The following is a 55,193-nucleotide window of genomic DNA, read 5'->3' as shown; positions in this document are numbered from 1 at the left end:
ACGGGCAGGGCCGAATCGATGGCGGAGGCGAAAGGGTACACCCACTTCGGATAGTTGCTGTCGCGGATGAACAGGCATGACGCACAGTGCTTGCAGAAATGCCGGCCTGCGGAGCTTGGTTCGTCGCCCTGCGCTTCGGTTTCGTGCGCGTGATAGACGCCGATGTGTTCCTCGCCCTCGACCTCCAGGGTCTCGGCCTCGCCCATGATGTTGATGGCATAGCCGCCGCCACCCGCCGTCTTTCGGCAGATCGAACAGTAGCATTGCTGATACGGCTCTGGCGTATGCGACACGACGGCAAAGCGCACGGCGCCACAGTGGCACGAACCTTCAAGACGGGGCATGGGTCCTCTCTCCAAGGGCGAGGCGCTTCCGGTTGCTGATCGTCAATGCTCTTTCCGCCCGCATGGCGCGACTCTTTCTATGAGCCGTCCTCCGTGCGGCATCGGATAACGACTTTTCCCGGCCGCTCGCCGCGAACCAGGAGTTCCTGGGCCTCACCGGCCCGCTCCAGCGGAAAGGTGCCGGCAACCAGCGGGTCGATGTCGCCGTCGGCCAATCGGTTGAGCACCTCGCCGAAGTCCGCGCGATACCACTGCGCGCGAAGGTCGCGGAGCGTCTGGACGTTGTAGGCCAGCACCGACTTCGACGTCATGAACAGCTTCATGATCGCGACGTAGCTTCGCCCGTAGATCGCGGCAAGCCGCAACAGGCGGCGCCGCCCGCCCTCGAAGCCGCCAGTCGTGCCATAGGCGACCAGCCGCCCGCCGGGCCGGATCGCACGCAGGCTGCGCTGCCAGTGCGCGCCGCCGATGGCGTCAAAGGCCGCGTGCACGCCTTCGCCGCCAGTCTCGCGAAGGGCCACCGCGACAAAATCCTCCTTGCGGTAGTCGATGGGCATTGCTCCCAATGCCTCCACATCGCCGCGCTTTCGCGCCGACACCGTTCCCAGCATGCGCAAGCCCCGATGGCGGCCGAGGTCCAGCAACGCGCTGCCGACGCCGCCGCCTGCGGCGTGGACCAGCGCTGTCTCGCCATCCGCCACGCCGGATAGGCGTTCCATCATCTGGAAGGCCGTCAGGTAGTTCAGCGAAGCGGCGACGACCTTCGTCGCGTCCACGTTTCCGGGCGCTGTGACAAGGTGATCCAGCGGCACCGTGACGTAGTCGGCATAGCTTCCAAACACCGTGATTGCCGCGACCCTGTCGCCGACACGCAAATCCGTCTCGCTATCCGGCCCGATCGCATCGATGTGGCCGCAAAGGTCGTAGCCGGGCGAGAAAGGGAAGGGCGGCGCCGCCGGATAAAGGCCATTGCGTTGAACAATATCGGCAAAGGCGACGCCGGTTGCCTCGACGCGCACACGCGCCATGCCGGCTTCCGGCTCGGGCACGGCCTCCTCGACCAGGCGAAGGACATCCGGGCCCCCCGCGCGGGTGTAGACGATGCGGCGGTTCACGCTCGACTCCCGGCACTATGGTCTGGCGCGAGGGCCAGCTTACCCGTCCCGGCGACGTCGTAACAGGACATATAGGGCACCCGCCCCGCCGTGGCGCGGCTGCGCCTGCACAAAGCTGACGATGCGCGGACGCAGGTCCGGCTGGTTCAGCCAATGCGGCACCTCGCGGCGCAGCACGCCGGCCTCGCCGCCGGCGCTGCCCTTGCCGGTGATGACGATAATGCAGCGCAGGCCCCGGTCGGCGGCACGGTGGATATAATTGGCAAGCGCCCCATGCGCCGCCTGCCGGGTCATGCCATGCAGGTCGATGCGTCCGTCGATCTGCATCTGGCCACGCCGCAGTCGGTCCGCCGTGCGCCGGTCGACGCCGGCGAATGAGCCGGGCGAGAGCGGTGCGTCCGCCCTGGATCGGCGTTTGGGCTCGGCCGGCGGATTGAAGGCCGGCGGCGGCGCGGCCTGAGGGCTGCTTCCCGGCGACGCCGGGGGTTCGGTCTTCTGGCGGGCTTTCGGCGTTGGCCGGACGCGCGCCTGCTGTTCACCTGGAAGCGGCTTGACATCGCGGGTGAACTGCTCCCAAAGGTCAAGCTCGTCCTGTGTCGGTTTCCGTCCGCCGCGCGCTTTCGATCCGCGGCCCTCAGCCGCCGGCATCGCCGATCACCAGGACATGCAAATCCATCGGGCCGTGCGCGCCAAGCTGCAAGGTCTGCTCGATATCCGCCGTGCGCGAGGGGCCGGTTATCATGTTGACGGTACGCGGGAAGCTGCCGTCGCCCAGCCGCTCGCGAAGCCGGTCCCATGCATCCTCGAACGGGCCGCAGATCTCGTCGGCGCGAACCGCCACAATGTGGGTGGCGGGCAGGAAGTTCAGCGTGGTCGGGCTGTCGGACCCCGAGCGCAGGATCAGTGTCCCCGTTTCGGCGACACCGGCGAAGGCTCGAGAGACGCCGACCGCGATGTCCGGATCGCCCGCACCCTGGCTGACGTTCAGCAGCGACCCACCGTCCTGCCAATCCAGGCTCGTCAGGTCGGGATGCGGCGCCAATCGCACCTCGGTGGGGTGATTGTGCTCGCGCAGGTATTCAGCCACGGCGGCGGGCACCCCGGACCAGTCGGGCAGCCGGCGCACGGTTGCATGAACTTCCTCCGCCATCTGCTGGAAGAGGTCGACGCGGCCGCTTGCATCGAGCTGCCCGCGCGCCGGGACCGGGCCGCGCGGATGGTTGCGCAGATGCGCGTCAAGCGCCGCGCGTTGCTCCTCACCCAGCGGTCCGCGATGCAGCGAACGGCGAATGCCGCCCAGTATGCGCTGACGTCCCTCGCTCATGCCGACCTGCGTTCTCTCCGGTGCTTCGCCCAGCGCTGCTGGAACGTCTGGCCCTCGGGGGCGGGGAAGTCGCGGTGCCGTGTCCAGCCGCCGGCCAGCGGCAGGCTGCCGAAGCGTCCCTTGCGCCGACCCATCAGGCCCATCAATCCCGCCTGCATCCGTGTTGCAAGCTGGTACAGGCGGGGCCGCGTCGCCAGGAAGGCCCACAGCTTCAAGCCGCTGCGCACGGGCAGGGGCGACAGGTGACGCTCGAACTCCCGCTCCCGCCAGTGGCGCATCATCTTCGGCAAGGGTATGTGCATCGGGCACACCGCCTCGCAGCGCCCGCAGAAGGTTGAGGCGTTCGGCAGGTGCCCGGCTTCCTTCACGCCGACCAGCGCCGGGGTCAGCACCGCCCCCATCGGCCCCGGATAGGTCCAGCCGTACGCGTGACCGCCCACCGCGTGGTAGACCGGGCAGTGGTTCATGCAGGCGCCGCAGCGGATGCATCGGAGCATGTCCTGGAAGTCGCCGCCCAGCATGGCGGAGCGCCCGTTATCCAGCAGGATGACGTGGAACTCGTCGGGACCATCAAGATCGCCGTCGCGCCGCGCGCCGGCCGACATCGTGGTGTAGACCGTCTGATCCTGACCCGTGGCGGAGCGCGCCAGCACGCGCATGATGGTGGTGGCGTCCTCCATCGTCGGAACGATCTTTTCCAGGCTGGCGATAACGATGTGGACGCGGGGCAGGGACTGCGTCAGGTCGCCGTTGCCCTCGTTCGTGACGATGACCGTGGCGCCCGTCTCCGCAATCATGAAGTTCGCGCCGGTGATGCCGACATCCGCCTGCAGGTAACGGTCGCGCAGCACCTGCCGTGCCTCGTTGACCAGTTGGCGTGCCTCGTCCAGCGCCCGGTCGGTCGGGAACTGCAGGTGATGCTGGCGGAAATCCCGCTCCACCTGGTCCCGGTTCAGATGAACGGCGGGTGCGATGATGTGGCTCGGCGGTTCCTGGCGAAGCTGGATGATGTATTCGCCCAGGTCGGTCTCCACCGGCTCGACCGCGTGCTGCTCCAGGAACTCGTTGAGGCCGATCTCCTCGGCCACCATGGACTTGCCCTTGGTGACCACGCGCGCGCCCGTGCGCCGGCAGATATCCAGCACGGCCTGGCGTGCCTCCGCGGCCGTGGGGCACCAGTGGACCTGGCCGCCTTGAGAAGTGACCTGGGTTTCGAACCGCTCCAAATAGAAATCCAGGTGGTTCAGCGTGTGGTCCTTGATATCGCGGGCCGCGTCGCGTAGCTGGTCGAACTCCGGCATGCGCGCGACGGCCTTGGCGCGCTTGTGGATGAAGCCGGTCTTGATATTCCCCAGCGCGCGCTGAAGCTGCGCGTCGTTCAGCGCATCGTGGGCGTTCTCCTTGAAGGCGTGGGAGCGCGGCTCCATCGATCCTACCTCTGCTTCGGCTCGCCGATGGGCGGGGTCTCGTCGCCCATCCCGGCCAGAACCTCGGCGACATGCCGGACTTTCACGCTGGCACCGCGCCGCTGAAGCTTGCCGGCGATGTTCATCAGACATCCCAGGTCGCCGGCCAGAAGCGTATCAGCGCCGGTGCTTTCCACCGATTGTGCCTTGGTGTCCACCATCTGGTTGGAGATCTCGGGATACTTGACGCAGAACGTACCGCCGAAGCCGCAGCAAACCTCGGTATCCGGCAATTCTTCAAGGCTCATGCCGTCCACCGACTGAAGCAGCTTGCGTGCCTGATCGCGGATGCCAAGCTCGCGCAGGCCGGCGCAGGAGTCGTGGTAGGTCACCTTGCCCTCGTAGTGCGCCTGAACCCGCTCGATCCCCATGACCTCGGTCAGGAAGGTCAGCAGCTCGTAGGTGCGCCCGGCAAGGTCCGCCGCACTGGCGTAGATATCGGGGTCCTCGCCGAAAAGCTCGGGATAATGCTTGATGATCATGCCACCGCAGGAGCCGGACGGCACCACCACATAGTCAAAATCCCGGAACGCCTCGATTACCTGCATGGCGACCCGCTTTGTATCCTCGCGGTCGCCGGAATTGTACGCCGGCTGCCCGCAACAGGTCTGCGCGCGTGGAACGTCGACGCGGCACCCCGCGTCCTCCAGCAGCTTGACCGCGGCAAAACCGACCGATGGCCTGATGAAATCGACCAGACAGGTAACGAACAGCCCGACACGGGGCGCATCCTGGGACATGCGCACTCTCCTTCGGCGCTGCGGTGTAACATGGCGTGTGCGCCGCGTTAAGACAAGCTGAGCAATATTCTTGCGATTTCTGCTCAGGTCGAGGGTTTGCGACGTTCGGCAACCGCCCGTGGCAGGAGAATCCAGTATCGACCGGTCTGTTTCATTTTCCCGGCCTGCGCCAATGCCGGCTCGCCGTGACCCCAGAAGACATCGCCGCGCACGGCACCCTTGATGGCGCTTCCGGTATCCTGTGCCACCATCAGGCGCTGGAACGGCTTGTCCGAGGCAGGATAGGTCGTGGCCAGCCAGATGGGCGCGCCAAGCGGCAGCAGATCGGGATCGATCGCGAGGCTCCGCCGCGCCGTCAGCGGAACGCCCTGGGAGCCGATGGGCCCGGCGCCATCGATCGGGCGGAAGAAGATGTAGCGCGCGTTGGCATCCATCAGCGTCCGCGCCTTGTTCGGATGCGCGCGCAGCCAGTCGCGGATCGCCTGCATCGACATGCTCTGCCCGTCGAGTTCGCCGGACTCGATCAGCTTCCGGCCGATGGCCGTGAACGCGCGCCCGTTCGACGCGGCAAAGCCGACGCGCTGCTCGTCACCGTCGGGGAGTTGCACGATGCCGGAGCCCTGGACATGGAGGAAGAAGACATCCACCGGATCGTCGGCCCAGAGCAGTTCCAGGTTGCGGCCGCTTAGCGCCCCGTCCGCGATCTCGGCGCGGGTGTAGTAGGGAACCAGCCGCGCGTCGTCGACCCGGCCGAGCAGGCGGCGCGGCGGCAGGTCGGCGCGGAAGTCCTTGAGATCGACACTGATCAGGTCACCGGGACGCCGATAAAGCGGATACTGGTATTCGCCGCCGGGAAAGCGCGCGCCTTCGAGCGTCGCTTCATAATATCCTGTGAACAATCCTTCCGGGCCATCGGTGCCATACACGGCAAATGGCTGGAAATGCGCCTTCAGGATGTCGCGCAGCGCGGCGGAATCCGTGTTTTCGGCCTCTGTCAGCGCGGCACAGGGGGCTTTCCAGTCAGCGACGCTGCCGGCCAGCCCATCCGGGCCCACAGCCCTGTCCGATGGCGCGGACATCAGCTTGCCGCAGGAGCGGCGCAGGGCCGGCAAGGCTTCCGTAACAGCATCCTTGGACCACCCCGGAAGGTTGGAAAAGGATGCACGTTCCAGCTTGACGGTGGGCGGGGCAGGGGGCGGCGGCGCCTTTGCCTCTTTCTCCGGCGGGCGTTCCTCGCAGCCGGCAATGAACACGAGCCCCAACGCGCCGATTCCGGCGATCAGGCGGCGAACGATGCGCCACGGTGGCATCGCCGGCCCTCCCGCGGGCCTATTCGGGGCTGCGTGTCGCGACGAGTGTCCAGTTCGGGTCGCGACTGCGGGTATTGCGCGCAAACGTCCAGATATCCGTCACGTCGCTGACGTGTTCGGGATCGCCCTCGACGGCGTTACCTTCCGCGTCCTTCAGCAGGTTGATCTGCTCCGTGACGAACTTCACGGTGACGAACGCCGTGCGGCCCTGCAGCTCGGCCTCGATGATCTCGGCCTCGCGGATGTTCACCAGGGTCGTCTCCAACGTCTGCCCGGCACTCTCGCGCTGCTCGATCGCCTGCTCGAAGTCCTGATAGACATCGTTGGCAAGTAGCTGACGCAGCGACTTGCGATCGCCTTCCGCGTAGGCATTCACGACCATCTCGAACGCACCGCGCGCACCCTGCACGAACTGATCCTCGTCGAAGTCGCGGTCGGCGAGCTTGATTTGTGTCAGTCCCGCGGACAATGGCGTATCGGCCTTCTCGGCCGCCTTTCTAAGCTCTTCGTCGGTGATGCCATCCTCCGCTCGCGAACGGTCCGGCATCGGAACCACCTTGTCGCGATCCTGCCCATTCGGGCGTTTCTGCTGGCCCTGCTGAAACGGATCGTTCGACGGACGCTGCTCGTGCCCGGTACGCTTGCCCAGCACGCTGCGCAGGCGCAAAACCAGGAACGCAGCAATCGCCGCGAAGAGTATGATGTCGAAAAGCTGAAAGCCTTCACCCATGAGGTACGCTCAATATTGTCCGGCGGCACCGGATTGCCGGTGCGGCATTCCCGCGATAGGGCATTTTACCGACATGGCCATTTCCAGCGGACGGCCTGTTTCGGCCCGGTTGTCGCATGACCACATGGCCAACAAATAAGAGCTTCACTGAGAAAGGACAAGCATGGGCCCGATTCTCCTTCTGGCCTTCATCGGCATCCCGATCATAGAGATCGCCGTGTTCATCGAAGTCGGCGGCTGGATCGGCCTGTGGCCGACCCTGGGCCTCGTCGTTCTGACCGCGATTGTGGGCAGCATCGAGCTGCGCACACAAGGCCTGGCAACGCTGAACAAGCTGCGGCGGGAACTCGACCAAGGGGTGTTGCCGGCACAGACCGTCTTCGACGGCGTGTGCCTGCTGTTCGCTGGCGCGCTCCTGCTGACGCCGGGCTTCGTCACCGATATCACCGGCCTGGCCCTCTTCGTGCCGGCATTCCGCAGGTTCCTGCGGGTGACCGTGGGCGGTTACGTCGCCAAGCGGGCGGAAACTCATGTCTTCATGGGCGGTGAGGAGGTGAAGCCGCGCCGGCGCCGGGACGACGGGGTGATCGACGCCGACTACGTTGACGTCACGGAGAAGGACGATGACGACCCCTGGTTGAATGGGCCTCGCCATTGAACTTGCCGCAACCGTGCAATCGTGCTAGCCCCGCCGCGGTATTCACGGGAGGGCGTTGATGGCAGACGAGAGCACCAGCAACCCGGCCGCGGGCGATCAAGGCGCCGACGCGCAGGGCACCGACACCGGATTCACGATCCACACGCAGTATATCAAGGACCTTTCGGTCGAGAACCCGAACGCGCCGCATGTCTTCATGGAGATGAAGGAAGCGCCGGCGGTCACGGTGAACCTCGACGTCACGGCCTCACGCCTGCAGGAGAATACCTACGAGGTCTCCCTGCACGCCAACGTCAAGGCAACAGTTCAGGACAAGAGCGCGTTCGTCATCGAGCTGACCTACGGCGGTGTCGTGACGGTCGAGGGCGAGGTCCCGGGCGAAAAGCGCGAGACGCTTCTTCTGATCGAGGCGCCGCGTTACCTCTTCCCGACCGCGCGGAACATCATCGGCGGGGCGACGCGCGATGCCGGCTATCCGCCGCTGCTCATCAACCCGGTCGATTTCGCGAAGCTCTACCGAGAGCAGAAGGCCGCTTGGCAAAAGCAGCAGGCCGAGCAGGCACAGCAGTCCAGCGACGGCGGCGCCGACGCCTAGCTGGACCAGATCGGGTTCTTCACCTTCTCCAACATGGCCGCGTGCGCGGCCTTTTCGCTATCGCTCGGCGAATGCGGCCGCGGCTCGCGCGGGGGACGTTCAGCGATTTCCACCCGAGCCGGGCCGCGCCGGGCCTCCGCCAGCTCCAGCCCCGGCTGCCGTCCACCCAGCAGTTCCAGGTAGACTTCCGCCAGCAGTTCGCAGTCCAGCAGGGCGCCATGCAATTCGCGGGCGGAGTTGTCGATTTCGAAGCGTTTGCAAAGGGCGTCCAGATTCACCTGCGCGCCGGGAAACCGCTTGCGCGCCATGGCGACGGTATCGACCGCCCGCTCGAAGGGGATCCTGGGCCGGCCAACTTGTCCAAGCTCGTGGTTCAGGAACCGCATGTCGAACTCGGCATTGTGGATGATCAGCCGATCCTCAGCCAGGAACTCCAGAAACTCGTCGGCGAGTTCCTGGAACCGGGGATGATTTTCCAGGAACGCGCGGTCCAGGCCGTGGACCTTGTAGGCCTCTTCCGGCATGTCCCGTTCGGGATTGATGTAGCGGTGGTAGGTGCGGCCGGTGGCGACATGGTTCACAAGCTCCACACAGCCGATTTCGACGACACGGTGCCCCGCCGAGGGATCCAAGCCGGTGGTTTCCGTGTCGAGAACGATTTCACGCATAACCGCGCTATCCCATAGATGAAGTGTACTGTTGCGGCGAACCACTCAACATTTTGACGATTTGCCGAAGCTTTCTCAAGGTGTGAAGCTTCCCCAGGCCGGTTTCAACGACGAAGTCGGCGCGGCGGCGCTTTTCGCTGTCCGGGAGTTGCTGCCAACGGATCCGCGCCAGCCGTTCCCGCGTCATGCCGGGCCGGCGCAGGACGCGCTGTTCCTGCACGAATCGCGGCGCCGAGACCACGATGACAGCATCGCACAGGCTTTCCCCGCCGGTTTCGAATAACAGCGGAATGTCCAGAACGACCAGGGGCGCCCGGCGATAACGTTGCCGTTTAATGAAGTCCCGCGCCTGCTGACGCACACGCGGATGCAGTATCGCCTCCAGGCGCCGCAGCGCGGTCTTGTCATCGAACACGATCGCGCCGAGCCGCTTGCGGTCGACCGCGCCATCGACGACGGCATCGGGAAAGGCCTTCGCGATGTCGGGCACGGCCGCGCCCCCCGGTCCCATCAATCGATGCACGGCCGCGTCGGCATCGTGCAGCGGAATCCGCATGCGCCGGAACATCGCAGCGGCCGTCGATTTGCCCATGCCGATGGAGCCCGTCAGGCCCAGTACCAATGGCCGACGCCGGCGAGGCCTGCCGCCGGAAGGTCTATCCGCGCAGCACGAACGCGCGCAGCTCATCGTCCACCTCGGGACGGACACCGAACCAGGCCTCGAACCCTGGCCGGGCCTGGTGAAGCAGCATGCCGAGCCCATCAACGGTCGCGTTCCCCCGTGTCCTGGCGACCCGCAGCAGATCTGTCTTCAGCGGCTGGTAGACGATGTCATAGACAACGGCGGAGGCGGGGAGGGCATCGAGATCGACCTCCAGCGGCCCGTGGCCTTCCATCCCCAGACTTGTCGTATTGACCACAAGGGACGCATCGCGAAGCACGGTGTCCCACTGGCCCCAGTCCGCGACCTCGATCGGGCCGCCGAAGGTCCCGGCCAGCGCCTCGGCCTTCTCGCGCGTCCGGTTGACCAGGCGAAGTGTGGGGACACCCGCATCGATCAAGGCGACGACAACCGCCCGCGCGGCACCGCCAGCGCCTAGCACGACCGCGGGACCGGTCTCGGCATTCCATCCGGGAATGCTTTGCCGCAGATGGTTCATAAAGCCGACGCCATCCGTGTTCGAACCGCGAATGCGGCCTCCGTCAAACACCAGCGTGTTGACGGCCTCAAGTCGGCGGGCGTGGTCATCGACCTCATCGCAGGCCTGAAAAGCCGCCTGCTTGTGCGGAATCGTGACGTTCGCGCCCCGGAAGCCCAGCGCGGCCAGCGCCTTGACGGCGCTTGGGAAGTCCTCCGGCTTTACGGGCAGGGGGACATAGGCACCGTCGATCCCGTGCCGTTCCAGCCAAAAGCCGTGCAGCCGGGGCGATCTCGAATGCGCGACCGGCCAGCCAAGGACACCGGCAAGAGCGGCTTTTCCGGACAGGATCATCGCGCAATCACCCCGTGCGTGCGCAGGAACTCCAGCAACGGCAGCAGAGGCAGGCCGAGCACCGTGAAGTAATCACCGCGCACCCTGGTGAAAAGCTGCGCGCCCAGACCCTCCAACTGATAGGCGCCGACACTGTGAAGGGCGTCATCTCCGACCGCGTCGAGGTATGCCGCGATAAAGGCGTCGCTCAACGGCCGCATGGTAAGCTCGGCGGAATCGACCTGATGCCAGATGCGCGTGCCGTCCTTCACGATTACCGCGCTGGCGATGAGCCGGTGGCTCTGCCCGGAAAGCGCCTTCAGATGCGCCGCGGCGCCTGCCGTGTCGGCCGGCTTATCGAACCACTTGCCCTCGCATTCCAGCATCTGATCGGCGCCTAGCACCAGGGCGCCCGGATGGCGCGGGCTGATTCGTGTCGCCTTCAATTCGGCTAGCACCTCGGCCACCTCGTGCGGCGTCGCACCTTCCGCGCGCAGCCCCGCCTTCACCGACTCCTCGTCGATGCCGGCACTGTCGACCACCACTGGAACGCCGGCGTCGAGCAGCATCTGGCGCCGCGCCGCGCTCTTCGAGGCCAGGACCAGGGACGGTGCATCCGGCTTGGCGCCGGCGACGCGTCGCTTTGGCTGCAACGGCTCGGCCATCAGATCGCCTCCGCCTGATGGCGGGAGAACAGCGTCATGATCGTTGCCGCGGTTTCCTCGATGGATCGACGGGTCACGTCGATGGTAGGCCAGCCGTGTCCAGTGAACAGCTTCCGCGCCTCGGCCACCTCGCGGCGAACGCTGTCCAGATTGACATAGTCGGTTTCCGTGTTGTCGCCGCTGTGGAGGTTCAGCCGTTGGCGGCGGACCTGTACCAGCCGCGCCGGATCCTTGGTCAGTCCCACAACGAGTGGCCCCTTCACCTGGAAAAGCTCGTCGGGAAGCTGGATGCCCGGCACATAGGGGACGTTCGCCGCCTTGATGCCGCGGTTGGCGAGGTAGATACAGGTCGGCGTCTTCGAGGTGCGGGACACACCGACCAGAATGACGTCGGCATCGTTCAAATGCGATGTGGACTGGCCGTCGTCGTGCGACAAAGCGAAATTCATCGCGTCGATGCGGTCGAAATACTCCGAATCCAGAACGTGCTGCAGCCCCGGCTGGCCCGATATGGCGACGCCGAAGTAGGCGGCCAGGGCGTGGATCACCGGATCCAGGACGGGAATGCACGGTACGCCGGCGCGGCGGCAACCGTCCATCAGCTCGGTCCGCAGGGCGTCATTCACCAGCGTGAACAGCACCGGCCCCGGATTCGCCTCGATGCCGGCCACCACGCGCGACATCTGCGAGGGTGTGCGAACCAGCGACCACACGTGCTCAACCGGTTCGACGCCGCTGAACTGGACCAGGCACGCACGCGCCACCGAGTTGATGGTTTCGCCGGTAGCGTCCGAGACGAGATGCAGATGGTGGACCGTCATCCTGCTTTATACACACCTTTTACGCCGCCCTGGGGATAGGGTTGAGCAACCCGCCATCCTTCCAGACCACGGCTCTCGACCGCACACGCTGTCCAACGCGGCAAGCCCACGCAAATCCCAAGGGGGACCCATGCTTCACAAGGCGGGAAAACTTGCACGAGGGGTATCCCGACGGCAAGTTTATCCTTGTGATTCACGCTTTCGGAGACGCCGTGCGACTCGTTGCCGTCCCATCGAGTCAAGACCCTCCACCTCGATCTTCTACACATCGCCTCGACGCGAGGCAGGCGGTGCGTTCATGGCTGTAGACAATCTGGGAACGATCGTTAATCCCCACTGTCCACAACCCCAACCACTTCAACAGACTCTTTTTTATTATCTCTGAGTCGATGTAAGAGGGGCGTGCACACTGTGGACATCGATAATCGGGGCAGGTTCCGTGATATCCGAAAAGCCGCTCTTGCGGGCGTTGAACGGCGAGGCCACGCCGGTGCCGCCGATCTGGCTGATGCGTCAGGCCGGCCGCTATCTGCCGGAGTATCGCGAGCTTCGCGCCCAGGCGGGCTCGTTTCTGGACCTGTGCTTCACGCCCGAACTGGCGACGGAGGTAACGCTGCAGCCGATCCGCCGATTCGGGCTGGACGGTGCGATCCTGTTTTCCGACATCCTGGTCGTGCCCCACGCGCTGGGACAGGAGCTATGGTTCGAGGAAGGCGTCGGGCCAAGGCTGAAGCGGCTTGAATCCGCCGAGGACATTGACCGCCGGCTGGCGCCCGACGGCCTGCACGACAGATTGGCGCCGGTCTATGAAACCTTGCGGAGGGTGAAGGCCGCCCTACCCGCCGAGACGACGCTCCTGGGCTTTGCCGGCGCGCCCTGGACCGTGGCGAGCTATATGCTGGAAGGCGGGTCCAGCCGCGACTTTGCGCTCGCCAAGCACTGGGCCTATGGCGATCCGGACGGATTCGGGCGCTTGGTGGACTTGCTCGTGGACGCGACGGCCGATTACCTGAACGCGCAGATCGCGGCGGGTGCCGAGGCCGTGCAGATCTTCGACTCGTGGGCCGGAAGCCTGCCCTCGGCACAGATGCGGAAGTGGTGCCTGGACCCCGCGAAGGCGCTGATTGCCAAGGTGAAGGCGCGCAATCCCGACGTTCCGGTAATCCTGTTCCCGCGCGGCGCGGGGCCGTTCTACGAGGCTTTTGCGGCGGAGAGCGGCGCCGATGTCCTGGGCCTGGATACGGCGTTGCCGCCAGAATGGGCGCGTGACAGGCTCCAGGGGCGTGTGGGCTTGCAGGGGAACCTGGATCCGCTGCACCTGGTGGTCGGGGGACAGAGCATGCGCCAGGCAGCGCGGAGCATCGTCCAGGCGCTATCGGGTGGGCCATATGTCTTCAACCTGGGCCATGGCGTCGTGCCCCAGACCCCGCCCGAACATGTGGCGGAACTGGTTGCCTGTGTGCGTGAAGGTACGTCGTAGGCCAGGGGCCGGCGGCTAACGGCGAAAAGAGGGGGGACGATGATCGGCTGGCTCGGTGGGGCCTATCTGTGGGTTTTGGCCCTGCACATCATCAGCGTGATCGCCTGGATGGCGGGTATGCTCTATCTGCCGCGGCTTTACGTTTACCACACCGAGGCACAGCCTGGCGGTGAGTTCTCCGAAAAGCTGAAGGTGATGGAGCGCCGGCTGCTACGCGCCATCATCAATCCGGCGATGATCGCAAGCTGGACGTTCGGCCTGATGCTCTTCCTGCATCTGGGCGCCTGGAGCATGGGCTGGATGCACGTCAAGCTGACGCTGGTCGTCATCATGTCGGCTTTCCACGGCTATCTGTCACGCTGGCGGAAGGATTTCGAGCGCGACGCGAATCGCCGGAGCCAGACCTTCTATCGCATGATGAACGAGGTGCCGACCGTGTTGATGATCGGTATCGTCATCTTCGTGGTGGTGAAGCCGTTTTAGCGAAGGGCGGGTACCGGAAGGACTTGACGGCAGCGTCGACTGTCACTACATGCTTGGCTGTCTGATCGGCGTTTTCACGCGCCGTTTTCTTCCAGAAACTTACAACGTGCCGAGCTTTCAAACCTCGACAGGGCAGGGTTAGAGCCTGTGTCCCGGTCGGGCCCCATGGCAGGGGGAGTCCTGCCGTTGATGGCGAATCCAGCCAGGCACGAAACCCAGAAGTCATTGTGGATGCACCTACAGGAACTGAAACAAAAATCCCCGCAGGATCTGCTTGCCTACGCCGAAGAGCTGGAGGTCGAAGACGCCAGCCAGTTGCGCAAGCAGGACATCATGCTGGAAATCCTCAAGCAACTGGCGCAGCAGGATGTGCCTATCCAGGGCGCCGGAGTCCTTGAGGTGCTTCCCGACGGGTTTGGTTTCCTGCGATCGGCCGAAAGCAACTTCCTTGCTGGCCCGGACGATATTTATGTTTCGCCCAACCAGATTCGGCGTTTCGGTTTGCGAACCGGGGATACGGTTGAAGGCCAGATCCGGGAGCCGAGGCAGGGTGAGCGGTATTTTGGCCTGCAGAATGTCTCTACGGTAAACCATGCACCGCCGGGTAAGTTGCGTCAGCGGATCAACTTCGACAACCTGACGCCGCTCTATCCGGACGAGAAACTTCAGCTCGAACTCGCGGACCCGACGGTCAAGGACAAAACCTCGCGGGTGATCGATCTGGTGGCTCCGCTGGGCAAGGGGCAACGCGCGCTTGTGGTGTCGCCGCCGCGTGCCGGCAAGACCATGATCCTGCAGGGACTTGCGCGATCGATCGCGGCGAACCATCCGGAATGCGATCTCCTTGTCCTGCTGATCGACGAGCGGCCGGAAGAGGTCACCGACATGGCGCGCTCGGTAAACGGCGAGGTGATTGCCTCCACCTTCGACGAGCCGGCGCAGCGCCACGTTCAGGTGACCGAGATGGTGCTGGAAAAGGCCAAGCGCCTGGTGGAGCAGGGGCGGGACGTCGTGATCCTGCTGGACTCCATCACCCGCCTCGCGCGTGCTTACAACACCGTCGTGCCGTCGTCGGGCAAGGTGCTGACCGGCGGCGTGGACGCGAATGCGCTGCAGCGTCCGAAACGGTTCTTTGGCGCGGCCCGCAACGTGGAGGAGGGCGGCTCCCTGACGATCATCGGAACGGCGCTGGTGGAGACTGGCAGCCGGATGGACGAGGTGATCTTCGAGGAGTTCAAGGGCACCGGCAACTCGGAAATCGTGCTGGACCGCAAGATCGCGGACCGGCGCGTATTCCCGGCCATCGATGTCGGCAAATCCGGTACCCGCAAGGAGGAGATGCTGGTCGACAAGGCCACGCTGTCGAAGATGTGGGTGCTGCGCCGTGTGCTGATGCCGATGGGCAGCAGCGATGCGATGGAGTTCCTGATCGACAAGCTCAAGGGTACGAAGAGCAACGCCGAATTCTTCGACACGATGAATCAGTAAGGTGTTGCATAGGAAAAAGGCCGGCGGCACCCAGCCGCCGGCCTCTTCTGTTTCACGTGAAACAGTCTGTTAAGTCGTTGGTCTTCTAACTTTCCGGCAGAAGCACGGTCGAACCCGTGGTTTTGCGTGCCTCCAGGTCGCGATGCGCCTGTGTCGCTTCGGCAAGCGGGTAGGTCTGGTTCACCTCGATCTTGACACGGCCGTCCAGCACAACCTCGAAGAGGGCATTCGCGCTCGCCACGAGATCCTGCCGTTTTGCTGTATAGGTCATCAGCGTGGGCCGGGTCAGGAAAAGGGAGCCCTTCTGCGAGAGGATGCCGGGGTTGAACTCGGTCACGGACCCGGATGCGTTGCCGAAGCTGACCATCATTCCCATCGGAGCAAGACAGTCGAGGGAGCCTTCCCAGGTGTCCTTACCAACCCCGTCGTAGACGACCGGCACGCCTTGGCCTCCGGTGATCTCCTTGACCCGGGCGACGAAGTCCTCGCGGGTATAGACGATGGGGTGATCGCAGCCGTGCGCCTTGGCAAGCTCTGCCTTTTCGTTGCTTCCAACCGTTCCGATCACTTTCGCGCCGATAGCCTTGAGCCACTGACAGGCGATAAGACCGACGCCGCCGGCCGCCGCGTGGAACAGGACGGTCTGACCCTTCTTCACGGGGAATGTCCGCCGGATCAGGTACTCGACCGTCATGCCTTGCAGCATCATGGCGGCGGCCTTCCGGTCGTCGATGCCGTCCGGCAGGCGCACCACGCGGTCGGCCGGGATCAGGCGCGAATCGGCGTACGCCCCCAGCGGCGGCGACGCATAGGCGACACGGTCGCCCTGCTTGAGGTCGCTGACGTTCGCGCCGACGGCTTCGACCTCGCCGGCGGCTTCAAGACCGATGCCGGAGGGAAGTTGCGGAACCGGATAGAGCCCGGTGCGGTGATAAACATCGATGTAGTTCAGCCCGACAGCGGTCTGGCGAAGGCGGACCTCATCCGGTCCGGGTTCGCCAACGTCCACCTCTTCATAGCGAAGAACCTCGGGGCCGCCGTGCTCGTGGATGCGGATTGCGTGGCTCATGACAGGTGGTTTCCCAGGAAATCGATTGTGCGCTTGTTCGCCAATTCGGCGGCCTTGGCGTCGTAGTGTTCGCCGCCCTCACGGGCGAAGGCGTGGTTGTTGCCCTCGTAGACATGGATGGTGACCTGCTCGTGCTCCTTCAGGCCCTCGCGGATCTTCGCCTGAGCGTCCTTGGGCACGAACTGGTCCTCGCTGGCCATATGCATCAGCAGGGGACGGGAGATGTTTTTGGCCTCGCCCAGCAGCTCATCGAGGCCAACGCCGTAGTAACTGACGTTGCAGTCGGCGTCCGAGCGGGTCGCCATCAGGAACGACATCTTGCCGCCCAGGCAATAACCCACGCTGCCGCCCTTGCCGGTGCAGGCATCCATGCCGCGGGCGTGCTGCAGCGTCGCCTTCAGGTCCTCGACGCCCTTGTCGACGTCGAACTTGCCCATCAGGTCGAAAGCCCTCTGCCATTCCGCGTCGGTCTTGTCCGTAAGCTGGATATTCGGCTCGATCCGCCAGAACAGGTCGGGACAGATCGCCAGGTAGCCGCGCTTCGCATATTCGTCGCACAGCTCGCGCATGACGTCGTTCACGCCGAAGATCTCCTGAATGACGATCAGGGTGGGTGCGGGCGTGGCTTGCGGAACTGCGGCGTAAGCACCGAACGATCCGTCCGGACCCTTGATTTCGATGTCGGACATCGTCTCCCCCGGTTTGGTGTGGATGGAGTCTCGATAGAAAAACGCCCAGCGATGTGGGCGGGTGTCACCCGCGAACATTATCCCGCGGCTGCGTCACTTGTCACCAGAGGGTCTTTGGCAGCACGCCCTCCAGTTCCAACAGCTTGCGTTTGCTCTCGAGTCCCAGGCCGCCCGAATATCCACCAAGCCCGCCGGCGGCGAGCACGCGGTGGCAGGGGATCACGATGGGCAAGGGGTTTGCCCCGCAAGCGCCGCCAACCGCGCGCGCCGCCGATTTCAGATCCCGCGCCATTTCGCCGTAAGTTCGCGTGGCGCCGAAAGGTATGGCTTGCATCGCGCCCCAAACAGCCTGCCTGAACGGTGTTCCCGCCGGCGCCAAAGGCAGGTCGAAGACATGCAGCCGACCCGAGAAGTAGGCTGCCAACTGTGCCGCCGCTTCGTCCAATAGCGGGTCGGCATCGCGCCGAACCTCCTCGCTCCAGTCAATGGCCGTCAAGGCCTGGCCATCGCTCTCGATAACGAGGTGACCGAGCGGCGTGTCGATGCTGCGGCTTGGCATTGGCGTTACGCACGCAGAGCCTGGGCCAGCCCGGCCGGTTCCATAATCGGCAGCGAGCATGTCTGGCCCCGGCAGACGAAGGCGGTGGCGCGGCCCTCCGCCATCTGCTTGCTGGCGGCGGGGTGGTTCGAAGGAAGCGCGTCGCCATCCGCCACGACTTGGAGGATACGGTCCGGCAGGCACGCTGAATGGACTTCCCGCAGCAGCGCCGCGGTTTCCGCTGCGTCGCGTGGGCCGACGATAACGACCTGCATGGCATTGTTCAGGAGTTCGACGTTGTTGAGCAGCGTGCAAAGCGGCACGAAGTTCCGTTCCAGCTCCCCGGAGAAAGCCTGGATAAGGGCTTCGGCCTGCTCTCGGTATCCGCTGTCGCCAGTCAGGTAATGCAGCCGGGTCAGCACGCCAAGCATGAGACCGTTGCCGGAGGGCTGGGCACTGTCGTGGGCGTGCTTCGTACGGACGATGACGTCATCCACATCATCCGCCGTAAAGAAGTATCCGCCATCCTCCTCGTCCCAGTAATGACGGTCCACGACACTGACCCAGGCCTTTGCCTGCTCCAGATACGCTGCCTGCCCCGTATGCTCGAACAGTGTCAGCGCGGCCTTCGCCATGCTCGCGTAGTCATCCAGGGTGGCGGGGTGGTTCAGTTTGCCGCGGCGCCAGGCGTGCTTCAGTCGGCCGTCGACCTGCATGGTATCGCGCACGAAGGCAAACGCCGCCTGTGCCGCTTCCAGCCACGCCGGCTCTTCGAACGCCGCGGCCGCCTCGGCCAGTGCGGCGATCATCAGCCCGTTCCAGTCGGCCAGCACCTTGTCGTCCCAACCGGGGCGAACGCGATCCTTGCGGACCTCGAACAGCTTCTTCCGGCACTCGGCCAGTCTGTTTTCCGTCGCCTTGTCCAAGAGGTTGGGATTGTGCAGGCGATTCAGGATCGTCTTGCCTTCCCAGTTCCCGCCAGGACGAACGTCGTAAAGCTGTTTGAACAGCTCGGCATCCTCGCCAAGAATGCGATCGATCTCGTCGGCATCCCAGACGTAGAACTTGCCTTCCTCGCCCTCGCTGTCCGCGTCGAGGGTCGCGGCGAAGGCGTCCACCGGGTGGCTGTCTGCGTCGCGGGCGATCATTTCGCGCAGCAGCCATCCGACGGTTTCATACACCCGCTGGCGGTATAGCGGCTTCTTCGTGTCCTGCCAGGCCCACACCAGGAGATCGAGGATCTGGGCGTTGTCGTAGAGCATCTTCTCGAAGTGCGGCACCAGCCATCGCTCGTCCACGGCATAGCGGGCATAGCCACCGCCCAGATGATCGTAGATGCCGCCCTGCGACATCTGCCGCAAGGTCAACTCGACAGCCTCACGGTGCGTTGCCTGGCCGCGGCGGATATACGATCGCCAGAGCAGTTTCAGGATTCCCGGCTGCGGGAATTTCGGCGCGCTGCCCAGACCGCCATTTTGCGGGTCGATTTCACCGGCCAGACGATCGGCGATGCCATCGATGGTGGCCAGATCGATGACGCCCGCCCGTTGCGGCTTCGCGAGATCCTGAAGGGCGTTTTGAATCGCGGCGACGTTCTTGTGCACCTTATCCGGCTCGTCGCGATAGACCTGCGCGATGGCCTCCAGCACGCGGGGAAAGCCCGGCCGCCCGTACATGTCCTGCTTCGGGAAATAGGTGCCGCCCCAGAACGGTTCTCCATCCGGTGTCAGGAACATGGTGAGGGGCCAGCCGCCGTGCTGACCAAGAAGGGCGAGGGCCTGCTGATAGATCGAATCCAGGTCCGGCCGCTCTTCGCGATCCACCTTGATGTTCACGAAGTGCCGGTTCATCAGTTCGGCGACATCCGAATCCTCAAAGGATTCGTGCGCCATGACATGGCACCAATGGCAGGCGGCGTAGCCGACCGACAGCAGGATCGGCTTATCCTCCCGTTTTGCCTCGGCCAGGGCCTCCGTGCCCCAGGGCTGCCAGTCCACCGGATTGCTCTTGTGCTGCAGTAGGTAGGGTGACGTCTCGTTCGCCAGTTGATTTTCCCTCGCGGGGTCGATGGTATCCGGCATGACGGCTCCTCCGGCCGAAGGGGTCGTTCTCGGGTCGGCGCTCTGGCGTCCCCGCATGACACGACTTATATGGAGGCTCTCCGGCGAGGGCTGCAACCGCAAAGGGCGTGGGAGGCCGATGGAAATGAAAATCCGTGTCGATGTGGAATGCACGCCCGAGGAAGCGAGACGGTTTCTGGGGCTGCCTGACGTGACCGGCCTCAACGAGGCGGTGACGAACAGCCTGCAACAGCGAATCGACGAGGCCATACAGACCATGGATACCGATACGCTTCTGCGAACCTGGTTGCCGGCGGGAACCGAGACCTGGCGGCAGATGCAGGAATCTTTCTGGAAGCACCTGGCCTCGGTCGCGCAGGAGAAAACCGGCCGTGGTGGGAAGGGAGAGGGTAACGAATGAGTGCTGGCGATCCGCCGTCGTATTACGCGCGCCATGTCTTCTGTTGCGAGAACAAGCGCCCGGAAGGCCATCCGCGCGGTTGTTGCAAGGACAAGGATGGCACCAAGCTTCGCAATTACCTTAAGGCACGCGTGAAGGAACTGGGGCTGGAAGGCGTCAGGGTGAACTCGGCCGGTTGCCTGGATCGCTGTGAGCTTGGGCCGACGATGGTGATCTATCCGGAAGGTATCTGGTATCACTACCGGACACTGGAAGACGCGGAAGAGATCCTGCAGAGCCACATCGTTGGCGGGGAAAGGGTTGATCGTCTTGTTCTGCGGCCGGACGACGAAACCCCGCCCGAGGCGTGATCCTCCGTTTCACGTGAAACAATGACCGCTTCCGAAACGATTTTCGCCCTGTCCACGGCGCCGGGACGTGCCGGGGTTGCGGTCCTGCGCGTTTCGGGACCGATGGCCGGCGAGGCGGCGCGTGCACTGAGCGGTGAGGATTTGCCGGCGGCGCGGGAGGCGCGCCTGCGCGGGTTTCGCAACGAGGCGGGCGAACTGATCGACAAAGGCCTTCTTCTCTGGTTTCCGGGCCCGAACAGTTTTACCGGCGAGGATCTGGCCGAGTTCCACGTTCACGGCGGGCGTGCCGTGATTCAAGGCATGATCGACGCTCTCTCGCACCAGACTGGCCTCCGCCCGGCCGAAGCGGGCGAGTTCACGAGGCGGGCGTTCGACGCCGGGAAGCTTGACCTGACCGAGGTCGAAGGTCTGGCCGACCTCATCAACGCCGAAACCGATGCACAGCGCCGCCAGGCCGTGCGCCAGATGGGCGGGAGCCTGAGCCGGCGGATCGAGGACTGGCGCGCACGCGTCCTGCATGTTTCCGCGCATATGGAAGCGGCCATCGACTTCTCGGACGAGGAGCTGCCCGAAGACCTCGCCGCGAGCGTTCGGGAGAACGTCGCGGCTCTTGTAAAGGAACTGGATACGGCCCTTGCCGAGAGCTGGCGGGGGGAGCGCCTGCGTGAAGGTCTTTCGGTCGCGATTGTCGGCGCCCCGAATGCCGGCAAGTCGTCACTGCTGAATGCCATCGCGGGGCGGGATGCCGCCATCGTATCGGAAACGGCCGGAACCACGCGGGATGTTGTGGAGGTCCACCTGGATCTGGCGGGCTATCCGGTGATCCTGGCCGATACGGCGGGCTTGCGCGAGCTGCCGGAAGGCGGAGACGGGATCGAGGCCGAGGGCATCCGCCGAGCGCGCGCCCGCGCCGCCGAGGCCGACATCACGCTGGCGATCTTCGACGCGGCGGCACCGGCTTCTCCGGACGCCGCGACACGCGATCTCTTGACGCCGAGCAGCGTGGTTGTCTGGAACAAGACGGACCTTGCCGGGACGAACTCGGCTCCCGCGATTGACGGGTACGAGGCCATCGCGGCGTCGGCCTTGACGGGGCAGGGGTTGGACAGCCTGCTATCGCGTCTGGAAAGTATCGCCGTCGATCAGTTCGGTCTGGGTGAAGCGGCGCCGGCGATTACCCGCGCGCGGCATCGTACGGCGCTTGAGGAAATGCGGTTGTGCCTGGCGCGCGCGCTCGACGCCCCGGCACCGGAGCTGGCGGCGGAGGACCTTCGCCTCGCCGCGCGCACCTTGGGGCGTATCACCGGGCGCGTCGATGTCGAGGACCTTCTCGACGTAATCTTCCACGACTTCTGTATCGGGAAGTAGGCGACGGCTTTCCGGCCCGTGGCTGCTTTGACGTTTTCCATCCAGTACGGCATAACCACCGCATCATGAGCGAAGCGCGAACATACGATGTGATCGTTGTCGGCGGCGGGCACGCGGGCTGCGAGGCCGCGGCTGCCGCGGCGCGCATTGGCGCGCGTACGCTGCTGGCGACGCACAAGCTGGATACCATCGGCGTCATGTCCTGCAATCCCGCGATTGGCGGCCTTGGCAAGGGGCATCTTGTGCGCGAGATCGATGCGCTCGATGGCATCATGGCACGCGCCGCCGACTGCGCCGGCATCCAGTTCCGCGTTCTCAACCGAAGCAAGGGCCCGGCGGTGCGCGGGCCGCGTTGTCAGGCGGACCGGAAACTCTATCGCAAGGCCATTCAGGATCTGTTGGCGGCGCAGGAAAACCTCGATATGCGTGCCTGCGCGGTCGAGGATCTGATGCTCGACCCGGCGGGCCGCTGCCAGGGCATCGTGACGGCCGACGGCGAGAGGATTCCCGCCGGCCGGGTTGTGCTGACGACAGGAACGTTTCTGCGCGGGATGATCCATCTGGGAGAGGAGAGGATTCCCGCTGGCCGGGTTGGCGACGAGCCCGCCATCGGTCTCTCCGCAACGCTGGAACGGGCCGGGTTCGCGTTGGGCCGTTTGAAGACGGGGACGCCGCCGCGCCTCGATGGCCGGACCATAGATTGGGAAAGCTTGACTGTTCAGCCGGGCGACGATCCGCCCGAGCCTTTTTCCGCGATGACGGAGCGGATCGATACCCCGCAGATTTCCTGCCATGTTACGCATACGACAGAGACCGGACACGAGCTGATCCGCGCCAATCTCCATCGGGCGCCGATGTATTCGGGGCAGATCGAGAGTACGGGGCCTCGCTACTGCCCGTCGATCGAGGACAAGGTTGTGCGTTTTGCCGACAAGGCTCGGCATCAGATTTTTCTGGAGCCGGAAGGGCTGGATGACCCGACCGTGTATCCCAACGGCATCTCGACGTCGCTGCCCCGTGAAGTGCAGGCGGAGTTGATCGGCACGATACCGGGACTTGAGCGCGCGGCGATTCTGCGGCCTGGATACGCCATCGAATACGATCACGTGGACCCGCGGGAGCTTCATGCCTGGCTGGAGACGCGTCGGATTCCGGGCCTGTTTCTGGCCGGTCAGATCAACGGGACGACCGGATACGAAGAGGCGGCAGCGCAGGGAATCGTTGCCGGCGCCAACGCGGCCTTGCAAGCAGGCGGGCGAGGGGAAGCCGTCTTCGTACCCGACCGCACGGAGGCTTACATCGGCGTGCTTGTCGACGACCTCGTCACGCGAGGCGTTACGGAGCCGTATCGAATGTTCACGAGCCGGGCGGAATATCGCCTGCGGCTTCGCGCGGACAATGCGGATACGCGATTGACCGAGTTGGGCATCGCCGTCGGGCTGGTCGGGAAGGCGAGGGCGGCTCGGTACAAGGAGCGCGCGGAGGCGTTGGCCGCCGGTCGTTCGATGCTGGAAGGGCTGTCAGCAACGCCGGTGGAATTGCGCCGGGCAGGGTTTCACGTGAAACATGACGGCGTGCGGCGAACGGCATTCGAATTGTTGCGCTTTCCAAACGTTGATATGAAGGCCCTGTCCGGCATGTGGCCAGAGTTGTCGAAGCTGTCGCCGGAGATCGCCGAACGCCTGGAGACCGATGCGCGATATGCGGCGTATCTGGAGCGGCAGGATTCCGATATCCGCGCTTTCCATCGCGACGAATCGCTGGTGCTGCCCGGCGACTTGGACTACTGGCGCATTCCCAGCCTCTCGACCGAGATCCGGGAAAAGCTGTCGGCGGCGCAGCCGCGAACGCTGGGTGCCGCGGCGCGTATTCCAGGCGTCACGCCAGCGGCCCTGACCGCGCTGCTCCGTTACGTCCGCCGCGACGGCAGTCGGGCGAGCGCAGCCTGATCCGGTATCGATGACTTACGGTCCTGACGACTTCCGGAAAGATACGGGCGTTTCACGTGAAACGTTGGAGCGCCTGGAACGATATGTCGCCGTTCTGACCAAGTGGAATCGCGCGGTCAATCTCGTGGGCCGCCGGACGATGGAGGACGTTTGGCGCCGACATATCCTGGATAGCGCGCAACTTTTCGAACATCTTCCTGTGCAGTCGGCCGGCCGGTCGCGTCGAGTCGTTGACCTGGGCAGCGGTGCGGGCCTGCCCGGCCTGGTCCTCGCCGCGATGGGGGCCGGAGAGGTGCATCTTGTCGAGTCGGACCAGCGGAAAGCGACCTTTTTGCGGGAGGCGGCACGGCAGATGGACGTTGATGTCGAGGTCCACGCCAGCCGAATCGAATCGCTTCCGCCGCTCGACGCCGATGCGGTGACGGCCCGCGCCCTGGCGCCATTGACCGATTTGCTGGCCTATGCGGCGCCATTGCTGGGTCGGGACGGGATATGCCTCTTCCTGAAGGGCGAAGGGGTGGAGCAGGAATTGACCCGCGCCGGGAAAGCGTGGAAGATGACACTCGATCGCATTCCCAGCCGAAGCGACCGCAGGGGAAGCATCCTACGGATAGGGGGCATTGGTCGTGACCAAACAAAATCTTGCGGGTGAACGGACCGGCGGCAACCGCACAAGCCGCGCCCGACTGATGGCTATCGCCAACCAGAAGGGTGGGGTCGGCAAGACTACGACGGCGATCAACCTGGGGACCGCGCTGGCGGCCTGTGAGCTGAAGGTGCTTGTCGTCGACCTCGATCCGCAGGGCAATGCGTCAACCGGCTTCGGGCTTAGTCGTGGCGACCGCAAGCGCAACATCTACCGGCCCTTGCTGGCGGATGAGCCGGTGCGCGACAGCATCATCCCCAGCCCGGTTCCGGGACTGGACCTTATTCCCTCTGCGGTCGATCTCGCCGGCGCCGAGGTCGAGCTGGTCGACGCCGAGAAGCGGGAGTACCGGCTGCGCGAAGCGCTGCGGCCGATCATGGCGGATTACGATTACATCCTGATCGACTGTCCGCCGGCACTGGGCTTTCTCACGATCAACGCCTTCGTCGCAGCCGACTCTGTGCTCGTTCCCTTGCAGGCCGAGTTCTACGCGCTGGAGGGTCTCAGCCACCTGATGCGAACGATCGAGCGGGTGCGGCGCGCCTTCAATCCCGACCTGGAAATCCAGGGTGTTGTGCTGACGATGTACGACCGCCGCAATAACTTGTGCGACATGGTGGCAAGCGATGTCCGGGAATATCTGGGCGACGTGGTCTACGAAACCGTGATTCCGCGCAATGTCCGCATTTCCGAGGCGCCGTCGCACGGCAAGCCGGTCATCCTCTACGACATGCGCTGCACCGGCTCTCAGGCGTACATCAAGCTCGCCGGCGAACTGCTGCGTCGCCAGAAGGGCACGGTCGGGGCACCCGCGCTGGTCTGAGCGCGAAGGGGCGATCCACGATGAGCGAGAACAAGCGTACCAATCTGGGCCGCGGCCTTGCCGCGCTGCTTGGCGACGAGGACGAGGAGGATTACGCTTCCCTGGATCGGGTCCGGGCGTCGCGCGACGTTTCCATCACGCAGCTTGTCGCCAACCCGTTCCAGCCGCGCCGCGAATTCGACGAGGACGCGCTTGACGCGCTCGCCGAGTCGATCCGGGCGAATGGCCTTCTGCAGCCAATTCTTGTGCGCCGCCAGCCCGATGATCCCAACATGTACGAGATCATCGCCGGTGAGCGCCGTTGGCGCGCGGCGCAGCGGGCCCAGTTGCACGAGGTTCCGGTCGTCGTTCGCGAACTCACCGACCGCGAGTCGCTTGAGATCGCCATCGTCGAGAATGTCCAGCGCCAGGACCTCAATCCGCTGGAGGAGTCCGAGGGCTATCAACGCCTGATCGACGAGTTCCAACACACGCAGGAGGACTTGGCCCGCGTCGTCGGCAAGTCCCGCAGCCATATCGCCAACATGCTGCGCCTGCTGCAACTTCCGGATTCCGTGAAGCGACTCGTGCAGACCGGGGCCATCTCGGCGGGGCACGCCCGGGCACTTCTGAGTGTCGAAGACGTCGAAAAGGTCGCGCGAGAAGTCGCGGAGAAGGGCCTATCGGTCCGGGCGACCGAAAGACTGGCCCAGAAGGTCAAGAAAGCGGCGAACGGTGGTGTGGAAAGCGGGCAGGGCGGGCCGACCAAGGGGCGCGGCGGCAGCAGCGGTGGCGCCAGGCCGGCGGAGAAGGACGCCGATACGCGCGCCCTTGAAGACGACCTGTCAGGGCTGTTGGGATTGAAGGTCGAGATCGATTTCGAAGGCGCTTCCGGCACCCTGAAAATCCATTACACGACACTGGAACAGCTTGACGACGTCCTGAACCGGCTGAACCACGTCCCGGACCGGCCCGGCGCGGACTGATCGATCCGCTTTTCGGAAACCGGAAGAGCTGCTGCCGGCTATCGACGCCGCTTGCGGCGCGGTGAGCGGGCCGCGATTTCCATGAGGGCACGCGCGCTGATCGCTTCCGCCGGCAGGCCCGTCGACTTCACCCGGCCTTCGGCTTCGAGCAGAATTTCCAGCGCCCGTGCCAGCGATGCCGAGGTCCATGCTTCAGCCTGCGCCTTGAAGCGCGGCTTGTTCTTCCAGAAGATCGGCGGGCGCAGGCGGTCGATGGCCTGATCGAGGTTCGACGCGCCCGCCACCAGATGCAGCTTCTGGAAATGCCGCGCGGCGGCACGAAGCGGCTGAACCGGATTCGCACCTTCCTGCAAGGCTCGATCGAACGCACGTTCCAGCGCCGGAAGGTCGCCGTCGGCGCAGGACAGGGCGACGTCGTCCAGCGAAAGCGCCGCTGTATCGCCCACGCATTCCCGCGCATCCGCCAGTTCGACCCGGCCGCCGCCCTTGTAGAACGCCAGCTTACGCAGCTCGCTGCGCGTCACCAGGCGGTCGCCGCCCAGTTGCGAAGCGAGGTAGTCCACCGCCTCGCCGGAAACTTCCAGGCCGTGCTCGCGCAACGTTTCGCGGATCAGATTCGGCAGGCTGCGCGCGTCGTCGCGGTAGCAGGCCAGGGCCGCGCCGGCGTCGCTCTTCTCGAAAAGCTGACGCAGTTTGGAGCGTGTATCCAGCTCCGCGGCCTCGACGACCACCAGAGCGTCGCCGACCGGGTCGCCGAGAAAGGCCGAGAGGCCCTTTACAGCGTCTTCACCCGCATCGCGAAGCCAGACGACCCGGCGCCCGCCGCCGAAAGAGAGGGCCGCCGCCTCGTCCGCGATCAGCGCGGGCTCCTTGGCCACCTGGCTGGAGGAAAGCTCCGCAACCCTGAACGGGTCGTGCGGATCGTCAACGACGGAGGCGATGAGCGCACCCACACGCTCGCGCACAAGGCCACGGTCCGGACCGTAGACAAGGACGGCCCGGATCTTCGGGTCCGGCTTGCGCGCGAACGCATCCGCCTGTGCGGGCTTGATCTTCATTCCACGGCCCCCGCTTGCCGGAGGCGGACGGCGTCAGGCGACCACATTCACCACGCGGTTCTTCACCACGATGACCTTGCGCGGCTCCTTTTCGCCAAGGCTGCGCTGGACCGCCGGCTCCGACAAGGCGGCCTGCTGCGCCTGCTCCTCGGCGGCGTCGCGCGGCAACTCGATCGTGGCGCGCAGCTTGCCATTCACCTGCACGGCCACGGTCACGGTCTCTTCCACCGTCAGCGTCGTGTCCGGTTGCGGCCACGCCTTGTCGACGAGCATGGTTTCGTGGCCCAGGATCCGCCACAGCTCCTCGGCCAGATGCGGCATCATCGGCGCGATCATGCGCACGAGGTACTCCGTGGCCTCGCGCTCGGCCCAGCGGTCGCCCTCGTCCTTCGCCTTGAAGGCGGCGAGCGTGTTGGTCAGCTCGTACATACGGGCAACCGCGCGGTTGAAGCGGAACTGATCGACATCGCCGGTGACCGACTGCACCGCTTTGTGCGCCGCGCGGCGCAGGTCCATCGCGTCCTTGCCCAGGCCCTGCGTGGCCGGGGTCCCGGCCGCCGGCATTTCCGCCACCCGCTCGGTGATCAGCCGCCAGAGGCGCTGCACGAAGCGATGCGCGCCCTCGACGCCGGCCTCGGTCCACTCCATGTCGCGGTCCGGCGGGCTGTCGGAGAGCATGAACCAGCGCGCCGTATCGGCGCCGTAGGCCTCAATGATCTCGGTCGGGTCGATGGTATTCTTCTTCGACTTGCTCATCTTCTCGACCCGGCCGCGCGTCACGGGCCGGCCGTCGAGATCCACGAGATCGTCGCCATCGCCGCGCCGGACCTCGTTCGGAGCAAGCCATTTGCCGTCCTGGCTTCGGTAGGTCTCGTGACCGATCATCCCCTGGGTGAACAGCCCGGCGAACGGCTCGGCGACGCCGACATAGCCGCAGTGCTGCAGCGCGCGGGTGAAAAAGCGCGCGTAAAGCAGGTGGAGAACCGCGTGCTCCACGCCGCCGATGTACTGATCCACCGGCAGCCAGTAATCCACGGACATCCGGTCCAGGGCCTCTTCGGCCCGGGGGCTGCAGAAACGGGCGAAATACCAGGCCGATTCCACGAAGGTATCGAAGGTATCCGTCTCGCGCTCGGCTGCCCCGCCGCACTTCGGGCAGGACGTGCGCTTCCACGTGGGATGGCGCTCCAGCGGATTGCCCGGGGCGCTGAAATCGACGTCCTCGGGCAGCGTGACCGGCAAGTCCTGTTTCGGTACCGGAACGGTTCCGCATTCGCCGCAATGAACGACGGGAATCGGGCAACCCCAATAGCGCTGGCGGCTGACGCCCCAGTCCCGCAGGCGGTATTGCACCGTTCCCTGACCGCTGCCATCCGCTTCCAGCCGCTCAATCGCCTTCGCTTTCGCGGAGTCGACGTCCAGGCCGTCGAGAAATCGGCTGTTGAAGGCCGTGCCCTCGCCGACATAGGCCTCGTCGCCGATCTCGAAGGTCGATGCGTCCGCGTCCGGCGGCAGCACCACGGGAATCACCGGCAGGTCGTACCGGCGGGCGAAATCCAGGTCGCGCTGATCGTGCGCCGGACAGCCGAAGATGGCGCCGGTGCCGTACTCCATCAGCACGAAATTGGCGACATAGAGCGGCAGTTCCTTGCCCGGCTCGAAGGGATGGCGGCAGCGCAGGCCAGTGTCGTAACCGCGCTTCTCGGCGCGTTCGATGGCTTCCTCACTGGTGCCAAGCTGCTCGCACTCCTTCAGGAAAGCGCGCAGTTCGGGATCCGATTCCGCCAGCTCCTCCGTCAAGGGATGGTGCGGCGACAGGGCGCAGAAGGACGCGCCGTAGAGCGTATCGGGACGTGTGGAGAACACCTCCAGCGACTCGTCGCGGCCGGCGATGGGGAAAAAGACGCGCGCGCCCTGCGAGCGGCCGATCCAATTCCGCTGCATCAGCCGGACCTTTTCCGGCCAGCGCTCAAGGTCGTCGATGGCATCCAGCAGCTCGTCCGAGAACGCGGTGATGCGGAACATCCACTGCGGCAGCTTGCGCTGCTCGACCGTCGCGCCAGAACGCCAGCCCTTGCCGTCGATCACTTGCTCGTTGGCCAGCACGGTCTGGTCCACGGGATCCCAGTTGACCCAGGATTCCTTCCGGTAGGCGAGGCCCGCTTCCAGGAAGTCCAGGAACATCGCCTGCTCGTGCTTGTAGTATTCGGGATGGCAGGTCGCCACCTCCCGCGACCAGTCGATGGACAGGCCCATCGTCTTGAGCTGGTCGCGCATCGCGTCGATGTTGGCATAGGTCCACTCGGCCGGATGGACGCCGCGGTCCATCGCCGCGTTTTCCGCCGGCAGGCCGAAGGCGTCCCAGCCCATCGGATGCAGCACGTTATGGCCCTGCGCCCGCTTGTAGCGCGCGACGACGTCGCCGATGGTGTAATTGCGCAGGTGGCCCATGTGGATGCGTCCCGAAGGATAGGGAAACATCTCCAGGACATAGTACTTGCTGCGCTGGGGATCGGCTTCGACCTCGAAGCAGCGCGCGGTTTCCCAGGCGCGTTGCCACTTGGATTCGATTTCCTTGACGTTGTAACGGCTCATCCGTGGCTGTCGGAAGGTTCGTGGGCCTTGCGAACCGCACTGGGCGGTCGCGGTGCGTGGAGCGATTATTGCAGCGACGCGATGCGCATCTGCCGTGCGCGCGTCAGGATGGCGTTTTCAAGCTGTGTCGCCGTCTTCTGCTCGACGGATGCGTCCTGCCAGGAGCCGTCGCCCGCCCGCTGCTGACGGAAGACGGATGCGCGCAGGCCATCCGCGCGGAGCTGACGGCCCAGGATGTAGAGGTTCACCTTGAACCGCTCGTTCGGACTGTCGGGCGGCGAGTACCAGTCGGTGATGATGACGCCGCCGAACGGATCTGCCGAGGCGAGCGGCATGAACGACACGGTATCCAGCGAGGCGCGCCAGAGATAGGCGTTGACGCCGATGCCGCCACCACCGCCGCCGCCCTGTCCTTCGCCGTCGCCGCTGCCGAACAGGTTGGACAGGCTGTTGCCGGTGACGCTGCCGAACCTCTCCTGCGGCGACACCTCGGGATCGCCCGATGTCTTGATCTCGCGCGTCGTCAGCGGATCGCTCTTGTCCTTCGAGGGACCGCAGGCCGCCAATGCGCCCAAGAATGCAACCGCAAGAACGGTCAAACCGCGCCGAAGATTCATGGCAGCGAATACCTTTCCAGGAACGTGTCGGTCAGTGGTGACTGATCCTCGCGTATCAGTGCGGGCCGGCGACTGCAAGCCGTCTACGCCCGCACGGGGTTCAGCGGCGGCATATTTGCGATTTCCCACCCGCGACGCAAGTTCGTCGGCAGATGCTTACGCCGTCCAGCCGAAGGCGTCCAGCAGATCCGGCCCGACGATCGCGTTCGCCCGGCGCTGCTGCTCGCCGGTGTAGACCTCGCGCCATTCGTCCAGGGCCCCTTTGCGAAGGTGCACGACCTCCGCCTCCGCGTCCTCCGCGAAGAGCGACTTGTCGATGCCGTAGAACTCCAGCGTTCGCGCGAAGTACGCGTCCGGCTCGGTGCGGAAGCCTTCAAACGTCTGGAACAGGATATCGATGGGACGTGCCGGATCGGCAGCGATCTCCTGCCATCCGCGCATGAAATCGACGGCGAGCGGCAGGTAGTTGTCGATGCACCAGTCGAGCTGCTGGCTGAGATCCGCGTTCAGTACGGCTGCCGGCGGACAGCTTTGCCGCCACAGCGGACCGAGCAGCGTCTTGGAGATGTCGTCGCGCACGAAATGCGCCCAGGACAGCGTGGTCTGGCGTGGGTCGCGCAGATGAACCACCAGCTTCCGGACCCCGGCGCGGTGCAGGACCTCGACGTTGAAAGGCGAGGGTGCGATGTGCTCCTTGCTGATGATCCCGCCCTGGCCGAATTCGTCGAGGCGATGCGGGACGGCCGTGCAGTGCGGGAACAGGCCGATGGACAAGTGGCACTGCGCCATCCCCAGGCCCTGCGCCAGCCGGTTCCAGATGCTCTCGCTGGCGGACTTCGGTATCGTGTTGATGATGATCGGCGGCAGGCCCCTCTTCCGCGATGCCTCGCGGCGCCGCTGGAACTCCTCCGGCTTGGCGCGCAGCGGGTTCAGCGGAAGCTGCAGGTATTCGATAAGGTCCTGCGCCTCGCGGACGCGATCCGCGGCAAGAAGCTGATTGACCAGCGCCGCGCGGATAGCGAGCTGCCCGGGCTGCTGATGCAGGACGGCGGAATAGCTTTTCAGCGCCTGGTCCCGGTAGGCCTCGGCCTGAATCTCGTCCCCTTCGAGGTAGGCGACGGACGCCAGCATCGACAGTGCAGCCGGCTGTTGCGGCACCGCGCTGAGGATCCGCTCATAGATGTGCTTGGCCTGCTGAAGCTCCCCCACCTGATGGTGGCGATAGCCCATGTGGAGGGCTTCTTCGAGCGTGATCGTCGGCTGTGTCTGCTGCGCCACAGCACTCTCCCCGGAAGCTGCTTGGACCGGACGCGCCGGCCCGTGGGACTGGCGCCTACGCTAGGAAGAAGCATTGCCGATGGCAAGCGTCGCGGCGGAAGCCGGACGAGCGGTCGTAACTGTGGCGTAAAGACCACAGTTGGTGGAAATTTGCCACAAGCTCTTTATGTCGTGCTTGACCACCCGGCCTTCTCCGAGGCTTTCTTGCCGTGCGCTTCTTGTGCCGAACGACTCACATGGGGGCTCTACCGCGGACAAGCGGCGGGTCTGGAATGATCTCCGTGGGGCATACGGGGCCAGACCAGGGGGCCTCCCTCACTTGCGTTCGGTGAGGGAGAAAAAGGAGAGGAAAGCAGGAAATGAAGAAGTATCTCTACGCGACCACCGCGATCGTGGGCGTGGGTCTCGCGGCCACGAGCGCCCAGGCCGAGGAAGGCATCAAGATCGGCCTGTCCGGCTTCATGAACACCTACTACGGCATCAGCAGCCGTGACGGCAGCGACGATTCCGTTGCGGGTGCCGCCGATCAGGATCAGAGCCACTTCCAGGACGCCACGATCAACTTCATCGGCTCGACGACCCTGGACAACGGCATCGAGGTCGGCGTCCGCTTCGAGCTGGAGTCCTTCGGCCATCCGGGGGACGAGCAGTTCATGTGGTTCAAGGGCTCGTTCGGCGAGATCAACCTGGGCGGCACGAACTCGGCCGGCTACCGCATGGCCTTCGCGTCCAGCGGCCATCTTTACACCGCCGGTATCCCGATCAACACGGGCTGGGTGAATACCTTCATCCCGTCGCCGACCGGCCAGACCACCAACTTCCGGAAGCCGTCGCTGTCCACCTTCCTGGATACGCACAACGACCACAACACCGTGTCGTACTTCTCGCCGCGGATTTCGGGCTTCCAGTTCGGCGCAAGCTGGACGCCGGAGGCCGGCACGAACGCTGGTGTGGAGAGCACGGCAGCCGGTCAGTTCGGCCCGGTGAACGAGCAGACCCAGTACAACAACGCGCTTTCTGTCGGCGCCAATTTCGTCCAGTCGTTCAGCGGCTTCGATGTTGCCTTGAACGCTGGCTACAACATGGCTAACGCGCCCGACAATCCGGTTACGCCCGGTAATGACGACGACCTCCAGCAGTACATGGCCGGTGCTCAGGTCGGTTACATGGGCTTCGTGGTCGGCGCCAACTACGCCAACCAGGATAGCGAGGATTCGTCCGGCTACGAGGCCGACGACGGCGATGCCTGGTCCGTTGGCGCGGGTTACACGACCGGCCCGTGGTCGCTGGCCGTTAACGCCTTCTTCTCCGAGGTTGAAGGCTCGACCGCCAACAACGCCGAGGACAAGCAGACCTCGGTGCGTGGCGGTATCGACTACGCCCTCGGCCCGGGAGTCACGGTTTCCGGCTCCCTCCTCTACACCGAATGGGAAGAAGAGGGTGGTACCGATCTCGACGCCGTTGCCGGTATCCTCGGCACGACCGTCACCTTCTAAGACCGCTCCTTTCTTCAAGGATCGGACTGGAAAAGGGGGGCATAAGCCCCCCTTTTCTCATGTGACACCCTGCGATCTCGGTTCCACAAGGCTCAGGGGCTTGCGTCCTTCGCCATTTGTACAAATCTAAACGATCATCGTTTCTTCACGCCAATCGCGGACGCTCCATGCCCGGTATCATCTGGCTTGCCTCCTATCCCAAGTCCGGCAACACATGGTTGCGGGCGTTTATCGCCAACTACTTCAAGAATCCCGACAAGCCGCTGCCCATCAACGAACTGCACAAGTTCGCGTTCGGCGACGGTTTCCTGGTTCACTACGAAAGGGTCAGCGGCCAACCGAAGGAAGAGTTGGGGGAGGAACAGCTTCGCGCGCTGCGCCCGCAAGTGCATCGCTACCTGGCCAGCCATCCAAACGAGACGGCCTTCGTGAAGACCCACAACATGGTGGGCGATGAAGGCGGCGTGCCAATCATCACGCCGCAGGCCACGGCCGGCGCGGTCTATGTCGTGCGCAACCCGCTCGACGTCGTGGTGTCCTATGCGCACCACTACATGGTCCCGCTGGACGAGGCGGTGGACGACCTGTGCGAGCGGTACAAGGTCATCCCCGGCGAGGATGGCAAGAAGATACCCGACTTTATCGGCGACTGGTCGCAGCACGTGCGAAGCTGGACCGAGGCGCCCGGCCTGAAGCTGCACACCATGCGGTATGAAGACATGTTGAAGAAGCCGGGACCGACCTTCCGTGCACTGATCAAGTTCCTTGGCGTGCCCTTGGCGACCAGCCGGCTGCGGAAGGCCATTACGTTCACCTCGTTCGAGGAGATGGCCAAGCAGGAACAGCGCGACAGCTTCAACGAGGCGCGGCCGGATGGCGCATCCCGCTTCTTCCGAAAGGGCGCGGCCGGCCAGTGGCGAGAATCGCTCAACGAAGATCAAGTGCGTCGGATGGTGGACGCGCACGGGGAAACAATGCAGCGCTTCGGCTATCTGGACAAGTCGGGCCAACCCGTCTAATCCAACGGTCATGAGCGAAACCGATACCATTGCGGAAGACGTCGCCCGGAACCTGGCCGACGTGCGCGAGGCCATCGCCAAGGCGGCACGTGCCATCGACCGTGACCCGTCGGAGGTGACGCTTGTTGCCGTTTCGAAACAACACGATCCGGCGCGTATTCAGGCCGCGATCGATGCCGGCCAGCGTGTCTTCGGGGAGAACCGCGTCCAGGAAGCGCAGGGCAAGTTTCCAGCGCTGAAAGAATGCCACCCCGACCTGGAGCTTCACCTTCTTGGCCCCCTGCAGAGCAACAAGGCGGAGGATGCCGTCGCGCTGTTCGATGTGATCGAGAGCGTGGACCGGCCCAAGATCGCGCGCGCCCTGGCCAAGGAAATGGACCGGCAGAACCGCCGGCCCGAGTTGTTCATTCAGGTGAACACCGGTGAGGAACCGCAAAAGGCGGGGGTTGTGCCGGGCGAACTCGACGCCCTTGTCCATCTCTGCCGGGATGAGCTGTCGTTGCCGGTCGTGGGACTGATGTGCATCCCGCCGATCGAGGAAGAGCCCGCCCCCCACTTTGCGCTTCTGGCCAAGCTGGCGGCCGAGCACGGCTTCGAGCGGCTTTCCATGGGCATGAGCCACGACTTCGAAACGGCCGTGAAACTCGGCGCCACGCACGTCCGGGTCGGAACCGCGATTTTCGGGCAGCGGCCGAAACCCTGATCAGTCCGCCGTGCCGAGGCTATCTCGTCAGGAAGGCGCCCTCACCGATGCGAGGGCGCCTTTTCTATCGGCTCCGCCTCAATTCAGAAGTTCGTGCGGCCCGTCAATCCGGACGAATGGCCAACGCCGAGCGCCGGTTGATAGCTTGTTCCCGTACGCCCCGTCAGCCCCTGGGTGCGGACACGCTCGTCGCTTGTCGTTGTATAGCTGGTTCCGGTGCGGCCCGTCAGTCCAGTCGTCGAGACCGTTTCGGCCGTCTGATTGCGGACCTTGATCTCCGCAAGTTGCTGGTCAGTCAGGTCGCTTGCCAGCGCACCGCCAATAGAGACGACACTGGCCATCGCGGCGGAAATCGCCGCAATAGTGAGTGCTTTGCCGTTGACGACTTTGATCTTCATCTCACTACTCCTTGAGGTTTACGGCACATATGCTGCGTGCAGGCCCGAAGTTCTCAATTGCCATATACATGCTCCAATGGAATTCGTGCCGTTAACCCAAAGTCTACGGCGGAATATTTATTTATTGAAATCAACGACTGTCACAAGAACTTGAAAAAATCGCCCGGCGAAACCCGCCGGTACCGCGACGAATTCAGGTTGCATACGAAGCGCGGGTCGCGATTCACGCACAAATATTCACAATTCTCCATAACTACATCACGTCGGTTTCACCGCCGCGCGATGGGTCGAAGGAAGAATCTGGTCCGATAGGCATAGAAAAGGCCCGCGTCGTCGATCGACGCGGGCCGTCAAACCTCAACAGCGGGACGGGCGGCTACATCTCGAAATCGCCGGCCCCGTTGTTTTGGTCGATGTTGTTCGTTGGGAACAGGCCGTGCGCAATCTGTCCGATCAGGTTCTGGAACGCGGGGTCGTCCGCCGATTGGACGTTCCCGACCGAGCCCGCCACGCGCGTGATCGCGCGATCCGACGAGCAGAACGCCGCGGTGACTTTCACCGGGCCGTCGCCGGGTTGGCTCTTCAGATCCGGCCGGTTGCACAGATCGTGCAGCGGCTGCCCCGGCGCGGGGTCGAACAGCAGAACCACCCGATACGGCGAGGTGTAGTCCGCCGGCGCTTCGGTGAAGAACGCCATTCTCGGTCCGGGCGCCGCCTGTTCCAGCCGATTCGTGACGGCTCGCTCAAGCTGTGTGCGCTCGCCGGTCGGGAAGGGCGCGCCGAGAATCTCCGTCTTCATGCCGCCCTTGCTCGCGGCATAGCTGAGCAGGCTGGGGTCATAGGAACTGCGATAGGTGTTCTCGATGGTCGGCTGTCCGGCGCAGCCGGCGACGGCGGCCGCTGCAAGCGCAACGGACGTGATCGTGACGAACGGTTTGATCATGTGTGCGCAACTCCCTGCCTGACACGGCGTTCGCGGATTCGCCAGCCCGTCGCATGGATAAGTTGGTGCGCGGCGCACAGGTGGCAATAGGAGTGCAACCGCTTCATGGTTGCGGCGCACCGTCGGCGCGCACGCAGAGCCGGTCGCCAGGCCCGACCATGCGCAGCACGCTCAGAAGGTCGTCAAGTGCCAGGGCCACACAGCCGGCCGTCGGGCCGTAATCCGGGCGTGCCACATGGAGGAATATGGCGCTGCCTGCGCCCGGCACCGGCGGGTCGTCGTTGTGGCCGAGGATAACAATGATGTCGTAGATGCCGTCGTCGCGCCAAAGCACCTCGTGGCCGGCCGGGAAGGGGAGGCGGACCTGACGGTTATACGCGACATGGCCGGGATCGTCGCACCAGCCGTCCTCCGGTGATAGCGGTGCGATGGGAAGCTGCGTGTCGGGCTGGCTCAATCGGTCGGGACGGTAGAGGACTCGCCGCAGCGGCCAGCAACCGATCGGCGTCGCGCCGTCCCCCTCCCGCTTCGCATCGGTGATGCCGCCCCGCCCGATGGCGCAGGGCCAGCTTTCCGCTTCGTCGAGCGTCGCGTGCCAGCGGTGATCGGCTAAACGTTGGACCTGGATATCCATGCGCGCCTTATAACGCCATTAGACCGCTCGGGACAAAGCCCCGTCCTACTGCTTCTCGTGCATGGCGCGATATTTCTCCAGCGCACTCCTCATCCGCTGGGCGAAGTCGGGTAGCGTGTCGGTATCCTGCTGCGGAGGCTGTTGGCCCGTTTCGTTGACGAGCGCGCGATGAGTGGGTGCGGCCTGAGTGCGGCCTTCATCGGCCGCGGCCGCCGCGCGCAGTTTCTCCACGCTTTCGGCGCGGAGCGTCGCCGAGTGGTTATAATCTTTCGCCCTTATGGGGAAGAACTGCATCTCTGAACGCTGCGCGTCGCGGGATTCATCCTCCTGATCTGCGGCGTTATTGGCTGCGACCTGATCACTTGCCCGGTGGCCGGCGCCGGATTCGCCGCGAAGATCGGCGGCCAGCGCCGCCAAGGCCTCGTTACCCGTCAGCACGCGTTGCTCGCCTTCCTCGCGGGCGGCCTGGTGGGTATCGGCCGATCCTGTTTCGCGTTCGGCGAGCTGAGCGGAGGGCTGCTGCGTCTTGGCGGGGTCTGCCTCTGCCACGGCTGTCGGGGCCGTTTGGCTGGCATCGGGTTCGCCGAACAGGGACGCCATGACGTGGCCGCCGATGTCGTCTCCAGTGGCCTCCGTCATGATCGTCTCGAAGGTCGAGGCGACGAAGCCGATAGGTCCGCCGAAAAGCGCGCCGCCCGCCACGCGCGCGGGTGCCTGAATGCTGTCCCCGGTGATTTCGCGATAGACCGTGGACACGCCCGGAATGTGTTGCAGGGGATTGATGACGTCCAGGAGGTCGGCGAAACCGAACTCGCCGGACGTTTCATTGCCTTGACCCGGTCGATTCGAGTCGCCCGCCCCATGGAGGTGGGCGGCCGGCATCAGCGCAGCGCCTTTTGCGGATTCCGGGAAAGCCATCGCAACCTGCTTCACTGAAAACGGTTCTCACCAGCGAAGCAAACGTCGTGCCAATAGGATTTGTCGCAGTTTCCCGCGCCCGTGGCGGTTCCTGGCAAGCCATCCACCGGGCAGGGATTGCCGAGGCCGGCAGAGCTTGCCGTCAGGACATGTGCCCGAAGCGCCGCGCCTTGGTCGCCAGATAGGCCGCGTTGTGGGTATTGGACGGGAAATGGTGGGGTACCCGTTCCTCGACCGTGATGCCGTACTGGCCGAGGGCGGCGACCTTATCGGGGTTGTTGGTCAGTAGCCGCACCCGCGTGAAATCGAGCTGGCGCAGCATTTCCGCCGCGGGGCGATAGACGCGCTCGTCCGCCTCGTAGCCGAGGGCCTCGTTCGCATCCAGGGTATCGGCCCCGCGATCCTGCAGGGCATAGGCGCGGAGCTTGTTGACGAGGCCGATACCGCGCCCCTCCTGCGCCAAGTATAGCAGCACGCCGGCGCCCGTCTCAGCAATGGCCCGGACCGCGCCGCGAAGCTGGTCGCCGCAATCGCAGCGCAGGCTGCCCAGCAGGTCGCCGGTCAGGCATTCGGAATGGAGGCGCGTCAGAACTGCCTCGCCGGGCCGGGGCTCACCGATCACGATGGCCAGGTGCTCGACGCTGCCGTCGGCCGCGCGGAACGCGTGAAGCCGCGTGTTCTCCGCATCCGCAAGCGGGACCCGTGCCTCGGCCACCCAGCTCAGGCGCTGTCCGGCGGAGTTGTCGTATTCCAGGACTTCGCCCGCTTTGATCTCCAGCAGATCTCGGCTTCGCGCCCATTCGGCGGGAACGCGGACTTCGACGGAGGCTATCAGCAGCACCGGGGCAAGCCTTGCGATCTTGGCCAGCGCCACGGCTGCGTCGGTCATCGCGTCTCCCGCAGTGGTCTCGGAAATGCGGGCTTCCACGTCGAGACCCGGCATCGGCACGCGGTGACGCGAGCGAGGCTGGGACGACGGGCCGTCGGAGAGTTCCGCGAAGATGGTGCTTGTCCCGCTTGCCACCTCCAGGCCAAGCGCCTCGGCCCGGCCGGTCGCCAGGGCCAGCCGCGGCGACGTTCCGCCCAGGGAACGAAGCGCGTCCACGCTGCCGGGTGCGGCCGTCTCTGTCGCCTGCACCAGCACGGCCGTGTCGTGGCCATGCAGCAGGACCGGTGTTCCACGGCGCAACTCGGCGGCCGCGCGGTCGACGCGCCGCACGCTGGCCGTGGCGGGTTCGGCTATCGCCGTTGCGGAAGCTGACGAAGGTTCATGCATCGGCCGGGACTTTACGGCGCTTTGCGGCGCGTGTCATCGTTGTTGAAGGACTTCCACCCGACTAGATGGGGAGGCTTGCCCGCGACGGCAAACGCCGCCGCGGCCATGGGAGGATTAAGCGGTTATGACGCAGCCGATCTACCGTGGCTGGACCCGCGAAAAGCTGGACGAGCAGCTCAACCTGCGCGCGCGCTTGCCGGAGCATGCGGAATTCTTCGAGCGTTGGGCGCGCGACAGCCGGACGGTTCGAGAGCGCACGACTGCCCTGGTCGATCTGGCCTACGGCGAATCCCCGGGTGAGCGGCTGGATCTGTTTCCCGCGGCGGGTCGCGATAAAGCGCCGCTGGTCGCCTTCATCCATGGCGGCTACTGGCAATCACTGGACAAGTCCGATTTCAGCTATCTGGCGCCGGCGTTCCTCGAGCGGGGCATCGCCTTCGCCTCGCTCAACTACGACCTGGCACCGAAGGCGGATATAGCCACGATGGTTGCGCAGATCCGGGCCGCCGTGGCGTGGCTTTACCGGCGGGCCGGCGAACGTGGTATCGACCGGGAACGCATCTTTGTCGCGGGACATTCCGCCGGCGGGCACCTGGCGGTCACGGCGCTGGACCGCGCCTGGCCGCAAAAGGAGGGGTTGCCGCCGGACCTGGTGAAGGGCGCGCTGTCCATATCCGGTATCTACGACCTGGAGCCGATCCGGTTGAGCTATCACCAAGCCGTGATGCGGATTGATGAGGAGCAGGTCGCGGCGTATAGCCCCCTACGCGCCCTGCCGCAGGCGGCCGGTCCCTTGCTTGCCGGTGTGGGCAGCGAGGAGACGGAGGAATTCCTGCTCCAGCAGCGTGAACTGCTGGATGTCTGGCGTTCCGCGGGCCTCACGGGGTCGCGGGTCGAGCTGCCGGGGCGGCATCATTTCGACGCCGTCGATGCGCTTGGCGAGCCGGACCATCCGCTGTTCGCGGCCCTGCATGCGATGGTACATGCCGACCCCGGACCGACGGCGGCTTGAACCGGTGGCCCGCTGTTGCTAATGAACAGCGTCGAACCGTGCTGATAACCGGTTTGCGCGGGACCGGCCGGTCTATATGAGGAACGCCATGGCATCCACTGCCGGTAAGCACATTCTGCTCGTCGATGACGACGATTCCTTGCGGGAGTCGCTGGCCGAACAGCTTCAGCTTCACGAGGAATTCATGGCCTCGGAGGCCGGGACGGGCAGCCAGGGGCTGGAAAAGGCGAAGCAAGAGCATTTCGATGCCATCCTTCTGGACGTCGGCCTGCCGGACATGGATGGCCGCGAGGTCTGCCGCGTGATGCGCCGGAACGGCATTTCGTGCCCGATCATCATGCTGACCGCCTCGGAATCCGATGCCGACACGATCCTTGGGCTGGATGCCGGGGCCAACGACTATATTACCAAGCCGTTTCGTCTTGGCGTGCTGCTGGCGCGTTTGCGCGCGCAGATGCGCCAGCACGAGCAGAGCGAGGACGCCGTTTTCACGATCGGGCAGTATACTTTTCAGCCGGCGGCCAAGGTGCTGATCGAGAACGCCTCGGGGCGCAAGATCCGCCTGACGGAAAAGGAAACGGCGATCCTGAAGTACCTGTACCGAAGCGGCGAGAAGACGGTGGGCCGGGAAACGCTTCTCGGCGAGGTCTGGGGCTATAACGCGGGCGTCACCACGCACACCCTGGAAACCCACGTCTACCGGCTGCGCCAGAAGATCGAGAACGATCCCTCCAACGCCACGCTGTTGATCACCGAGCCCGGCGGCTACCGGCTGGTGCCGTAGGCGACGCCGCTCAGGCGCGTTGCCAGCCACGCGCCCAGGGCCAGCGCGATGCCCGTGACAACACCCAGCATGGGGGCCGCCCAGGCCCATCCGCCGGTCAGGGCGAAAAGCTGCGCCAGTGCGATAGGGCCCGCGAACACGCCGGCATTCCGCCCGGTCATGATGATCCCGAACGCCGTCGCGGCGGCTTGGCCATGGCCGACGATGGCGCTTGGCATGGCGAAAAGGCAGGTCGGCACGATGCCGGCGGCCGTGCCGTAAAGCACCAGGGCCAGCGCACCTCCAAAACCGCCGCCCGCGACGGGCAGCAGTACCCAGCTTGCCACCTGAAGCGCGAGCCCCGCGACCAGAAGCGGCCCCACGGGCACACCGCGGCGCAGGATCTGCCCGGTGACCATGATGGCCACCAGCAATATCGCGACGGGCAGGGCGTAGCCGGCCACGGCGCCGGATACGCTCAACCCCAGCGCCTCGACGAGGTACTGCGGAAGCCATGTCATGAAGGCGAAGTATTGCGCGGACCAGACCATGAAGACGGCGGCCGTTACGATCAGCGATATCCGTTGCGATTTCGAAACAGTTTCCCGGTTGGCCGTGGCGTCCGCTGGCTTCCGGTGTCGCGGACCCATATCGACACGCCCGGACAGCCGCAATCCCAGGAGCCATAGCATCATGCCCGCACTCATGGCGAGGCCGATCCACCACAACCCGCTCCACCCGGCGAAGGCGAAGCTTGGCTCGGCCAGCACGACGGCCAGGAGTTGGCCAATGGGAATCCACGCGGCGGTCAAGGCGATCACAACCGGCAGATGACGTGCGCTGGCATTCGCATTGGCGAGCACCGGCCCGGCAATTGCGAAGACAGCGAACGCAATGCCTTCAAGCGTCCTCGATGCAAGCACCAATCTTCCAGCCTCGGGCATTGCCAACGTGAGAACCAGGCCAGCCGTCATCAAGCACAAGCCGGTGGCGATGGGGATGGCCGCACCCCGCCGCTCGATCAGCCGGCCCATCGCGAAGGACAGGGCAAGCCCGGCGACCGCGTAAGCAGACATGAAGCCGCCAGCGAGCGTCCGGTCATAACCATAGCTCTCCAGCATCAACGGCAGGGCCGGGGGCAACTTGAACTGCTGGAAGGCGGCATAGGCGGCCAGCACAAGGCCGAACGCGACCCCTATCCAGTTGCTCTCGCGATGCACCATATAAGGAATGCCAAGGTTGCCGCCGGGAAGGACCGGCAGTGTGGCAAAGCAGGCGTGCCGCGGCAAGGCGTGGGGAACATCACGCCGGCTTCACGGCGATTTTGACAGCGTGCGATGCAGCAAAGCGGTTAGCATGACGAATATGATGGAAACGACGCAGCCGCGAAGCCTGACGGGTTGGCTTGGTCCGCTGCCCATTTTCTCCGCGCCACCCCAGGCGAAATTGCCGGAGCGCGTGCATCGGCAGGTACGCGCGCAGCAGGATGCCACCGAACGCTTGATCGGCTGGCTTCAGCTCACTGTTGTCGCGATCTTCGCGGCGCTCTACATCGTGGCGCCCAAGACTTTCACGGCGCACGACACCTTTCAGCCCGTCCCTTACGCGCTTTCCGCTTACTTCGGGTTCACGATGCTGCGACTGGGGCTTGCCTATCGCATCCGGTTGCCGGATTGGTTCCTCTACATCTCCATCGCCATCGACATGGCGCTGCTCTTCGTCCTTATCTGGTCGTTCCACCTTCAATACGAGCAGTCGGCCGCGTTCTATCTGAAGGCACCGACGCTGCTTTATGTCTTCATCTTCATCGCCCTGCGCGCGTTGCGCTTCGAGGCCCGCTTCGTGGTCGTCGCCGGACTGGCGGCCGCGGCCGGCTGGCTCACGCTTGTCGGCTATGCGATCCTCGTGGATCCGCGCGACAACATGATCACCCGGAACTACGTGGAATACCTCACCTCCAACTCCGTCCTGCTGGGCGCCGAGTTCGACAAGGTGATATCCATCCTCGTGGTGACCGGCATCCTGGCAGTCGCCATCATGCGCGCGCGGGCGCTGCTGGTAAGCTCCGTGGCGGAAGGCGTGGCCGCGCACGATCTCGCCCGGTTCTTCTCGCCAGAGGTTGCCAGTCACATCGTGCATTCCGAGGAGATCGGCGTGGGCATCGGGGAACTACGGGATGCCGCTATCGTGAACCTCGACATGCGCGGGTTCACGGGGCTTGCCGAAACGTGCCAGCCGGACCAGATGATGCAGCTTCTGGCCTCGTACCAGGCCGAAATGGTGCCGATCATCCGCAAGCACGGCGGCAGCGTCGACAAGTTCCTGGGCGATGGCATCATGGTCACCTTCGGGGCATCTCGCATGACCGAGACTTATGCCGCGGACGCCTTGCGCTGTGTCGAGGAGATCATCTCCGTCGCGCGCGACTGGGAGAAACGGATGCTTGCCGAGGGCCGCCCGGCGCGGCCCGTCAATGCCGCCGTGGCCAGCGGCTGCATCGTCTTCGGCGCCGTGGGCGAGCGGGATCGCCTTGAATACACGGTGATCGGCGAAGCAGTGAATCTCTCCGCCAAGCTGGAAAAACACAACGCCGTTGCGGGGACAAAGGCATTGGCGACCAGCGAGGCTTATGATCTCGCCTGCCGACAGGGCTTTACGCCGTCGGCGCGGTGCGACCGGCTGGACAGCGCCGGCGTGGCCGGCGTCGGCCACCCCGTCGATCTGGTGGTCCTGGGCTAATTCCCCGAGCGGACGTTTTCGTGTAGTTCGGCAACATGCGGCGGGGGCGGGGCCTCGTTGTCCGGATCGATCTCCAGGGTCAGCATGTTTCCGGCCGAGGCGGGGTCGAGCGAGACGCCGTTCGCGCGTGCTGCTCTTGCCGTGCGCCAGACGATGTAGTCAAAGCCCTCCAGGTTGGATTCGAACGTCATCGAGGTGCCCGCGCCGCGCAGGGTGAGCTGCATGAAGCCGTCCTTGTTCTTCTGCTGCCGCCGCGTGCCGTAATACCGCAGCTTCGCGTTATCCAGCCGGTCCCAGGGGATGACGCGGGTGCCCAGCGCCGCGCGGGCAATCTCGCCATCCGAGACAGCCACACGTGTGATATGACGTTCCAGGGTGCGTGCACCGAACAGGCCGAAGGCGCCCGCCAGTCCGCCGAATATCAGACCGATGGCCCATCCGATCGGCACAGTCGTCAGAACGCCCACGCCGAGGCCCACACCCGCGGCCGAGCGAAGATAGTCGCCGCTCAGAGTTCCGGCGGGATAACGGAACACTTGCATACGTTTACTCCCGCTTGGGGCGCCACGCCCGGCAACCGACATACGCGTGAATGGCTTGCTTTCCATTCTGGCGTCCGCCTTTTGTCGATTCCAGGGGCCTTGCCGGCAAGCGCTACTGGAAGTCGACCGTTACCGGCACGTGATCCGATGGCCGGGGCCACGTGCGTGCATCGGACTCGACCTTGTGCGCCTTGAGGTGCCTGGCCAAGGGCGGCGTCACCCAGACGTGGTCCAGGCGCCACCCGTAGTTCTTGGTGAACGACTGCGGGTGGCGATAGCCCCACCAGGTGAACAGGAATTCTTCCGCCGGAACGAAGTGGCGGCCGACGTCGGTGAAGCCGCCGGCGTCCTTTAGCGCCGCCATGTGCTCGCATTCCAGCGGTGTGTGGCCGACTTGCCGCTTGATGCGCTGGTGGTTCCAGACGTCGTTGTCCAGCGGCGCCACGTTCAGGTCGCCGACGATGGCGAGCTTACGTCCCGCGATTCCCTCGTTCCGCGCCCACTGCGCCATTTCCGTCAGAAAGCCGAGCTTGTGCGCGAACTTCTCGTTCTTTTCCGGGTCCGGCGTCGGACCGCCCGAGGGCACGTAGAAGACATGCAGCTCGAAGGCATTGGGAAATCGCACGGACAGATGCCGCGAATCATCCTGTCCCCACCAGTCGAGACGGTGCTCCGCCTCGAACGGCTGACGGGAGAGGACGGCGACGCCGTTGTAGCCCTTCTGCCCGCGCACGGCGACATGGTGATAGCCCAGATCCCGTACTTCGTCGTAGGGAAAGGACGCGTCGTCGACCTTCGTCTCCTGAAGGCACACGACATCGGGCCGCGCCTCCGAGGAGAGACGCGCCAGATTGTCCAGGCGGATGCGGATTGAGTTCACATTCCAGGTTACAAGACGCATGACGAACGCAAGTTAAACGCGCGGGCGCGCGGCGGCAATCATTGAAAGGTGCTGGAAAACGAAGGAACGCCCGGTCGGGGGGAGGCCGGGCGTTCCAATCTCCGCGGAGACGCGGAAGGGTGGCAGGGGAACTCACCCAACCGCTTGCCGCCAACCCATTGCGGGCCGGCGCTTATGGGAGAATCTAGGAAGCCCGTACCGGAAATCAATGGATAGGCACGGAACATTGAGTAGACTAAGTGTATACGTTTGCTGAACGAATTGGTCCGAGCGCCGCTCTTGGCCCTAAGCGCCGACCGGTTCCCCAGCTGCGGTGTTTTGTCGCAGACTGGCCCGGTGCCGTGCTGCCCTGGCGAAAGCCTGAAAAAGGGCTGTCGAGATGTGGCTCTCGGTTGCCTTGTACTCCGGGTGCCATTGCACCCCCAGAACGAAGCCCGGCGCCTCCGGCATGCTGAGGGCTTCCACCGTGCCATCGTCCGCCAGCGCCTCCACCCGAAGGCCCGGCGCCGGCGTCTCGACCCCCTGATTATGCAGCGAATTGACCTCGATTTCCTCGGCGCCGAGAAGCTCCCGCAGCAAACCGCCGGGTGTCAGGGCCACGCTGTGGCGAAGGCCGTACTTCACGTCGACGTCGTCCACCTTGGGTGCGCGGTGGTCCATCCGGCCCTCGACCTCGTGCACCCGCGCGAACAGCGTTCCGCCGAAGGCGACATTCAGTTCCTGCATCCCGCGGCAGATCGCGAAAAGCGGTACGCCCACCTTCACCGCCGAGCGGATCAGCGGCAGCGTGATGGAATCGCGCCAGACATCATGCGGCTCGGCCGCCGGGTCCGCCGATCGGCCGTATTCAGTGGGGTGAACGTTCGACGGGCTACCCGTCAGAACGAGGCCGTCCATCCGGCGCAGCACGTCGTCGACATCGATCAGTCCGGAAAGCGACGGCAGCATCACCGGTAAGCCGCCCGCCGCCTCGGCAACGGCGCGGACGTACTTGTCGCCGATGGTGTGGAAATCCTGCCCGTCCTTTTCCATACGGCAAGCGGGCAGCGCGATCAGAGGAGGCGATACTTGCTGGCTCATGCCCTAAAGCTAGTCATGCGGCGGGTGGCGAGCAAGATCGCCCGGTTTGCGCACGCCCGCTACCGGCCATTGCTGGGACGCCGGCGATCCGGCAGGTTCAGCGCGTCGAAATCGAATTTCGTTCCGTCGATGTCGATGCCGAACCGCGGATCGAGCAAGGCAACCTCGGTGGCAATGCCTTGCTGGTCGACAATGCGCCATTTTTTCAGCCGCAAGGGCTCGTCCTCGAAGACCAGGGTGAGGGAGCCCGGTTGTCCGGCCGCGCTTCCTTCCTGTGCCACGCTCAGGCGAATGCTCTTCCTTTTCCTCTCGATTCCGGCGATCTCGTAGCCCTCAATCCTCGACATGTCGATGTCCTCACGGACGAGGAACCACAGCGGGGTTTCCGAGATCGGCACGTAGCTCGTCTGCTCCAGGTCCCGGTCGTAATAGACCAGCACAGAGCCATTGGAGACGATCAGGGCCGGGTGTGGCGGCTGGTATTCGAAGCGCAGCTTGCCGGGCCGGTCCAGCCACAGTTCGCCGCGCGCCGTGCTGCCGTTCGACGAGGTCTGCAGGAATTCCGCATGCATCGTGTCCACGCCGGAGAGGTAGTCCTCCACGCGCTGAACGATCTTCTGATCCGACTCCGTCAGCCGCGCGCTTTGCGCGGTCTGGTCGCCAAAGCCCTGCGCCGCCGGGGCGGATACGGCGGCCGCGCTCAACGCAAGCGCGGCGAGGGCAGTGCGCATGATGCGCATGGGCTCGTTCTCCCTGGGGCTCATTCCCGCTCGTGCGGGGATTCGATCAGTATCTCGCGCTTGCCGACGTGGTTCGCGGGACTCACCACACCCTCGGCCTCCATCCGCTCGATCAGCCGGGCGGCGCGGTTGTAGCCGATCTGGAGCTGGCGCTGCACGAACGATGTCGAAGCTTTCTTATGCTGGCAGACAATTGCGACCGCTTTTTGGTAAAGGTCGCCGTCGCCGCCGCCATTGCCGTTGCCGCCGCCTCCGGGCAGGACATCGGCCATGCCGCCGCCATCGTCGTCCTCGGCCGTTACGTCTTCGACATAATCCGGACTGCCCTGCGCGCACAGATGGGCCACCACTTCCTCGACCTCGCGGTCGGTGACGAGCGGGCCGTGCACGCGGGTGATGCGCCCGCCGTGGGCCATGTAGAGCATGTCGCCCTGGCCAAGGAGCTGTTCGGCGCCGGTTTCGCCCAGGATGGTGCGGCTGTCGATTTTCGAGGTGACGTGGAAGGAGATCCGTGTCGGGAAGTTCGCCTTGATGGTGCCGGTGATGACGTCGACCGAGGGCCGCTGCGTGGCCATGATCAGATGGATGCCGGCTGCGCGCGCCATCTGCGCGAGACGCTGGACCGCCATCTCGATGTCCTTGCCGGCGACCAGCATCAGGTCGGCCATCTCGTCGACCACGACCACTATATAGGGCAGCGTCTCCAAATCGAAGGGCTGCTCCTCGTGGATCGGATTGCCGGTGTCCGGGTCGAAGCCGGTCTGCACCTTGCGCGTCAGCACCTCGCCGTTCTGGCGCGCCTCCTCGATGCGCTCGTTGTAGCCGTCGATATTGCGCACGCCCAGGCGCGACATGCGGCGATAGCGCTCCTCCATCTCGCGCACCGTCCACTTGAGCGCGACCACCGCCTTCTTCGGATCGGTGACGACGGGGGAAAGCAAATGCGGTATGCCGTCATAGACCGACAGCTCCAGCATCTTCGGGTCCACGAGGATCAGACGGCATTTCTCGGGCGGTAGCCGGTAGAGCAGTGACAGCAGCATCGCGTTGATCGCCACCGACTTGCCCGAGCCGGTGGTGCCCGCGACAAGCAGGTGCGGCATCTTGGAGAGATCGACGATGCTGGCGTTGCCCGAGATGTCCTTGCCCAGCGTCAGCGGCAGCCGCCCGCCGGAGCGCTCATAGGTGTCCGAGGCCAGAAGCTCGCGCAGGAAGACGATCTCGCGCTGGGAATTCGGCAGCTCGATACCGATGACGCTGGAGCCCGGCACCACCGCGACGCGCACCGATACGGCGGACATCGAGCGCGCGATGTCGTCGGCCAGGCCGACAACCCGGCTGGTTTTTGTGCCCGGTGCGGGCTCCAGGTCGTAGCGCGTCACGACCGGGCCGGGGCGCACCTTCACGATCTCGCCGCGCACGCCGAAGTCCTGCAGCACGCTCTCCAGCAGGCGCGCGTTCTTCTCCAGGGCGTCCCGGCTGACCCCGCCCTTGCCATTCGTGGCGGCGTCCTTCAGCAGTGACAGCGGCGGCGGCTCATAGCCGCCTTCTGCCGCGAACTCGAAGCGGCGCTGGTTGCGCTGCTGCGCGGACTTGCTGGGTGCGGCGCGCGGGGCCTTGGGTTCCACCTTGGTCGAGCGTTTCGAGGACTTCGCCGGACCGGCATCTTCCGCCGCCTCGGACTCCGATCCGGGTGCCGGCTCGCGGCCGCCAAGCAGGGCCGGTTCCTTCCGCTCGCGGCGCTTGCGGCGACGGCGCGGCGGAGCGTCCTCTTGCGGTGCCTCTTCCTCCTCGTCGCTGGAGCCCGCATCGCGCATCGCTTCCCCCGTGCGCGTCGCCAGTTCGGCCAGACGCCCGCCGGCGCCGCCGCCAAGCCAGGCGATGCCACGGGCCAGCGTCGCCCATTCCGCGCGGCTGAGCGCAAGCACATAGAGGCTTGTGGCCAGCGCCAGCAAGGCCGCGCCACTGGCCAGAACAGCGGGGCCGACACCCGACAGGCCACTTAGGTGGCGCAGCGCCAGCAAACCCGTGAATCCGCCGAGGCCGCTGCGCAGCGTCCAGCTTTCCGGCGTCGGCCATGCCGCCAGTGCCGTTGCGGCAAGCAGCAATGCCAGCGGTAGCAAGGCCAGCCGCAGCCACCAGCGGGTGAACGTCCGCCTCTGAATCAGGCGCCAGGACCATCCGAACAGCAGGACGACGGGCAGGAAGCCCGCCAGCCCCAGGCTGGACAGCAACAGGTCCGCCACGACGGCGCCGGGCCGCCCCAGCAGGTTGCTGATCGGGCCGCCGCCGGCGACGTTCAGGCTTGGATCGCTGGGGTTGTAGGTGAGAAGCGCGATCAAAAGCGCGAGTGCCGCGAGGCCGGGCAAAGCGGCGCCGGCCTGCCGCACGCTTCGCCGCGCAAAGCCGCGCAGATCGTCAAGCGCGTTACGCGCCGCGCCCTCGTCGGTGCTGCTGCGAGTGCTCATGCGTCCCGTCATCTCTCAGGCCTGCGCGCGCCGGGCGCTGCTTGCCCCCAGAACTTCCCCGATCCGCCGCAGCGCGGCCTCGGTCCGATCGGCATCGTACACCAACGCGATCCGCAGATAGGCCGCGCCGGGATTGTTGCCTTGCGCATCCGGTACGGACATGTACGCGCCCGGCAGCGTGCGCAGCCCCGCCTCGCGCCAAAGCTCCACCGCCGCCGCCTCGCTGTCGCCGACTTCCAGCCAGAGGAAGAATCCCGCCTGCGGCCGTCTGGCGCCGAGCGTCGCGCCAAGTGTCCGCTCGGCCGCGTCGAAGTTGGCGCGATAGCGCGCGCGGTTCTCCGCGACGTGCGCCTCCTCGCTCCAAAGCCGCGTGCCCGCCGCCAGGACCGGCAGCGGCACGCCGGCGCCGCCGACACGAAGCGCCGCGTCCAGCTCGTCCAGCCAGCGCGGGTCGCCGGCGACGAAGCCGCAGCGCAGCCCCGGCGCGCTGGACCGCTTGGACAGCGAGTGGAACAGCAGCATGTTGTCCAGCCCGACGCCAAGCTCCGCCGCGGCCTCCAGCGCGCCCGGCGGCGGCGTATCGTCGTAGATCTCGGCGTAACATTCGTCCAGCGCGATGGCGAAATCGTGGCGCCGGGCGGTTTCGATGGCCGCCTTCAGCGCCGCTTTCGAGGCGACCGCGCCTTGCGGATTGGACGGCGAGTTAAGAAATGCCAGCGCCGCGCGGTCCAGGATGGCGGGGTCCAGACGCGCGTAGTCGGGCTGGAAGCCAGTCTGTTCCGTCGCCGGAACGAACACGGGTTCGGCGCCGGCGGCCACGGCCGCGCCCGCGTAGACATGATAGAACGGATTGGGCAGCAGGATCTTGTCGCGTCCGGGCCGCGTGCTGGCGAGCGCCGCGAAGAACAGGCCCTCGCGTGAGCCGGGCAGCGGCAGCACTTGCGTATCCGGGTCCACCAGCCCGGCACCGGCCGGATAGCGGCGCGCCAGCCAGTCGACGCAGGCCTTGCGGTAGCCCTCGGTCCCGCGCGGCGGCGGGTAGCGGTTCCAGCCCTTCGCCGCCGCAGCTATCTCTTCCGTGATGAAGGCCGGCGGGTCGTTCTGCGGCTCCCCCACCTGCAGCGCAATGGGCCGCCCGTCGGGTGCGGGCGAGCGCCCGGCCGGGACGTCGGCCAGCAGCCGGTTCAGCTTGATGAACGGGTGAAACGCCTGAATGTCGCGGCGGGGCGAGCTTACCACCTCGACCATGCGCGCGACTCCTGTAGGGCACAAACCATAAACAATTGTAATCCGCAGCGATTCCGCAGTGCAAGGTGCGCGGCGACAGCGTCTGCCGTCAAGGCTGCCCGCGGTTGCTCACAACGGCCATGGGGTCGGGCCACGTCGGCCGCCATCGGTCCGGGTTGGCCGCCGATCAGGCCGCTGCCGCCCAGAACGAGAACCTTCATAAGGCCCGTTTTGCCTTCTCCTCGCCGGAGAGCAAAACGAAAAAGGGCCCGGACGGTGGATGCCGCCCGGGCCAAGGCTGGGGGAAGACACGCCATAGGGCGTCGGGGCGTCTACATCGTCTGCGAGCCGCGCCCGAACTCGGGATAGGCTTCGAGGCCCAGTTCGATGCGGTCGAGGCCGGCGTCCTCCTCCTCTTCATCGACGCGCAGGCCGACCGTGTGCTTCAGGCCGAGCCAGAGCGCGGCGCTCGTCACCGTCATGAAGGCGCCGACCGCGACGATGCCGGTAATCTGCACCATCAGGTCGCCGTCGCCGAAGATGGCCACGGCCAGGGTCCCCCAGATGCCGGCCACCAGATGGGCGGAGACGGCGCCGACCACGTCGTCGATGCGCAGCTTGTCCAGGAGCGGGATGGCCAGCACGACGAGGATGCCGCCGACGGCGCCGACGACGATGGCCGCCAGATGGTTTTGCAGATCCGGCCCCGCCGTGATCGCCACCAGCCCGGCGATGGCGCCGTTCAGGGCCATCGTCAGGTCCAGCTTGCGGTAGATCGCCTGCGTCATCAGCATCGCCGCCACGACGCCGGCCGCCGCGGCCAGGTTGGTGTTGACGTAGACGATGGCCATGGCAGCGACGTCGAGCGCCGATCCCAGCGCAAGCTGCGACCCGCCGTTGAAGCCGAACCAGCCGAACCAGAGGATGAAGGTGCCCAGGGTCGCCAGCGGCAGGTTCGCGCCCGGCATCGGATGCACGCGGCCGTCCGCGCCGTACTTGCCCTTGCGCACGCCGACGATGATCGCGCCGGTCAGCGCCGCCCAGCCGCCGGCGGAATGGACGATGGTGGAGCCGGCGAAGTCCGAGAAGCCCATCCCGGTCAGCCAGCCGCCGCCCCAGGTCCATGCGCCCTGGATCGGGTAGAGCACGCCCGTCAGCACCAGCGTGAAGATCAGGAACGGCCAGACCTTGATCCGCTCCGCCACCGTGCCGGAGACGATGGACGCGGCGGTGGCGACGAAGACCATCTGGAAGTACCAGTCCGACATCGACGCAAAGCCGTTGCCGGTCACTGCTTCCAGCGTCTCGGGCGCGGTGTCGCCGTTGATGAGCCGCAGCTCGGCCTCGGCCGGGTTGTAAAGGAAGCTCAGCGAACCGACGACCTGGTCGACATCCACGTACATCAGCGAATAGCCGACGAGGTAGTACATGATCCCGGCGACCGAGTAGATCGCCACGTTCTTCAGGCAGATCGCCGCCGTGTTCTTGGAACGCACCAGCCCCGATTCCAGCATGGCGAACCCGGCCGCCATGAACATGACCAATACGCCGTGCACCAGGAAGGCAAAGGAATTGAAGACGAAGGCGGTCTCCGCCGACACTGCTGCGCGCGCCGGTGTCGCCAGCACCGCGAGCGCGGTCGCGGCAAGGGCGGCGGACGCGAGCATCCTGCGTGGGAGTCTCATCGCTGAAATCCTTCCTTCAAAGCGCTTCGATATCGGTTTCGGCGGTGCGGATGCGCACGGCGCGGGCGACGTCGAGGACGAAGATCTTGCCGTCGCCGATGCGCCCGGTATGCGCGGCCCGGCCGATAGCCTCGAGCGCGTGCTCGACCTGCTCGTCCGGCAGCACGACCTCCAGCTTGACCTTCGGGACGTAGTTCACGGCGTATTCGGCGCCGCGATAGATCTCGCTCTGCCCCTTCTGCCGGCCGTAGCCCTTGACCTCGCTGACCGTCAGCCCCTCGATGCCGATGGCGGTCAGCGCGTCGCGAACCTCGTCCAGCTTGAAGGGCTTGATGATCGCCATAACCATTTGCATGACGGCTGTCCCTCTCGTGGCTGACGCAGGGGCAGCATCAAGATCCGTGCCAAACCGGGCGCGGTGCACAAAACGAAGCAAAATCAAATGGATATAAGGATCCGACGGCGCTGGGCGTGGCGACGCGGACAGGCCTGTGTGCCTAAAGAACGATCACACATTCAATGATGCGTATATTTTAGGCAGTCATCCCCGGCGCTGCGGCGAGGCGCACTCTGGACATCGCGGTCCAGGCGCTCGATTTTAGGCGGCATGACAGCGCAAGCATCTCATCACAGCGAAGAGTGCATCGACGCCGAGGTCGTGATCGTCGGCGGCGGGCTGGTCGGTGCCACCCTGGCCGGTGTGCTGGCGAGTTCGGGCATCGAGACCGTCCTGATCGACCGGGAGGACCCGGACGCCGTCCTGCAGGCGGCCTTCGACGGGCGGGCGTCGGCCATCGCCGCCGGCTCGCGGCATATGCTGGAAGCCATCGGCCTGTGGCCCGAGGCCGCGGCGGCGGCGCAGCCGATCCTGGATATCCGGGTGACCGACGGCCGGGTGGGCCGGGGCCCCTCGGCCCTGTCGCTGCACTACGATCACCGCGAAGTGGGAGAGCCACTGGGCCATATCGTCGCCAACCAGGAGATGCGCAAAGCGCAGCATCGCTTTCTGCCGACGTTGGACAGGCTGCTGCATCTGGCGCCGATGACGGTGGACCGGGTGATCCGCCGGCCGGGCGGCGTGGAGGCGCGTCTGGGCGACGGCCGCCGTGTGCGCGCCCGGCTTTGCTGCGCCTGCGACGGCCGCGGCTCGCGCCTGCGCCAGGACGCGGGCATCCGCACGACGCAATGGACCTACCCGCAGGCGGGCGTCGTCGCCACCCTGGAGCACGAAAAGCCGCATCGCGGCGTCGCCTACGAACACTTCCTGCCCTCCGGCCCCTTCGCCATGCTGCCGATGGTGGACGAACCGCCCGGCACGCATCGCAGCTCCATCGTCTGGACGGAGCGGCGCGACCTGGCGCAAAAGGCGGTGAAGCTGTCCGACAGGGCGTTCGGGCAGGAGGTCCTGCGCCGTTTCGGCACCTCGCTGGGCGATGTCCGGCCGGTCGGCCCGCGTTTCACCTATCCGCTGTCGGGCCTGCATGCCGAGCGCTATATCGACCGGCGGCTGGCGCTGGTGGGCGACGCGGCGCACGGCATCCATCCGATTGCGGGCCAGGGCCTGAACCTGGGCTTCCGGGACGTGGCGGCGCTGGCCGAATGCATCGTCGATGCCCGGCGATTGGGGCAGGATATCGGCACGAAGGATGTCCTTGTCCGCTATCAGCGCTGGCGCCGGCCGGACAACCTGATGCTGGTGGCGGCCACGGATTCGCTGAACCGGCTGTTCTCCAACAACTTCGGGCCGTTGAGGGTTGCCCGCGACCTGGGTCTCGGCGCGGTGAACCAGATCGGGCCCTTGAAGCGCCTGTTCATGCGCCACGCCATGGGTACGGTTGGCGACCTGCCCCGCCTGATCGAGGGACGGCCGCTATGAGGCGGATAATCGGAGCCATCCTGGCCGCACTGCTGGTTGCCGTCATGGCGCCTGCCAACGCGCTTGAGCCGCTGGGCAGCCGTGGCCTGGCCGTCGTCAACGGCGGGGGCGGCGAGTTCTTCCTGACCCCCGTGCCCATCGACTGGAAGATCGCACAGGCGGAGCGCAACGCGCGGGTGTTCCACATCGCCTGGATTCCGAAGGGGCAGAGCGCCGAGGACTGGCGGGACAAGGTCTCTGTCCAGATGTTCCCCGGCAACACGGGCACGGACCCGAAGGCCCTGCTCGACGGCATCGCCGAACGCTACGACGCAGACTGCGGGACGGTCCTGTCCACCGACGTGGAAACGAAGGAGGTGCGTGGCTACGAAACCGCCTTCCGCTTCATCGGATGCACCCGGCATGCCGGGAAGAAGCTGGGCGAGCTGGCGCTGTTCCGCACGGTGAGCGGCGCCGAGTCCTTCTATCTGGTGCAGCGCGCCTGGCGCACCCCGCCGTTTGCCCGCACGGAGCTGCCGTTCAGCCGCGAGGTGTTGGGAAAGACGCGGCTGTGGCTGCAAGGCGGCCGCGCCTGCGCGGCGGACGCCGAGCAGGAAAAGCGGATCTGTCCGCCCGACCTTGCGGACGCGATGAACCGGACCAGCCTGGAACAGCCGATTACCGTCCTGCGCCTGGCCGAGCCGGGGACAACGCCCGAGGACTGACGGCGCTCGGGGATACGGGGTTCTCGGCGCGGACGGCCACGGAGTCGGGCGGCCACCCTCCTCACCCCGTCCTCTCCCCCGACGCGGGACCTTTGCGATACGGTCATTTGCGGCGAGGAGTTTGACGAGGGCCGGTTTGGCCGGTCCGCGTGGCGGTTTTTTTGTCGGATTGACGGGATAGGGGGCTTTTTTATCGGATTGCGGAGGGAGTCCGGGTGTGGTTACGGCGGGCTGAGCGCCACCCAGCGGCGCATGTTGAAGGCGATGGCGGCCAGGGTGACCTG

At 65.4% G+C, this 55,193-nt stretch carries 55 protein-coding genes (1 of these 55 running past the window's edge); 20 read left to right on the top strand and 35 right to left on the bottom strand.

The features are described from left to right. The 8 genes from DRB17_RS02175 to DRB17_RS02140 form a co-directional block, all read right to left on the bottom strand. Positions 1-344, bottom strand: partial view of a GFA family protein gene (locus tag DRB17_RS02175; protein WP_114580538.1) — the 5' portion only. 148 nt of this gene lie to the left of the window's left edge; 344 of the gene's 492 nt are visible here — the first part of the coding sequence; its start codon is at positions 342-344; its stop codon lies beyond the left edge, outside the window. Positions 345-421: 77 nt separating this feature from the next. Further along, positions 422-1,459, bottom strand: a complete 1,038-nt coding sequence (locus tag DRB17_RS02170; RefSeq protein ID WP_114580537.1) for a zinc-binding dehydrogenase — start codon at positions 1,457-1,459, stop codon at positions 422-424. A gap of 39 nt (positions 1,460-1,498) precedes the next feature. Next, positions 1,499-2,107: a Smr/MutS family protein gene (locus DRB17_RS02165; RefSeq protein WP_114580536.1), complete on the bottom strand. Its 609-nt coding sequence runs from the start codon at positions 2,105-2,107 to the stop codon at positions 1,499-1,501. Further along, complete coding sequence (locus tag DRB17_RS02160; protein WP_114580535.1) at positions 2,094-2,783, bottom strand: LutC/YkgG family protein; 690 nt, start codon at positions 2,781-2,783, stop codon at positions 2,094-2,096. The genes DRB17_RS02165 and DRB17_RS02160 overlap by 14 nt, the downstream gene beginning before the upstream one ends. Continuing rightward, positions 2,780-4,210: a LutB/LldF family L-lactate oxidation iron-sulfur protein gene (locus tag DRB17_RS02155; RefSeq protein WP_114580534.1), complete on the bottom strand. Its 1,431-nt coding sequence runs from the start codon at positions 4,208-4,210 to the stop codon at positions 2,780-2,782. The genes DRB17_RS02160 and DRB17_RS02155 overlap by 4 nt, the downstream gene beginning before the upstream one ends. 5 nt (positions 4,211-4,215) lie before the next feature. After that, the gene (locus DRB17_RS02150) at positions 4,216-4,989 is read right to left on the bottom strand and encodes a (Fe-S)-binding protein (protein WP_114580533.1); all 774 of its coding nucleotides are present in this window, start codon (positions 4,987-4,989) and stop codon (positions 4,216-4,218) included. A gap of 83 nt (positions 4,990-5,072) precedes the next feature. After that, complete coding sequence (gene mltA, locus DRB17_RS02145; RefSeq protein ID WP_114580532.1) at positions 5,073-6,299, bottom strand: murein transglycosylase A; 1,227 nt, start codon at positions 6,297-6,299, stop codon at positions 5,073-5,075. A 19-nt stretch (positions 6,300-6,318) separates the two neighbouring features. Then, positions 6,319-7,029 (bottom strand): Tim44/TimA family putative adaptor protein, encoded by a 711-nt coding sequence (locus DRB17_RS02140; RefSeq protein ID WP_114580531.1) that lies wholly within the window; start codon positions 7,027-7,029, stop codon positions 6,319-6,321. Between the two features lie 163 nt (positions 7,030-7,192). On the opposite strand from DRB17_RS02140, the gene DRB17_RS02135 reads away from it, so the two are divergent. Next, positions 7,193-7,687 carry an FxsA family protein gene (locus DRB17_RS02135; RefSeq protein ID WP_114580530.1) on the top strand — a complete coding sequence of 165 codons (495 nt, stop codon included), beginning with the start codon at positions 7,193-7,195 and terminating at the stop codon, positions 7,685-7,687. Positions 7,688-7,745: 58 nt separating this feature from the next. Beyond that, positions 7,746-8,282: a protein-export chaperone SecB gene (secB, locus tag DRB17_RS02130; RefSeq protein WP_114580529.1), complete on the top strand. Its 537-nt coding sequence runs from the start codon at positions 7,746-7,748 to the stop codon at positions 8,280-8,282. Here the strand turns inward: secB and dnaQ are convergent. The 5 genes from dnaQ to DRB17_RS02105 are packed head-to-tail and all read right to left on the bottom strand — an operon-like array spanning position 8,279 to position 11,908. Beyond that, on the bottom strand, positions 8,279-8,950 hold the full coding sequence (gene dnaQ, locus DRB17_RS02125; protein WP_114580528.1) for a DNA polymerase III subunit epsilon: 672 nt from the start codon (positions 8,948-8,950) through the stop codon (positions 8,279-8,281). The genes secB and dnaQ overlap by 4 nt on opposite strands. Positions 8,951-8,957: 7 nt before the next feature. Next, a complete protein-coding gene (coaE, locus tag DRB17_RS02120) occupies positions 8,958-9,572 on the bottom strand; it encodes a dephospho-CoA kinase (RefSeq protein WP_277738557.1) in 615 nt (204 codons plus the stop codon). 34 nt (positions 9,573-9,606) lie between these two features. Next, positions 9,607-10,443, bottom strand: coding sequence for a shikimate dehydrogenase (locus DRB17_RS02115; protein ID WP_114580526.1), 837 nt, complete (start codon positions 10,441-10,443; stop codon positions 9,607-9,609). Further along, positions 10,440-11,087 carry a Maf family protein gene (locus tag DRB17_RS02110; RefSeq protein ID WP_114580525.1) on the bottom strand — a complete coding sequence of 216 codons (648 nt, stop codon included), beginning with the start codon at positions 11,085-11,087 and terminating at the stop codon, positions 10,440-10,442. Before DRB17_RS02110 ends, DRB17_RS02115 begins: the two co-directional genes overlap by 4 nt. Next, positions 11,087-11,908, bottom strand: a complete 822-nt coding sequence (locus tag DRB17_RS02105) for a pyruvate, water dikinase regulatory protein (RefSeq protein WP_114580524.1) — start codon at positions 11,906-11,908, stop codon at positions 11,087-11,089. The genes DRB17_RS02110 and DRB17_RS02105 overlap by 1 nt, the downstream gene beginning before the upstream one ends. Positions 11,909-12,347: 439 nt before the next feature. Between DRB17_RS02105 and hemE the strand changes: the two genes are divergently transcribed. From hemE to rho, 3 genes are all read left to right on the top strand, one after another. Beyond that, positions 12,348-13,388: a uroporphyrinogen decarboxylase gene (gene hemE, locus DRB17_RS02100; protein WP_114580523.1), complete on the top strand. Its 1,041-nt coding sequence runs from the start codon at positions 12,348-12,350 to the stop codon at positions 13,386-13,388. 39 nt (positions 13,389-13,427) lie between these two features. Continuing rightward, entirely contained in the window at positions 13,428-13,871 is a 444-nt protein-coding gene (gene hemJ, locus DRB17_RS02095; protein WP_114580522.1) for a protoporphyrinogen oxidase HemJ, read from the top strand. Between the two features lie 231 nt (positions 13,872-14,102). Beyond that, positions 14,103-15,359, top strand: coding sequence for a transcription termination factor Rho (gene rho, locus DRB17_RS02090; protein WP_114580521.1), 1,257 nt, complete (start codon positions 14,103-14,105; stop codon positions 15,357-15,359). Between the two features lie 85 nt (positions 15,360-15,444). Here the strand turns inward: rho and DRB17_RS02085 are convergent, their stop codons facing one another. The 4 genes from DRB17_RS02085 to DRB17_RS02070 all read right to left on the bottom strand — a co-directional run bounded on the left by DRB17_RS02085 (position 15,445) and on the right by DRB17_RS02070 (position 19,736). Next, entirely contained in the window at positions 15,445-16,428 is a 984-nt protein-coding gene (locus DRB17_RS02085; RefSeq protein ID WP_114580520.1) for a quinone oxidoreductase family protein, read from the bottom strand. Continuing rightward, on the bottom strand, positions 16,425-17,117 hold the full coding sequence (locus DRB17_RS02080; RefSeq protein WP_114580519.1) for a dienelactone hydrolase family protein: 693 nt from the start codon (positions 17,115-17,117) through the stop codon (positions 16,425-16,427). Before DRB17_RS02080 ends, DRB17_RS02085 begins: the two co-directional genes overlap by 4 nt. Positions 17,118-17,217: 100 nt before the next feature. After that, on the bottom strand, positions 17,218-17,676 hold the full coding sequence (locus tag DRB17_RS02075) for a methylated-DNA--[protein]-cysteine S-methyltransferase (protein WP_114580518.1): 459 nt from the start codon (positions 17,674-17,676) through the stop codon (positions 17,218-17,220). Positions 17,677-17,681: 5 nt separating this feature from the next. Beyond that, on the bottom strand, positions 17,682-19,736 hold the full coding sequence (locus DRB17_RS02070; RefSeq protein ID WP_114580517.1) for a thioredoxin domain-containing protein: 2,055 nt from the start codon (positions 19,734-19,736) through the stop codon (positions 17,682-17,684). A 124-nt stretch (positions 19,737-19,860) separates the two neighbouring features. On the opposite strand from DRB17_RS02070, the gene DRB17_RS02065 reads away from it, so the two are divergent. The 7 genes from DRB17_RS02065 to DRB17_RS02035 all read left to right on the top strand — a co-directional run bounded on the left by DRB17_RS02065 (position 19,861) and on the right by DRB17_RS02035 (position 26,237). Next, positions 19,861-20,136, top strand: coding sequence for a DUF6489 family protein (locus DRB17_RS02065; protein WP_114580827.1), 276 nt, complete (start codon positions 19,861-19,863; stop codon positions 20,134-20,136). After that, on the top strand, positions 20,133-20,486 hold the full coding sequence (locus tag DRB17_RS02060; protein ID WP_114580516.1) for a (2Fe-2S) ferredoxin domain-containing protein: 354 nt from the start codon (positions 20,133-20,135) through the stop codon (positions 20,484-20,486). The genes DRB17_RS02065 and DRB17_RS02060 overlap by 4 nt, the downstream gene beginning before the upstream one ends. A gap of 21 nt (positions 20,487-20,507) precedes the next feature. After that, complete coding sequence (mnmE, locus tag DRB17_RS02055; RefSeq protein ID WP_114580515.1) at positions 20,508-21,854, top strand: tRNA uridine-5-carboxymethylaminomethyl(34) synthesis GTPase MnmE; 1,347 nt, start codon at positions 20,508-20,510, stop codon at positions 21,852-21,854. A gap of 65 nt (positions 21,855-21,919) precedes the next feature. After that, complete coding sequence (mnmG, locus tag DRB17_RS02050; RefSeq protein ID WP_114580514.1) at positions 21,920-23,803, top strand: tRNA uridine-5-carboxymethylaminomethyl(34) synthesis enzyme MnmG; 1,884 nt, start codon at positions 21,920-21,922, stop codon at positions 23,801-23,803. 10 nt (positions 23,804-23,813) lie between these two features. Continuing rightward, complete coding sequence (gene rsmG, locus DRB17_RS02045) at positions 23,814-24,455, top strand: 16S rRNA (guanine(527)-N(7))-methyltransferase RsmG (protein ID WP_114580513.1); 642 nt, start codon at positions 23,814-23,816, stop codon at positions 24,453-24,455. A 37-nt stretch (positions 24,456-24,492) separates the two neighbouring features. After that, on the top strand, positions 24,493-25,272 hold the full coding sequence (locus DRB17_RS02040; protein ID WP_114580512.1) for a ParA family protein: 780 nt from the start codon (positions 24,493-24,495) through the stop codon (positions 25,270-25,272). A 20-nt stretch (positions 25,273-25,292) separates the two neighbouring features. After that, positions 25,293-26,237: a ParB/RepB/Spo0J family partition protein gene (locus tag DRB17_RS02035; protein ID WP_114580511.1), complete on the top strand. Its 945-nt coding sequence runs from the start codon at positions 25,293-25,295 to the stop codon at positions 26,235-26,237. Positions 26,238-26,275: 38 nt separating this feature from the next. Here the strand turns inward: DRB17_RS02035 and holA are convergent, their stop codons facing one another. The 4 genes from holA to DRB17_RS02015 form a co-directional block, all read right to left on the bottom strand. Next, entirely contained in the window at positions 26,276-27,295 is a 1,020-nt protein-coding gene (holA, locus tag DRB17_RS02030) for a DNA polymerase III subunit delta (protein WP_114580510.1), read from the bottom strand. 33 nt (positions 27,296-27,328) lie between these two features. After that, complete coding sequence (gene leuS / locus DRB17_RS02025; RefSeq protein ID WP_114580509.1) at positions 27,329-29,890, bottom strand: leucine--tRNA ligase; 2,562 nt, start codon at positions 29,888-29,890, stop codon at positions 27,329-27,331. A 65-nt stretch (positions 29,891-29,955) separates the two neighbouring features. Beyond that, complete coding sequence (locus DRB17_RS02020; RefSeq protein ID WP_114580508.1) at positions 29,956-30,507, bottom strand: DUF3576 domain-containing protein; 552 nt, start codon at positions 30,505-30,507, stop codon at positions 29,956-29,958. Between the two features lie 156 nt (positions 30,508-30,663). Further along, positions 30,664-31,785 (bottom strand): hypothetical protein, encoded by a 1,122-nt coding sequence (locus DRB17_RS02015; RefSeq protein WP_114580507.1) that lies wholly within the window; start codon positions 31,783-31,785, stop codon positions 30,664-30,666. Positions 31,786-32,144: 359 nt separating this feature from the next. On the opposite strand from DRB17_RS02015, the gene DRB17_RS02010 reads away from it, so the two are divergent. The 3 genes from DRB17_RS02010 to DRB17_RS02000 all read left to right on the top strand — a co-directional run bounded on the left by DRB17_RS02010 (position 32,145) and on the right by DRB17_RS02000 (position 35,003). Further along, entirely contained in the window at positions 32,145-33,281 is a 1,137-nt protein-coding gene (locus DRB17_RS02010) for a porin (RefSeq protein WP_114580506.1), read from the top strand. 167 nt (positions 33,282-33,448) lie between these two features. Beyond that, the gene (locus tag DRB17_RS02005; RefSeq protein WP_114580505.1) at positions 33,449-34,300 is read left to right on the top strand and encodes a sulfotransferase domain-containing protein; all 852 of its coding nucleotides are present in this window, start codon (positions 33,449-33,451) and stop codon (positions 34,298-34,300) included. A 10-nt stretch (positions 34,301-34,310) separates the two neighbouring features. Then, on the top strand, positions 34,311-35,003 hold the full coding sequence (locus DRB17_RS02000; protein WP_114580504.1) for a YggS family pyridoxal phosphate-dependent enzyme: 693 nt from the start codon (positions 34,311-34,313) through the stop codon (positions 35,001-35,003). 83 nt (positions 35,004-35,086) lie between these two features. On the opposite strand, the gene DRB17_RS01995 is transcribed toward DRB17_RS02000, so the two are convergent. The 5 genes from DRB17_RS01995 to ribA all read right to left on the bottom strand — a co-directional run bounded on the left by DRB17_RS01995 (position 35,087) and on the right by ribA (position 39,172). Beyond that, positions 35,087-35,401: a hypothetical protein gene (locus DRB17_RS01995; protein ID WP_114580503.1), complete on the bottom strand. Its 315-nt coding sequence runs from the start codon at positions 35,399-35,401 to the stop codon at positions 35,087-35,089. Between the two features lie 376 nt (positions 35,402-35,777). Then, the gene (locus DRB17_RS01990) at positions 35,778-36,344 is read right to left on the bottom strand and encodes a hypothetical protein (protein ID WP_114580502.1); all 567 of its coding nucleotides are present in this window, start codon (positions 36,342-36,344) and stop codon (positions 35,778-35,780) included. Positions 36,345-36,447: 103 nt separating this feature from the next. Further along, positions 36,448-36,978 (bottom strand): L,D-transpeptidase family protein, encoded by a 531-nt coding sequence (locus DRB17_RS01985; RefSeq protein ID WP_114580501.1) that lies wholly within the window; start codon positions 36,976-36,978, stop codon positions 36,448-36,450. A 45-nt stretch (positions 36,979-37,023) separates the two neighbouring features. After that, positions 37,024-37,896, bottom strand: a complete 873-nt coding sequence (locus tag DRB17_RS01980; RefSeq protein ID WP_114580500.1) for a hypothetical protein — start codon at positions 37,894-37,896, stop codon at positions 37,024-37,026. A gap of 142 nt (positions 37,897-38,038) precedes the next feature. Beyond that, positions 38,039-39,172 (bottom strand): GTP cyclohydrolase II, encoded by a 1,134-nt coding sequence (ribA, locus tag DRB17_RS01975; RefSeq protein ID WP_114580499.1) that lies wholly within the window; start codon positions 39,170-39,172, stop codon positions 38,039-38,041. A gap of 124 nt (positions 39,173-39,296) precedes the next feature. On the opposite strand from ribA, the gene DRB17_RS01970 reads away from it, so the two are divergent. Both DRB17_RS01970 and DRB17_RS01965 read left to right on the top strand, forming a co-directional pair. After that, positions 39,297-40,184, top strand: coding sequence for an alpha/beta hydrolase (locus tag DRB17_RS01970; RefSeq protein WP_114580498.1), 888 nt, complete (start codon positions 39,297-39,299; stop codon positions 40,182-40,184). 88 nt (positions 40,185-40,272) lie between these two features. Next, positions 40,273-40,968, top strand: coding sequence for a response regulator transcription factor (locus DRB17_RS01965; RefSeq protein WP_114580497.1), 696 nt, complete (start codon positions 40,273-40,275; stop codon positions 40,966-40,968). On the opposite strand, the gene DRB17_RS01960 is transcribed toward DRB17_RS01965, so the two are convergent. Beyond that, a complete protein-coding gene (locus tag DRB17_RS01960) occupies positions 40,950-42,236 on the bottom strand; it encodes an MFS transporter (RefSeq protein WP_114580496.1) in 1,287 nt (428 codons plus the stop codon). The genes DRB17_RS01965 and DRB17_RS01960 overlap by 19 nt on opposite strands. A gap of 67 nt (positions 42,237-42,303) precedes the next feature. Between DRB17_RS01960 and DRB17_RS01955 the strand changes: the two genes are divergently transcribed. Next, positions 42,304-43,686 carry an adenylate/guanylate cyclase domain-containing protein gene (locus DRB17_RS01955; RefSeq protein WP_114580495.1) on the top strand — a complete coding sequence of 461 codons (1,383 nt, stop codon included), beginning with the start codon at positions 42,304-42,306 and terminating at the stop codon, positions 43,684-43,686. Here the strand turns inward: DRB17_RS01955 and DRB17_RS01950 are convergent. The 8 genes from DRB17_RS01950 to DRB17_RS01915 all read right to left on the bottom strand — a co-directional run bounded on the left by DRB17_RS01950 (position 43,683) and on the right by DRB17_RS01915 (position 52,684). Further along, on the bottom strand, positions 43,683-44,228 hold the full coding sequence (locus DRB17_RS01950; protein WP_114580494.1) for a hypothetical protein: 546 nt from the start codon (positions 44,226-44,228) through the stop codon (positions 43,683-43,685). The genes DRB17_RS01955 and DRB17_RS01950 overlap by 4 nt on opposite strands. Before the next feature lie 112 nt (positions 44,229-44,340). Then, positions 44,341-45,129 carry an exodeoxyribonuclease III gene (locus DRB17_RS01945; protein WP_114580493.1) on the bottom strand — a complete coding sequence of 263 codons (789 nt, stop codon included), beginning with the start codon at positions 45,127-45,129 and terminating at the stop codon, positions 44,341-44,343. A gap of 285 nt (positions 45,130-45,414) precedes the next feature. Further along, positions 45,415-46,209 (bottom strand): gamma-glutamyl-gamma-aminobutyrate hydrolase family protein, encoded by a 795-nt coding sequence (locus tag DRB17_RS01940; RefSeq protein ID WP_114580492.1) that lies wholly within the window; start codon positions 46,207-46,209, stop codon positions 45,415-45,417. A gap of 59 nt (positions 46,210-46,268) precedes the next feature. Beyond that, positions 46,269-46,949 (bottom strand): LolA family protein, encoded by a 681-nt coding sequence (locus DRB17_RS01935; protein ID WP_161958668.1) that lies wholly within the window; start codon positions 46,947-46,949, stop codon positions 46,269-46,271. 20 nt (positions 46,950-46,969) lie between these two features. After that, positions 46,970-49,417 carry an FtsK/SpoIIIE family DNA translocase gene (locus tag DRB17_RS01930; protein WP_241503715.1) on the bottom strand — a complete coding sequence of 816 codons (2,448 nt, stop codon included), beginning with the start codon at positions 49,415-49,417 and terminating at the stop codon, positions 46,970-46,972. A gap of 15 nt (positions 49,418-49,432) precedes the next feature. After that, positions 49,433-50,665 (bottom strand): aminotransferase class I/II-fold pyridoxal phosphate-dependent enzyme, encoded by a 1,233-nt coding sequence (locus tag DRB17_RS01925; protein ID WP_114580489.1) that lies wholly within the window; start codon positions 50,663-50,665, stop codon positions 49,433-49,435. 311 nt (positions 50,666-50,976) lie between these two features. Further along, complete coding sequence (gene amt, locus DRB17_RS01920; RefSeq protein WP_114580488.1) at positions 50,977-52,329, bottom strand: ammonium transporter; 1,353 nt, start codon at positions 52,327-52,329, stop codon at positions 50,977-50,979. 16 nt (positions 52,330-52,345) lie between these two features. Next, entirely contained in the window at positions 52,346-52,684 is a 339-nt protein-coding gene (locus DRB17_RS01915) for a P-II family nitrogen regulator (RefSeq protein WP_114580487.1), read from the bottom strand. 252 nt (positions 52,685-52,936) lie between these two features. On the opposite strand from DRB17_RS01915, the gene DRB17_RS01910 reads away from it, so the two are divergent. Further along, positions 52,937-54,205 carry a UbiH/UbiF/VisC/COQ6 family ubiquinone biosynthesis hydroxylase gene (locus DRB17_RS01910; RefSeq protein WP_114580486.1) on the top strand — a complete coding sequence of 423 codons (1,269 nt, stop codon included), beginning with the start codon at positions 52,937-52,939 and terminating at the stop codon, positions 54,203-54,205. After that, complete coding sequence (locus DRB17_RS01905; RefSeq protein WP_114580485.1) at positions 54,202-54,909, top strand: hypothetical protein; 708 nt, start codon at positions 54,202-54,204, stop codon at positions 54,907-54,909. The genes DRB17_RS01910 and DRB17_RS01905 overlap by 4 nt, the downstream gene beginning before the upstream one ends. Positions 54,910-55,193 lie beyond the last annotated feature (284 nt).

Origin of the sequence: Ferruginivarius sediminum, from assembly GCF_003344765.1 — a bacterium.
Taxonomy (GTDB): domain Bacteria; phylum Pseudomonadota; class Alphaproteobacteria; order Kiloniellales; family Rhodovibrionaceae; genus Ferruginivarius; species Ferruginivarius sediminum.
The sequence above is the reverse complement of the archived record's forward strand: the minus strand, read 5'-3'. Positions and strand labels throughout refer to the sequence as shown.

Excerpts from the sequence above, each read along its gene's own strand:
- DRB17_RS02165 (WP_114580536.1), bottom strand. The coding sequence starts at position 2,107 with ATGCCGGCGGCTGAGGGCCGCGGATCGAAAGCGCGCGGCGGACGGAAA.
- DRB17_RS02160 (WP_114580535.1), bottom strand. The coding sequence starts at position 2,783 with ATGAGCGAGGGACGTCAGCGCATACTGGGCGGCATTCGCCGTTCGCTG.
- DRB17_RS02155 (WP_114580534.1), bottom strand. The coding sequence starts at position 4,210 with ATGGAGCCGCGCTCCCACGCCTTCAAGGAGAACGCCCACGATGCGCTG.
- DRB17_RS02150 (WP_114580533.1), bottom strand. The coding sequence starts at position 4,989 with ATGTCCCAGGATGCGCCCCGTGTCGGGCTGTTCGTTACCTGTCTGGTC.
- mltA (WP_114580532.1), bottom strand. The coding sequence starts at position 6,299 with ATGCCACCGTGGCGCATCGTTCGCCGCCTGATCGCCGGAATCGGCGCG.
- DRB17_RS02140 (WP_114580531.1), bottom strand. The coding sequence starts at position 7,029 with ATGGGTGAAGGCTTTCAGCTTTTCGACATCATACTCTTCGCGGCGATT.
- DRB17_RS02135 (WP_114580530.1), top strand. The coding sequence starts at position 7,193 with ATGGGCCCGATTCTCCTTCTGGCCTTCATCGGCATCCCGATCATAGAG.
- secB (WP_114580529.1), top strand. The coding sequence starts at position 7,746 with ATGGCAGACGAGAGCACCAGCAACCCGGCCGCGGGCGATCAAGGCGCC.
- dnaQ (WP_114580528.1), bottom strand. The coding sequence starts at position 8,950 with ATGCGTGAAATCGTTCTCGACACGGAAACCACCGGCTTGGATCCCTCG.
- DRB17_RS02115 (WP_114580526.1), bottom strand. The coding sequence starts at position 10,443 with ATGATCCTGTCCGGAAAAGCCGCTCTTGCCGGTGTCCTTGGCTGGCCG.
- DRB17_RS02110 (WP_114580525.1), bottom strand. The coding sequence starts at position 11,087 with ATGGCCGAGCCGTTGCAGCCAAAGCGACGCGTCGCCGGCGCCAAGCCG.
- DRB17_RS02105 (WP_114580524.1), bottom strand. The coding sequence starts at position 11,908 with ATGACGGTCCACCATCTGCATCTCGTCTCGGACGCTACCGGCGAAACC.
- hemJ (WP_114580522.1), top strand. The coding sequence starts at position 13,428 with ATGATCGGCTGGCTCGGTGGGGCCTATCTGTGGGTTTTGGCCCTGCAC.
- rho (WP_114580521.1), top strand. The coding sequence starts at position 14,103 with ATGCACCTACAGGAACTGAAACAAAAATCCCCGCAGGATCTGCTTGCC.
- DRB17_RS02085 (WP_114580520.1), bottom strand. The coding sequence starts at position 16,428 with ATGAGCCACGCAATCCGCATCCACGAGCACGGCGGCCCCGAGGTTCTT.
- DRB17_RS02080 (WP_114580519.1), bottom strand. The coding sequence starts at position 17,117 with ATGTCCGACATCGAAATCAAGGGTCCGGACGGATCGTTCGGTGCTTAC.
- DRB17_RS02075 (WP_114580518.1), bottom strand. The coding sequence starts at position 17,676 with ATGCCAAGCCGCAGCATCGACACGCCGCTCGGTCACCTCGTTATCGAG.
- DRB17_RS02070 (WP_114580517.1), bottom strand. The coding sequence starts at position 19,736 with ATGCCGGATACCATCGACCCCGCGAGGGAAAATCAACTGGCGAACGAG.
- DRB17_RS02065 (WP_114580827.1), top strand. The coding sequence starts at position 19,861 with ATGAAAATCCGTGTCGATGTGGAATGCACGCCCGAGGAAGCGAGACGG.
- DRB17_RS02060 (WP_114580516.1), top strand. The coding sequence starts at position 20,133 with ATGAGTGCTGGCGATCCGCCGTCGTATTACGCGCGCCATGTCTTCTGT.
- mnmE (WP_114580515.1), top strand. The coding sequence starts at position 20,508 with ATGACCGCTTCCGAAACGATTTTCGCCCTGTCCACGGCGCCGGGACGT.
- mnmG (WP_114580514.1), top strand. The coding sequence starts at position 21,920 with ATGAGCGAAGCGCGAACATACGATGTGATCGTTGTCGGCGGCGGGCAC.
- rsmG (WP_114580513.1), top strand. The coding sequence starts at position 23,814 with ATGACTTACGGTCCTGACGACTTCCGGAAAGATACGGGCGTTTCACGT.
- DRB17_RS02040 (WP_114580512.1), top strand. The coding sequence starts at position 24,493 with ATGGCTATCGCCAACCAGAAGGGTGGGGTCGGCAAGACTACGACGGCG.
- DRB17_RS02035 (WP_114580511.1), top strand. The coding sequence starts at position 25,293 with ATGAGCGAGAACAAGCGTACCAATCTGGGCCGCGGCCTTGCCGCGCTG.
- holA (WP_114580510.1), bottom strand. The coding sequence starts at position 27,295 with ATGAAGATCAAGCCCGCACAGGCGGATGCGTTCGCGCGCAAGCCGGAC.
- leuS (WP_114580509.1), bottom strand. The coding sequence starts at position 29,890 with ATGAGCCGTTACAACGTCAAGGAAATCGAATCCAAGTGGCAACGCGCC.
- DRB17_RS02020 (WP_114580508.1), bottom strand. The coding sequence starts at position 30,507 with ATGAATCTTCGGCGCGGTTTGACCGTTCTTGCGGTTGCATTCTTGGGC.
- DRB17_RS02010 (WP_114580506.1), top strand. The coding sequence starts at position 32,145 with ATGAAGAAGTATCTCTACGCGACCACCGCGATCGTGGGCGTGGGTCTC.
- DRB17_RS02005 (WP_114580505.1), top strand. The coding sequence starts at position 33,449 with ATGCCCGGTATCATCTGGCTTGCCTCCTATCCCAAGTCCGGCAACACA.
- DRB17_RS02000 (WP_114580504.1), top strand. The coding sequence starts at position 34,311 with ATGAGCGAAACCGATACCATTGCGGAAGACGTCGCCCGGAACCTGGCC.
- DRB17_RS01995 (WP_114580503.1), bottom strand. The coding sequence starts at position 35,401 with ATGAAGATCAAAGTCGTCAACGGCAAAGCACTCACTATTGCGGCGATT.
- DRB17_RS01990 (WP_114580502.1), bottom strand. The coding sequence starts at position 36,344 with ATGATCAAACCGTTCGTCACGATCACGTCCGTTGCGCTTGCAGCGGCC.
- DRB17_RS01985 (WP_114580501.1), bottom strand. The coding sequence starts at position 36,978 with ATGGATATCCAGGTCCAACGTTTAGCCGATCACCGCTGGCACGCGACG.
- DRB17_RS01980 (WP_114580500.1), bottom strand. The coding sequence starts at position 37,896 with ATGGCTTTCCCGGAATCCGCAAAAGGCGCTGCGCTGATGCCGGCCGCC.
- ribA (WP_114580499.1), bottom strand. The coding sequence starts at position 39,172 with ATGCATGAACCTTCGTCAGCTTCCGCAACGGCGATAGCCGAACCCGCC.
- DRB17_RS01970 (WP_114580498.1), top strand. The coding sequence starts at position 39,297 with ATGACGCAGCCGATCTACCGTGGCTGGACCCGCGAAAAGCTGGACGAG.
- DRB17_RS01965 (WP_114580497.1), top strand. The coding sequence starts at position 40,273 with ATGGCATCCACTGCCGGTAAGCACATTCTGCTCGTCGATGACGACGAT.
- DRB17_RS01955 (WP_114580495.1), top strand. The coding sequence starts at position 42,304 with ATGACGAATATGATGGAAACGACGCAGCCGCGAAGCCTGACGGGTTGG.
- DRB17_RS01950 (WP_114580494.1), bottom strand. The coding sequence starts at position 44,228 with ATGCAAGTGTTCCGTTATCCCGCCGGAACTCTGAGCGGCGACTATCTT.
- DRB17_RS01945 (WP_114580493.1), bottom strand. The coding sequence starts at position 45,129 with ATGCGTCTTGTAACCTGGAATGTGAACTCAATCCGCATCCGCCTGGAC.
- DRB17_RS01940 (WP_114580492.1), bottom strand. The coding sequence starts at position 46,209 with ATGAGCCAGCAAGTATCGCCTCCTCTGATCGCGCTGCCCGCTTGCCGT.
- DRB17_RS01935 (WP_161958668.1), bottom strand. The coding sequence starts at position 46,949 with ATGCGCATCATGCGCACTGCCCTCGCCGCGCTTGCGTTGAGCGCGGCC.
- DRB17_RS01930 (WP_241503715.1), bottom strand. The coding sequence starts at position 49,417 with ATGAGCACTCGCAGCAGCACCGACGAGGGCGCGGCGCGTAACGCGCTT.
- DRB17_RS01925 (WP_114580489.1), bottom strand. The coding sequence starts at position 50,665 with ATGGTCGAGGTGGTAAGCTCGCCCCGCCGCGACATTCAGGCGTTTCAC.
- amt (WP_114580488.1), bottom strand. The coding sequence starts at position 52,329 with ATGAGACTCCCACGCAGGATGCTCGCGTCCGCCGCCCTTGCCGCGACC.
- DRB17_RS01915 (WP_114580487.1), bottom strand. The coding sequence starts at position 52,684 with ATGCAAATGGTTATGGCGATCATCAAGCCCTTCAAGCTGGACGAGGTT.
- DRB17_RS01910 (WP_114580486.1), top strand. The coding sequence starts at position 52,937 with ATGACAGCGCAAGCATCTCATCACAGCGAAGAGTGCATCGACGCCGAG.
- DRB17_RS01905 (WP_114580485.1), top strand. The coding sequence starts at position 54,202 with ATGAGGCGGATAATCGGAGCCATCCTGGCCGCACTGCTGGTTGCCGTC.